45 protein-coding genes (2 of these 45 cut by a window edge) are annotated in these 57,671 nt (G+C 63.6%); 16 read left to right on the top strand and 29 right to left on the bottom strand.

Annotated features, from left to right (window positions below; all coding sequences use genetic code 11):
- Nucleotides 1-1,237, bottom strand: partial view of an alpha/beta hydrolase fold domain-containing protein gene (locus tag IVB22_RS28595; protein ID WP_247520509.1) — the start only. Its footprint begins 1,442 nt before the window's first position; the window shows 1,237 of its 2,679 coding nt (coding positions 1-1,237); the start codon lies at nucleotides 1,235-1,237; the stop codon falls past the left edge of the window.
- 346 nt (nucleotides 1,238-1,583) lie between these two features.
- Nucleotides 1,584-2,528 carry a LysR family transcriptional regulator gene (locus IVB22_RS28590; protein ID WP_247520508.1) on the bottom strand — a complete coding sequence of 315 codons (945 nt, stop codon included), beginning with the start codon at nucleotides 2,526-2,528 and terminating at the stop codon, nucleotides 1,584-1,586.
- A gap of 212 nt (nucleotides 2,529-2,740) precedes the next feature.
- On the opposite strand from IVB22_RS28590, the gene IVB22_RS28585 reads away from it, so the two are divergent.
- Nucleotides 2,741-3,718 carry a tripartite tricarboxylate transporter substrate binding protein gene (locus IVB22_RS28585; RefSeq protein ID WP_247520507.1) on the top strand — a complete coding sequence of 326 codons (978 nt, stop codon included), beginning with the start codon at nucleotides 2,741-2,743 and terminating at the stop codon, nucleotides 3,716-3,718.
- Nucleotides 3,719-3,723: 5 nt separating this feature from the next.
- Here the strand turns inward: IVB22_RS28585 and IVB22_RS28580 are convergent, their stop codons facing one another.
- The 25 genes from IVB22_RS28580 to IVB22_RS28460 all read right to left on the bottom strand — a co-directional run bounded on the left by IVB22_RS28580 (nucleotide 3,724) and on the right by IVB22_RS28460 (nucleotide 31,416).
- Nucleotides 3,724-4,914 (bottom strand): ABC transporter permease, encoded by a 1,191-nt coding sequence (locus IVB22_RS28580; RefSeq protein WP_247520506.1) that lies wholly within the window; start codon nucleotides 4,912-4,914, stop codon nucleotides 3,724-3,726.
- 2 nt (nucleotides 4,915-4,916) lie between these two features.
- Nucleotides 4,917-6,077 carry an ABC transporter permease gene (locus IVB22_RS28575; RefSeq protein ID WP_247520505.1) on the bottom strand — a complete coding sequence of 387 codons (1,161 nt, stop codon included), beginning with the start codon at nucleotides 6,075-6,077 and terminating at the stop codon, nucleotides 4,917-4,919.
- Nucleotides 6,074-6,754, bottom strand: a complete 681-nt coding sequence (locus tag IVB22_RS28570; protein ID WP_214492377.1) for an ABC transporter ATP-binding protein — start codon at nucleotides 6,752-6,754, stop codon at nucleotides 6,074-6,076. The genes IVB22_RS28575 and IVB22_RS28570 overlap by 4 nt, the downstream gene beginning before the upstream one ends.
- A gap of 49 nt (nucleotides 6,755-6,803) precedes the next feature.
- Nucleotides 6,804-7,874 carry an efflux RND transporter periplasmic adaptor subunit gene (locus IVB22_RS28565; RefSeq protein WP_247520504.1) on the bottom strand — a complete coding sequence of 357 codons (1,071 nt, stop codon included), beginning with the start codon at nucleotides 7,872-7,874 and terminating at the stop codon, nucleotides 6,804-6,806.
- A 391-nt stretch (nucleotides 7,875-8,265) separates the two neighbouring features.
- Nucleotides 8,266-9,279 (bottom strand): NAD(P)-dependent alcohol dehydrogenase, encoded by a 1,014-nt coding sequence (locus IVB22_RS28560; protein WP_247520503.1) that lies wholly within the window; start codon nucleotides 9,277-9,279, stop codon nucleotides 8,266-8,268.
- A 73-nt stretch (nucleotides 9,280-9,352) separates the two neighbouring features.
- The gene (locus tag IVB22_RS28555; protein WP_247520502.1) at nucleotides 9,353-9,979 is read right to left on the bottom strand and encodes an FMN-dependent NADH-azoreductase; all 627 of its coding nucleotides are present in this window, start codon (nucleotides 9,977-9,979) and stop codon (nucleotides 9,353-9,355) included.
- 13 nt (nucleotides 9,980-9,992) lie between these two features.
- A complete protein-coding gene (locus IVB22_RS28550; RefSeq protein ID WP_247520501.1) occupies nucleotides 9,993-11,570 on the bottom strand; it encodes an isochorismatase family protein in 1,578 nt (525 codons plus the stop codon).
- A 19-nt stretch (nucleotides 11,571-11,589) separates the two neighbouring features.
- Entirely contained in the window at nucleotides 11,590-12,438 is an 849-nt protein-coding gene (locus IVB22_RS28545; protein ID WP_247520500.1) for an MBL fold metallo-hydrolase, read from the bottom strand.
- 52 nt (nucleotides 12,439-12,490) lie between these two features.
- A complete protein-coding gene (locus IVB22_RS28540) occupies nucleotides 12,491-13,381 on the bottom strand; it encodes an amidohydrolase (protein ID WP_247520499.1) in 891 nt (296 codons plus the stop codon).
- Nucleotides 13,378-14,496, bottom strand: coding sequence for a VWA domain-containing protein (locus tag IVB22_RS28535; RefSeq protein WP_247520498.1), 1,119 nt, complete (start codon nucleotides 14,494-14,496; stop codon nucleotides 13,378-13,380). Before IVB22_RS28535 ends, IVB22_RS28540 begins: the two co-directional genes overlap by 4 nt.
- A complete protein-coding gene (locus IVB22_RS28530) occupies nucleotides 14,493-15,374 on the bottom strand; it encodes a MoxR family ATPase (RefSeq protein WP_247520497.1) in 882 nt (293 codons plus the stop codon). The genes IVB22_RS28535 and IVB22_RS28530 overlap by 4 nt, the downstream gene beginning before the upstream one ends.
- An 8-nt stretch (nucleotides 15,375-15,382) precedes the next feature.
- Nucleotides 15,383-16,405, bottom strand: coding sequence for a xanthine dehydrogenase family protein molybdopterin-binding subunit (locus tag IVB22_RS28525; RefSeq protein WP_247520496.1), 1,023 nt, complete (start codon nucleotides 16,403-16,405; stop codon nucleotides 15,383-15,385).
- Between the two features lie 2 nt (nucleotides 16,406-16,407).
- Nucleotides 16,408-17,997: a xanthine dehydrogenase family protein molybdopterin-binding subunit gene (locus IVB22_RS28520; RefSeq protein ID WP_247520495.1), complete on the bottom strand. Its 1,590-nt coding sequence runs from the start codon at nucleotides 17,995-17,997 to the stop codon at nucleotides 16,408-16,410.
- Between the two features lie 11 nt (nucleotides 17,998-18,008).
- Nucleotides 18,009-18,488 carry a (2Fe-2S)-binding protein gene (locus IVB22_RS28515; protein WP_247520494.1) on the bottom strand — a complete coding sequence of 160 codons (480 nt, stop codon included), beginning with the start codon at nucleotides 18,486-18,488 and terminating at the stop codon, nucleotides 18,009-18,011.
- A 6-nt stretch (nucleotides 18,489-18,494) separates the two neighbouring features.
- Nucleotides 18,495-19,313, bottom strand: coding sequence for a xanthine dehydrogenase family protein subunit M (locus tag IVB22_RS28510; RefSeq protein WP_247520493.1), 819 nt, complete (start codon nucleotides 19,311-19,313; stop codon nucleotides 18,495-18,497).
- 16 nt (nucleotides 19,314-19,329) lie between these two features.
- Nucleotides 19,330-19,773 (bottom strand): SRPBCC family protein, encoded by a 444-nt coding sequence (locus IVB22_RS28505; protein WP_247520492.1) that lies wholly within the window; start codon nucleotides 19,771-19,773, stop codon nucleotides 19,330-19,332.
- Between the two features lies 1 nt (nucleotide 19,774).
- Entirely contained in the window at nucleotides 19,775-20,212 is a 438-nt protein-coding gene (locus tag IVB22_RS28500) for an SRPBCC family protein (RefSeq protein ID WP_247520491.1), read from the bottom strand.
- Nucleotides 20,213-20,221: 9 nt separating this feature from the next.
- Complete coding sequence (locus IVB22_RS28495) at nucleotides 20,222-23,119, bottom strand: flotillin family protein (RefSeq protein ID WP_247520490.1); 2,898 nt, start codon at nucleotides 23,117-23,119, stop codon at nucleotides 20,222-20,224.
- Nucleotides 23,120-23,143: 24 nt separating this feature from the next.
- Nucleotides 23,144-23,977 carry a phosphoenolpyruvate hydrolase family protein gene (locus IVB22_RS28490; RefSeq protein ID WP_247520489.1) on the bottom strand — a complete coding sequence of 278 codons (834 nt, stop codon included), beginning with the start codon at nucleotides 23,975-23,977 and terminating at the stop codon, nucleotides 23,144-23,146.
- Nucleotides 23,978-23,979: 2 nt separating this feature from the next.
- Nucleotides 23,980-26,211 (bottom strand): ABC transporter permease, encoded by a 2,232-nt coding sequence (locus IVB22_RS28485; RefSeq protein WP_247520488.1) that lies wholly within the window; start codon nucleotides 26,209-26,211, stop codon nucleotides 23,980-23,982.
- Entirely contained in the window at nucleotides 26,204-26,986 is a 783-nt protein-coding gene (locus IVB22_RS28480; RefSeq protein WP_247520487.1) for an ABC transporter ATP-binding protein, read from the bottom strand. Before IVB22_RS28480 ends, IVB22_RS28485 begins: the two co-directional genes overlap by 8 nt.
- Nucleotides 26,979-28,064, bottom strand: a complete 1,086-nt coding sequence (locus IVB22_RS28475) for a branched-chain amino acid ABC transporter permease (RefSeq protein WP_247520486.1) — start codon at nucleotides 28,062-28,064, stop codon at nucleotides 26,979-26,981. The genes IVB22_RS28480 and IVB22_RS28475 overlap by 8 nt, the downstream gene beginning before the upstream one ends.
- A 1-nt stretch (nucleotide 28,065) precedes the next feature.
- Nucleotides 28,066-29,076, bottom strand: coding sequence for a branched-chain amino acid ABC transporter permease (locus IVB22_RS28470; RefSeq protein ID WP_247520485.1), 1,011 nt, complete (start codon nucleotides 29,074-29,076; stop codon nucleotides 28,066-28,068).
- Between the two features lie 131 nt (nucleotides 29,077-29,207).
- The gene (locus IVB22_RS28465; protein WP_247520484.1) at nucleotides 29,208-30,035 is read right to left on the bottom strand and encodes an AraC family transcriptional regulator; all 828 of its coding nucleotides are present in this window, start codon (nucleotides 30,033-30,035) and stop codon (nucleotides 29,208-29,210) included.
- A gap of 130 nt (nucleotides 30,036-30,165) precedes the next feature.
- Nucleotides 30,166-31,416: an ABC transporter substrate-binding protein gene (locus IVB22_RS28460; protein ID WP_247520483.1), complete on the bottom strand. Its 1,251-nt coding sequence runs from the start codon at nucleotides 31,414-31,416 to the stop codon at nucleotides 30,166-30,168.
- 359 nt (nucleotides 31,417-31,775) lie between these two features.
- Between IVB22_RS28460 and IVB22_RS28455 the strand changes: the two genes are divergently transcribed.
- A complete protein-coding gene (locus IVB22_RS28455) occupies nucleotides 31,776-32,681 on the top strand; it encodes a DUF2066 domain-containing protein (protein WP_247520482.1) in 906 nt (301 codons plus the stop codon).
- Between the two features lie 7 nt (nucleotides 32,682-32,688).
- Here IVB22_RS28455 and IVB22_RS28450 read toward each other — a convergent pair whose 3' ends face one another.
- Together IVB22_RS28450 and IVB22_RS28445 are read right to left on the bottom strand one after the other, a co-directional pair.
- The gene (locus IVB22_RS28450) at nucleotides 32,689-33,423 is read right to left on the bottom strand and encodes an SDR family NAD(P)-dependent oxidoreductase (RefSeq protein ID WP_247520481.1); all 735 of its coding nucleotides are present in this window, start codon (nucleotides 33,421-33,423) and stop codon (nucleotides 32,689-32,691) included.
- A complete protein-coding gene (locus IVB22_RS28445; protein ID WP_247520480.1) occupies nucleotides 33,420-34,475 on the bottom strand; it encodes a LacI family DNA-binding transcriptional regulator in 1,056 nt (351 codons plus the stop codon). The genes IVB22_RS28450 and IVB22_RS28445 overlap by 4 nt, the downstream gene beginning before the upstream one ends.
- Nucleotides 34,476-34,656: 181 nt before the next feature.
- On the opposite strand from IVB22_RS28445, the gene IVB22_RS28440 reads away from it, so the two are divergent.
- From IVB22_RS28440 to IVB22_RS28375, 14 genes are all read left to right on the top strand, one after another.
- On the top strand, nucleotides 34,657-35,958 hold the full coding sequence (locus tag IVB22_RS28440) for a sugar ABC transporter substrate-binding protein (RefSeq protein ID WP_247520479.1): 1,302 nt from the start codon (nucleotides 34,657-34,659) through the stop codon (nucleotides 35,956-35,958).
- A gap of 76 nt (nucleotides 35,959-36,034) precedes the next feature.
- A complete protein-coding gene (locus IVB22_RS28435; RefSeq protein ID WP_247520478.1) occupies nucleotides 36,035-36,922 on the top strand; it encodes a carbohydrate ABC transporter permease in 888 nt (295 codons plus the stop codon).
- Nucleotides 36,923-36,928: 6 nt separating this feature from the next.
- The gene (locus IVB22_RS28430) at nucleotides 36,929-37,756 is read left to right on the top strand and encodes a carbohydrate ABC transporter permease (RefSeq protein ID WP_247520477.1); all 828 of its coding nucleotides are present in this window, start codon (nucleotides 36,929-36,931) and stop codon (nucleotides 37,754-37,756) included.
- An 8-nt stretch (nucleotides 37,757-37,764) separates the two neighbouring features.
- Complete coding sequence (locus IVB22_RS28425; RefSeq protein ID WP_247520476.1) at nucleotides 37,765-38,769, top strand: alcohol dehydrogenase catalytic domain-containing protein; 1,005 nt, start codon at nucleotides 37,765-37,767, stop codon at nucleotides 38,767-38,769.
- 5 nt (nucleotides 38,770-38,774) lie between these two features.
- Nucleotides 38,775-39,848: an ABC transporter ATP-binding protein gene (locus IVB22_RS28420; RefSeq protein ID WP_247520475.1), complete on the top strand. Its 1,074-nt coding sequence runs from the start codon at nucleotides 38,775-38,777 to the stop codon at nucleotides 39,846-39,848.
- Nucleotides 39,845-40,804, top strand: a complete 960-nt coding sequence (locus IVB22_RS28415; protein WP_247520474.1) for a sugar kinase — start codon at nucleotides 39,845-39,847, stop codon at nucleotides 40,802-40,804. The genes IVB22_RS28420 and IVB22_RS28415 overlap by 4 nt, the downstream gene beginning before the upstream one ends.
- Nucleotides 40,801-41,838: a tagatose 1,6-diphosphate aldolase gene (locus tag IVB22_RS28410; protein WP_247520473.1), complete on the top strand. Its 1,038-nt coding sequence runs from the start codon at nucleotides 40,801-40,803 to the stop codon at nucleotides 41,836-41,838. The genes IVB22_RS28415 and IVB22_RS28410 overlap by 4 nt, the downstream gene beginning before the upstream one ends.
- A gap of 47 nt (nucleotides 41,839-41,885) precedes the next feature.
- Entirely contained in the window at nucleotides 41,886-43,004 is a 1,119-nt protein-coding gene (locus IVB22_RS28405) for a mandelate racemase/muconate lactonizing enzyme family protein (RefSeq protein ID WP_247520472.1), read from the top strand.
- Nucleotides 43,005-43,251: 247 nt separating this feature from the next.
- Nucleotides 43,252-44,400 carry an amidohydrolase gene (locus tag IVB22_RS28400; RefSeq protein WP_247520471.1) on the top strand — a complete coding sequence of 383 codons (1,149 nt, stop codon included), beginning with the start codon at nucleotides 43,252-43,254 and terminating at the stop codon, nucleotides 44,398-44,400.
- A 328-nt stretch (nucleotides 44,401-44,728) separates the two neighbouring features.
- A complete protein-coding gene (locus IVB22_RS28395; protein WP_247520470.1) occupies nucleotides 44,729-47,092 on the top strand; it encodes a TonB-dependent siderophore receptor in 2,364 nt (787 codons plus the stop codon).
- Nucleotides 47,093-47,473: 381 nt separating this feature from the next.
- The gene (locus tag IVB22_RS28390; protein ID WP_247520469.1) at nucleotides 47,474-47,704 is read left to right on the top strand and encodes an MbtH family protein; all 231 of its coding nucleotides are present in this window, start codon (nucleotides 47,474-47,476) and stop codon (nucleotides 47,702-47,704) included.
- A gap of 21 nt (nucleotides 47,705-47,725) precedes the next feature.
- Complete coding sequence (locus tag IVB22_RS28385) at nucleotides 47,726-48,481, top strand: thioesterase II family protein (RefSeq protein WP_247520468.1); 756 nt, start codon at nucleotides 47,726-47,728, stop codon at nucleotides 48,479-48,481.
- The gene (locus IVB22_RS28380) at nucleotides 48,450-49,418 is read left to right on the top strand and encodes a TauD/TfdA family dioxygenase (protein ID WP_247520467.1); all 969 of its coding nucleotides are present in this window, start codon (nucleotides 48,450-48,452) and stop codon (nucleotides 49,416-49,418) included. Before IVB22_RS28385 ends, IVB22_RS28380 begins: the two co-directional genes overlap by 32 nt.
- A gap of 3 nt (nucleotides 49,419-49,421) precedes the next feature.
- Nucleotides 49,422-57,671 carry the 5' portion of a non-ribosomal peptide synthetase gene (locus tag IVB22_RS28375; RefSeq protein ID WP_247520466.1) on the top strand. Its footprint extends 1,554 nt past the window's final position, so the window shows 8,250 of its 9,804 coding nt (coding positions 1-8,250); it begins with the start codon at nucleotides 49,422-49,424; its stop codon lies off the right edge, out of view.

Genomic DNA, 57,671 nt, shown 5'->3' with positions numbered 1-57,671 from the left:
CGCGGCCCGTGATCGGATGCACCGCCTTGATGGCGCCGGTCATGGCATCGAAGCCGGTGGCGAACACGATCACGTCGACGTCGAACGTGCGCTCGTTGGTCGTGATGCCGGATGCCGTGATCCCTGTGATAGGCTCCTGCCGCAGGTTCACCAGCGTGACGTTGGGGCGGTTGTAGGTCGCGTAGTAGTTGGTATCGAGGCAAGGACGCTTGGCGCCGAACGGATGGTCGTGCGGGGTCAAGGCTTCGGCCGTCTCCGGGTCCTTGACGACGTCGCGGATTTTCTCGCGGACCAGGTCGGCGAGCAGCGCATTGCCGTCGACGTCGACGCCCTGGTCTGCCCAGAGCTGGGTCAGGATATGGACGAGATCGCCGGCGGCCCACGCCTGCTCGAACCGTTCGCGGCTCTCGGCATCGCTCAATTGCCAGCTCACCGCCATCTGTTGCGGATAGGGGACGCCCGCGAGTGACCAGCGCGCCTGCTCGCGGTAACCGGCGCGGTCGCCCTCCAGCATAGCGCGGCGGTCCGCCGGCGCAGCGCCATTGTGGGCGGGCAGGGCGAAATTCGGCGTGCGCTGGAACACGGTGAGCTGCGCCGCCTGCTCCGCGAGCAACGGGATCGACTGGATGCCCGATGACCCCGTGCCGATGACGGCGATGCGCTTGCCGGCGAGCTTGACCTCTTCGTGCGGCCAGCGGCCGGTGAAATAGATCTCGCCCTTGAAATCCTTGACCCCATCGATCTCCGGCGGTTTTGGCGCGGAGAGGCAACCGGTCGCCATGATGTAGGTGCGGCAGGAAACAGAAGCGCCGTTGTCGGTGGTGAGCAACCAACGTTCCGCGGTCTGATCCCAGTTCGCCGCCGTCACCTTGGTGCCAAAGCGGATGTCGCGCCGCAGCTCGTATCTGTCGGCGACGAAGCCGAGATAGCGCAGGATTTCGGGCTGGGTTGCGTATTTCTCCGACCATTGCCACGCGCTTTCCAGCTCGGAATCGAACGTGTAGCTGTAGTCGATGGTCTGGATGTCGCAGCGCGCGCCGGGATAGCGGTTCCAGTACCAGGTGCCGCCGACGTCGCCGGCCTCCTCGATCACGACCGCCGAGAAGCCGGCCTTGCGCAGGCGATGCAGGAGATAGAGGCCGGCGAACCCGGCGCCAACGACGGCGACATCGACCTGCTGCGTCGTACCGCTGTTTGTCGTTTCAGAAGAACGTGCTGCGACCGCTGCGTCTGGCATGCAACTCCTCCCGTGCGTTTTATATTTTGGGCTAGGCTACTGCCGCGGGTGCAGTTTGTCATCAGGCCAAATGCAATCGTTGGATGTTTCCTCGATGTCGTCCCTGCGAACGCAGGGACGACCGTTGGAAAAAGCGAGAACCTATCAACTTGTCACCCCTGCAAACACGAACGCAGGGGCCCATACGCCGCGGCCGTCGGAATGGGCAGGAGACGGCTTTGCTTCAGCAACTTACGACAGTAGTCGGGTAACGCAGGGCGTCTGCGACCGCGCTTCCTCGATGGATCACGCGGTATGGGTCCCTGCGTTCGCAGGGACGACGCTGAGTTTGCCGCGCGCTTGTTCGCTACACGCGCTTGCGCCGTTCGCTCGTGCGGCGGCGCTCCATTCCGCCTGCCGCCCAGTTCGGGCTGAAATCCAGCGTGAAGTCGCGAAAGCTTTCCACGGCGGGCGAGAGCGATGCACTGTGCCGTACGAACATCGCGATCCTCCATTTGACGGCCGGCTGCAGCAGCGGCAGGAACGTCAGTCCGAACCCACGCACCAGCGGCTCCGCCATCGAGGGGCAGATCACGGCGCCTTGTCTCACCCGCAGCATCGATAGCGCGGTGTTCACCCGGTGCACCGGCACCAATTCTTTTGGATGATGCCGCGACGGCACGTTGCTCAGCACGTTGATGGCGATGTTGGGCATGTAGTTGAGCAGGGACCGCTCGCGGAGATCCTTCCAACTGACCGACTTGCTTTTTGTCAGCGGGTCATCGCTGCGCAACGCTACCCAGAGCGGGTCGGCGCAGATCATGTGCACTTCGACCGATTGATCGGGGACGACGCCGGCCGGGCCGAAGCCGATATCGGTCGAGCCGTTCTGCAAGCCCGCCAGCACCTCTTGGATCGGCACGTCGTCGAAGCGGACGTCAACGCCGGGATGGCTATGGTTGTATTCGGCGATGAGTTCGGGCAGCAGCGTGCAGGATAATGTTTCGGGCGCCGCGACGCGCACCAGCCCGCGGCGGAGCTCCTTGAGATTGGTCAGGTTGTCGAGCGCCTCGTCCAGGTTTGAGAGCACGCGCCGTGCCATCGGTGCAAAGGTCTCGCCCACCGCAGACGCGGAAACTTTTCGCGTCGTGCGGTCCAGTAGGCGGACGCCGACGCGGCTCTCGAGCTCCTTGATCAGGCCTGAGAGCGCCGCCTGCGACAGGTGCATGGTCTTCGCAGCTTCCGAGAAGCTTGCGGCCTCCAGCACGGCCACGTAGGCGCGCAACTGCCGCAGTGTCACATCCATCGCCATCTCGCGCCTCCCGTCGTTTTGGTATTCATAGGACAGGCTTATCAATCGGTCAAAAAATACACATTGTTCGATAGAAGACGCCTCTCTATCGTGGCGGCTTCGATAAGACGAAGGCTCGGCGATCCAGCAATGCGATCGCGCCAAACGCGGCCCGATGAAAACGGGACGGACTAGCCGCCACTCCAGGCGGCTCTTCTTCCCAGGAGGCATTCATGAAAGTCACACGCCGAACCCTGCTGGGGACCATCGCCGCCGGCTTCGCCGCGGGGCCACACCTTCCGGCATTGGCCGAGGGCGATTGGCCGTCGCGGATCGTGCGGCTGGTGTCGCCCTACGGGGCGGGCGGGGCGAGCGACATCTCGTTGCGTATTCTGGCCGAGCAGTTCGGGCGCAGCTTCAACCAGCAGTTCATCGTCGAGAACAAGCCGGGCGCGGGCACGCGCGTCGCCAACGAACTGGTCTCGCGCGCAGCGCCGGACGGCTACACCTTCCTCTATGCGGCAGCGCCGTTTGCGACGGCCGAAGCCTTGTTCGAAAAACTGAACTACAACCGCAAAGACCTGCAGCCGGTGGCGATGGCCATGATGGCGCCGTTGTTCCTGGTGGTGAACGCGAAGGCGCCCTTCAATACCCTTCAGGAGATGATCGCTTACGGCAAGTCAAAGCCCGACGGCCTGACCTTTGGGTCTCCGGGCGCAGGCTCGCAACCTCATCTGGCCGCCGAGCTGCTGTTCAGGGACGCAGGCGTCAAAGGCCTCATCGTGCCCTTCCGCGGCGATAACATGGCCTACACGGAACTGCTGGCGAGCCGTCTCGACGCCACGTTGACCGCGCTCAGCACCGCCTTGCCGCACATCCAGAGCGGCGTGTTGCGTGTGCTGGGTGTGGCGTCGGCGGAGCGCAGCCCGATTTACCCCGGGGCTTTCACCTTGCGTGAGCAGGGCCTTTCCAACGTGGTCGCTTCCGGCTGGTACGGCTTCATGGCGCCGGCGGCAACGCCGGGCGCAATCGTCGATCGCTTGCAGGCAGAGGTTATTCGTGTCCTTGCCGATCCCGAGGTGAAGCAGAAGCTGCTCGCTCAGGGACTGGAAGCACGCCCCGGCACGGCCGCCGAGTTCGGCAAGTTCATCGACGACGAGACGCGCAAATGGGGCGAGGTGATCCGCGCGGCCGGCCTCAAAGGGGAATAGCAAGCTCAGTGCGCGTACAGGCCCTCGACGATCGGCAATCGCGCGGCCCGCAGTGCCGGGAAAAGTCCGCCGATCAAGCCGACGATGAGCGCAAGCGCAACACCCTCGGCAATCAGCCAGGGACTGAGCTTGAAGTCGAACACCACCTGGGTGAAGTTGCCGCCAAGGGTTGACGCCGTGACGCCGTCGAAAATCAAATAGGTGGCGGCGGCGCCAAGGAGTCCGCCGATGACGGCAAGCAACAGAGATTCAGCGAGGGTTCCGACAAAAGCGGGGAAGCCGCCGAAGCCTATGGCGCGCAGCGTCGCGATTTCCGTCGCGCGCGCTGCGACCGACGAATACATCGTGTTGAGCGCGCCGGCGACCGCCCCCAGCGCCATCGCGATCGCCAGCGGCCAGCCGAGCTTCTGAATCAGGTCGGAGGTCTGCGAGGCCTGTTCGGCGAAGTAGGCGGCTTCGGATTTGACATCGAGCTTCAGCCGCGGATCGTTGTCGCTATAGCTCTTGAGCTCATTGAGTGCGGCCGGTCCCGTGAGGCGCACGCGCACGGTTTGCACGATGTTGTTGCGGTTGAACAGGCTCTGCACCACGTTGAGATCGGCCCAGATCTCGGATTCGAACACGCTGCCGCCGGCCTCGAACACGCCGACGACGGTCCAGCGCGTGGCGCCGAATGATACGGTGCTGCCGAGGTCGAATCCTTCGAACTCCCGCAGCAATGCCTTGCCGACCACCACCTCGTTGCTGCCGCGATTGAACATGCGGCCTGCGGTGATCGTAATGTCCTTGCGCAGCGTGCTGCCCTGTTCGCCGATCCCGCGCAGCGGCAGATTGGCCTTGGTCTTGGTCGAACGCTTGATGCCGTCGACCACCAGATAGAGCTCCGGCGAGATCAGGGGTTTGCTGTCGCTGCCGCGGGCGATGCCGGGACCGTCCTCGATCAGTCGCACCTGATCGCGGCTCACCGTGCTGTTGATTTCGGCCTGCGAGCCGGCCCGCAGCACGATCGCGATGTCATCGGCGCCGGATCCCGCGATGGTGCGTTGGAAGCCGTTGGCCATCGCCAGGAATGCGAGCAGCACGATCACCACCAGCGCGATCGCGATTACCGTCGAGAGCGAGAGCCAGCGCCGCTGCGCGATGCTCCTGAGATTGATGGCGGTGACTGCCGCGACTTGAAGCCAGAGCGAACGCATGTCTATCCCCGTCCGAGCGCGGTTGCAATTTTGAGGCGCATGGCGTTGAGCGCCGGAATGATCCCCGTGATAATCCCCAGCGCGATCATCAGCGCCAACCCCTGCAGGGCGATCGTCGGCGATACGGCAAAAGCGGGCGCGATGCTGGCGAGGCTGTTGCGAAGCGCCATTGCGATCAGCGCCGCGATCGCCAACCCCGGTATTCCGCCGAGCAGCGCCAGCAATACGGATTCGCCGAGCACCATGCGGAGGATCCGCGGGCCTGAAAAGCCGAGTGTCTTCAACACACCGATCTCGCGGGTGCGCTCGCGGATCGACAGCGCCATGGTATTGCCGACGATCATCAGGATGGTGACGAAGGCCGCGCCCACGACCAGCAACACGATCAGCGCAATGTTGCCGAACTGCGCCGCGAACGCCTTGCCGAACGCCTTTTCGGTATCGGTCGAGGTCTCGGCGGTGGAGTTGGCGAACATCGCGTCGATCGCCTTGGCCACGCGATCGTTGTTATCGGGCGAGGTGGTCTGAAGGATCATCCAGCCGATGGTGTCCTTGCCGAACGAGCGGGTCTCGTCGAAATAGGCGTACTGGAACAGGAGGAAGTTGGTGTCGACGTGCTCGACCTTGCCCTTGACGATGCCTGCAATGGTGAGGTCCCAGGTGTGGCCGCCGCTCTTCTGGCTGAAGATGTTGCTGGCGACCGGGATGCGATCACCGATCTTCCAGCCCCATTTCTCCGCCAGTTTTTCGCCGACGAGTGCGCTGCTGCGGTCGCGGATGAAGGCCTGAAGCTGCTCGGGCGGAACATCGAATTCGCTGCGATAGACGTCGAAATAGGTGGTCGGCTCGATGGCGAGCGACATCAGGAAGTTCTTCGGGTCCTGATAATAGCCGCCGAACCAGTTGGCGAAGGTCACCTGCCGGACGCCTTCGATCGCGCGCACGCGATTGTAGTAGGCGATCGGCATCGGCTGGGTGAAGTTGATCTTGTTGACGGTGATCATCCGGTCCGCCGCGGCGGCATCCTCGCCGGCGGTGAAGGCGCGGTAGAATCCGGCGAGCACACCGAAGATCATGAAGGCGATCAGGATCGACACGATCATCAGGCTGGCGCGCAATTTGCGGCGGAACAGGTTTTTCCGGACCAGGTCGAAGTCGTTCACGCGGCAAGCTCCCGTTCGACGAAGCGGCCCTTGTCGAGATGCAGGACGCGCTTGGCATAGTTTGCCGCGGCAGGGTCATGCGTGACCATCACGATGGTCTTGCCGAGTTCGCCATTGAGCAGTTGCAGGATCGAAAGGATCTCGTCGGCGGATTGGCGGTCGAGATCGCCGGTCGGTTCGTCGCACAGCAAGAGGTTCGGGTCCGAAACGATGGCGCGCGCAATCGCCACGCGCTGCTGCTGGCCGCCCGACATTTCGCGCGGACGGTGCTTGATGCGATCGGCGAGCCCGACCACGGAAAGCGCGGTGTGAACACGCTCGGCGCGCTCCTTGCGGTTCAATCTGGTGAGCAACAGCGGCAGTTCCACGTTTTGCGCCGCGGTCAGCATCGGCATCAGATTGTAGAACTGGAAGATGAAGCCGATATTGGCGGCCCGCCAGGCGGCGAGTTCACCCTCGGAGAGGCCGTCGATGCGATGATCCGCAACCGCAATCTCACCGGCGTCGGCGCGATCGATGCCGCCCAGCAGGTTGAGCAGCGTCGTCTTGCCCGAACCGGACGGCCCCATGACGGCAATGAAATCGCCACGCGGGATCGCAAGGTCGAGATGATCGAAAATCGAGATCGTTTCCTTGCCCTTGGTGAAACGCTTAGCTACGCCGGTAAGGCGAACCATCGGATGCTCGGCTGTCACGCTTGTCTCCTCCAGGGATTTCGGCTGGATGCTAGTTCGCAGCGGTGGTCTCGGCGGCGCCCTTCGTCTTGGCGTCAGCCAGGAAGTTCACCTTCACCGCCATGTCGGGCAGGATGCGCGGGTCCTTCTTGTCGAAGCGGATGCGCACCTTCACCGTGGCCTTCTCGCGATTCGCCGTCGGCACGATCGCAATCACCGAGGCGGGAATGGTCCAGTCCGGATAGGCATCCAGCATCGCATTCACGGCGCCTCCGGGGGAAACGCGGCCGATGAAGGCTTCATTGACGTCTACTTCGATTTCGATCGAATCCATGTCGACGATGGTGCAGATGCCGGTGCGGGTGTAGCCGCCGACCGACATCGGCGAAATCATCTCGCCCGGCTGCGCGCTACGGTCGATGACGACACCGGCAAATGGCGCCCGTATCTTATGCTTGTCGAGCATCGAGGCGCTGCGCTTCGCGTCGATCTTGGCGGTCTCGAATTGCGACTGCGCCTGACGCAATTGCGCGCTGAGTACGCCGACCCGGGCTTGTGCCTTGGTCAGGTCGGCCTCAGTCGCGAAATTCTTCTGCGATAGTGTTTGTACACGCGTCATGATCCGGGTCGCGTCCTCCAGATCGGCGGTGATCGCGGCCACCGCAGCATCGGCCGTCTCGACGCGCGAGCGGGCCAGCTCATAATCCCTTTCAGCAAGCACGCTATCGAGCCGCGCGACGATCTGACCCTCGGTCACCGTCATGCCTTCGTCGATGAAGACCTCGACCACCTTTCCGGTAATCTCGGCCGCCACGGTCGCTTTGCGGCGCGCCACCACATAGCCGGAGGCCGCCAGATTGCCGGCCGCCTTGTTATTTGTTGCAGGCTGCTGCGGCGTCTGTGGCTGCGCGGCGGGCTGTGTAGTCTGTGAAGCGGTCTGCGATGCAGCCTCCTTGGGCGAATCCTGCCGGCGGAACTCGAAAGCGGCAAAGGCGGCGAATGCGACGACGCAAGCGACAATCGCCGCCGAAATCGGCAGCCAGCGGCGACCAGGTCGCTCCGCCTTGCTGGTGCTGCGATCGATAGTCAGCGATCTCAGCAATTTGCTCTTGTCTTCGGTCATTGCTCACTTCCATCCGGCTGCTCGCTGCATCGTTTTCGCGCGGGCAGTCTCGCTCACAGCCGGTCTACATGTCTCGCCATAGAAGGGGCAGCCCTCAGGCTCTCTGTGAGGCGGGTGTCCCCAGCTCGGTTGCAAATCCCGTTCAGCGCTCGCGTGAGCCAGGCGGCGCTGGTTTTCGACGAGGCGAATGGCGGATATCTAAAGCTTAATGGCGGCGGAAGCAATTCCTGGAACCAGCAGGAGTTGCACGCTCCGTGTTGCCAGTTGTGGCCATGAGCATCGAAGACCCTTACGTAGAAATGCCTCGGTCCCCAAATGCGCTCAAAACTCGGCAAAATCTTGCAGCGGGAACCAGTCGCCGTAATCGGCAGTCGATGGCGAAATGTCGCGGTCAGCCGATCTCGATCGCCACCTTCCCGAAATGCGCGCCACTCTCCATATGGGCAAACGCCTGTTTCACCTGATCGAATGAAAAGGTCTTGTCGATCACCGGCTTCATGCGATGAACCGCGATCGCATCCGCCATCGCCTTGAGATCCTCGACCGATCCGACGGTGACACCCTGCAGCCGCTGCTGCTGCATGACCATCAATGGCAGCCGCGAGTCGGACGGCGGCGGGCCGGCGAGCACGCCGATGAACGCGATCGTGCCGCCGATCCTGATTGCCCTGATCGATTCGTTCAGCGTGCCGACCCCGCCCACCTCGACGACAAGGTCGACGCCGTGGCCGCTCCATTCGCGGGCTTTCTTTCCCCAGTCGGGGGTCGCCTTGTAATTCAGTGTGAAGTCTGCGCCGAGCGTCTTGAGACGTTCGATCTTGGCGTCGCTGGACGAGGTTGCGATGACGCGCGCGCCGCACATTTTCGCAAACTGCATTGCAAAGAGGGATACCCCGCCGGTGCCTTGTGTCAGAACGGTCTGGCCGGGTTTCAAGCTGCCGAGTTTGACGACCGCGCTCCAGGCCGTGACTCCGGCGCAGGGCAGCGCGGCGGCTTCGACGTCGCTGAGGTGCTCCGGCGTTCTGACCAGCGCGTGCCTCGGAAAGATCCGATACTCGCTAAGGACGCCGTCCACCGCGCCGCCGAGGGCCGCGCGCATTTTTGCTTCGCTGGGCTCACCACTAATCCAGCTTTCGAAGAAGCTGCCGATGACGCGATCATCAGGCGCGAATTCCCGCACGCCCGGGCCGACCCGCTCGATTACGCCCGCGCCGTCCGAAACCGGCACGAGCGGAAATTTCTGACGCGAGCCGTACCCACCCTTGACGGTGATGAGATCGCGATAGTTCAGCGTCGCCGCCTTGAGCTGAACCAGCACCTCGCCCTCGCCGGGCTCCGGCACGGGCTTGTCGACGAGGGCAAGTCCATCGATTCCGCTCGGTCCCTGTAGCTCGTAGCACTTCAACGGGGTTCTCCTTCGGCGCAGCCGGGTAAGCGCAATATAGCCGCAAATGTTCCGGTTCCGCCAAGCCTGTGGATCAGAATCGCGCGGCCATCTCGGCCAGCCGCCGATGCGCGCCTTCGCGTGCGGTGCGGATCGGTTCGAGCGGCCCGGTGGTAGGTCCGATCGGCACGAAACGCACGTCGCTGACGCCGATGAAGCGGAGCGCCTCGCGCAGATAGGGGGTCGCCATATCGATGCGGCCGCGATTCATGCCGGTGATGAAGTCGCTGCCGCTTGCCAGGATCACGACCGTCGGCCGGTCCTTGAACAGCGGCAGATAGCCTTGCGCCGGATCGTAGCGGAACGCCAGCCCGGGCTGTGTGATGACGTCGATCCATTGTTTCAGCTTGTAGGGAATGCCAAAATTCCACATCGGCGTCGAAATCAGCACGCGGTCGGCGAGCGCGAAGCGGAGCGCGATGCGCTCGGTGACTGCAAAGGCATCGCGCTGCGAATCCGTAAACGCCCGTCCGCCGATGCGGGCATATTTGGCCTCCAGCACATAACCCTCGAATTCCGGCAGGTGATCCCGCCACAGGTTCATCACGTCGATGTCCCAGTCCGGCCGTGCCTCGCGGAAGCGGTCAATGAAGACGCGCGCGCCGGCGGAGGATTCCGAGTCCGCGCGCGGCGAGCAGCTCAGGTGAAAGAGTTTGGGCATGGCCGCGCTCTGTTCATCCCAATCCCCTGATGACCGCATCGGCGTTGGTGACGACGGCGACGTTCTGCATCGCAAAGTTGATGGAGGCGTTGTGCCAGTCGGCGTTCATGGTCGAGCAGCAGTCTTCAGGCACGATCATGAAGTAGCCCTTGTCGGCGCCGGTGCGGGCGGTGTGCTCGATCGACATGTTGGTCCAGGCGCCGGTGTTGATGATCATGTCGCGGCCGGTTGCCTTGAGAATGGTCTCCAGCCTTGTGCCTTCCCAGGCGCTCATCCGCATTTTCTCGACGATGAAATCGCCGGCGCGCGGCTCGAGCCCCGAAACCGGCGCTGCGCCCCAGCTTCCGCGCACCATCGCGCCGCTATCGACCAGTCCCTCGAACAGCGGCGCGTTGAGCGTGACACCGGGCGCGCCCGGCTCGACGATGAACCAGACATGGATGATGATGACGCCGCGCGCCCGCGCCACCTCAGTGAGGCGGCGGACATTGTCGACCACCCGCTGCTGGCGCGCGTGCGCAGGCGAGCCGGAATCGGCGAACGCGCCACCCTCCATGATGACGTCGTTCTGCAGATCCTGAATGATCATGGCGCAGCGCCGGGGATCGAGCTGCATGTCGCCACTGGCGAGTTGAGGCGAGGCTGGCGCGGCGGAGCCGGTCTCGGGGCCGGTCGAAGCGCGGCCGCTCATATAGGGTTCGTGGCGCGGTCCGGCCTTGACCGGGATGGCGTAGACCGAATGGGTGGCGGTCAGATAGAGCGTGCGAAAATCAGCACCGCCCCAGGCGAGATTGGCGACGAGTTCGGGAACGCGGAGCTTGCCGATCACCTCGCCGGCGGGAGAATAGACCCAGACGCCGCCGGGCGCCGTGACCCAGACATTGCCGCGCTGGTCGCACTTCATGCCGTCGGGCAGGCCGGGCTCTAGCTCGGAACGTATGCCGCTGGCGAAGACGCGCGCATTGGCTAGCGAGCCATCGGCCTCGACGTCGAAGACGCGGATGAGTGCCTGCGTGGTGTCGTTGACATAAAGCAGGCGTTCGTCCGGCGAAAAGCAGAGCCCGTTGGGCTGGTCGAACAGATGGCGGTCGACGACGAGTTTTGGCGGGCCGCCGCCTGACGGGACGCGGTAGACACCCTGGAAGCCGAGCTGGCGCGGCCGCTCGACACCGTAGACCGGCATGCGGCCGTACCAGGGATCGCTGAAATAGATCGCACCGCTCGAATGCACGCAGACATCGTTCGGGCTGTTGAGCTCCTGATTCTCGAAATGCGAGGCAATCACCTCGCGGCGGCCGTCGGGGTGCTCGCGGATCAGGGACGAGGTGGCATGCTCGCAGACGATCAGGTTGAGTTCGGCATCATAAGTCATGCCGTTGCATTTGTTCGACGGGCGCTTGGCCTCGACGACGCCGCGCCTGGCGTCCCATCGCCGCCGCACGTCGCCGGGCATATCCGAAAACAGGAGATAGTGATGGACCGGATGCCAGATCGGCCCCTCCGTGAAGTCAAAACCGGTCCCGACCTGGCCGACCGGCGCATAGGGATCGATCAACGTTTCGAATTCCGGGCGCAGCGTGACATGCGTCATCGGTCCGTCCTTTCAGCGCTCAGGCCGGGAACCAGTTGCGCTGGGGCAGGCTCTGGACCACGGGGCCGGGCACCTGATCATGCAGCCGGCCGACCACCATGCCGCCCTCGATCTTGGCCGGCCGGTCGTGGACCGGCAGCAGGTAGCGCGCGTTGCTCAGGAGTTTTTTGATCGCCGCCTTTTCGGCGCGCTTGCTGGTGCCGTGATTGCCTGTGGTGCGCGGTTCGGCATCGTGGATCTCGTTGAAGGGCGTGACGATCTGATCATTGAAATCGTAGATCACGTCGCCGCAGATGGTGGCGATGCCGTCCACCGTGTGGACGTGGATGTTCATCGAGCCTTCGGTGTGGGCATTGGCGGCGTCGCAATAGACACCCGGCATCAACTCAATCGGACCGGTCACTTCGAGATCGAGGAAACGCAGCGCGCTCTTGGTGTGCAGGCGGTCGATCAAATGCTTGATGTCGGGCGCCGGATATTGCGGGTGCATCAATCCGGAGACCGAATATTCCAGCTCTTTGCGATTGAGCACGACCGTCGTGTTCATGGGAAACAAATCGTCCTTGCCGGCGTGGTCGATGTGCAGATGGGTGTGGCAGACATAGCGGACGTCGCCCATGCGAACGCCGTGGCGCGCGAGCTGGTTCTCGATCATGTTCTCGTGGAACTGAAGCCCGCGCATGCCCAGCGTTTCCATGATCTGGTTGGAGCGATAGCCGGTGTCGACCACCACCGGATAGGGACCACCGACGATCAGAAAGCCCAGCGTCAGGACACGGCGGGTCCGGCCGCAATCGCGGCCGAGCACGAGAAAGCTCGATTCCAGTTCGATATCTCCATAATCCAAAATCTTGATCTCAAGCGGCATATTATCCCTCCCACATTCTCTTCATTGGCGGTTGCGCGTGCGCCGTCGTCGCTCAAGCTCCCAGACGGTAGACGCGCAAGGCTGTCGTTCGCAGAACGGCATCGCGTTGGTCGGCGCGAAGTGAGGCCGTCGCGGCGAGAAAGGCGTCGATCAGTTCGCCATAGGTCGTCCAGAGCTTCTCGATCGGAAAATTGGAGCCGAACAGGCAGCGCTCAGCGCCGAAGATCGTCACAGTGTCGGCGAGGACGCCGGCGATGTGGGCCGGATCGTTGCGGTGGATGAAGGTGCCGAGGCCGGAAAGTTTTGAGACGACGTTAGGGCACGCCGCAAGCCGCATCATTCCGCCGCGCCAGGCGGCTTGGCCCTGTGGCGAAAGCTCTTCCAGCATGCCGGCGTGCTGCAGGATGAAGGTCACGTCAGGACAGGCTTCGGCGAGCCCGGCGGCATCGGCCATCTGCGGCGCGAACACCTGCAGGTCGAAGCTGAAACCGTACTCGGCGAGCCGGGCGACGTTTCGCCGGATCTTCGGATCGGCGCAGAGGTCCGGCCGCGCCGCAAAGCGATAGAGCGGGTTTTCGTGCCAGTGCAACTGCATGCGCACGCCGCGCACCAGCGGATAGCGTGCGAGACGATCCAGTTGCGGGCGAACGTCATCGACGTTGAAGTCGGCATAGGAAACGATGGCATGCGGCCAGCCGTGGTCTTTTGCAGTTTCCTGCACCCAGGCGGTTTCGTCCTCGAAACGATCATTGGCCCAGTTGGTCTGCACATAGACCGAGCGCGTCACGCCGGAGCCAGCGAGATCGGCGAGATATTCCTCGATCGGATAGTCGCGGCGGATCGGCTCATAGGGGCCGAAGATGCGCGGCTGCATCGGGCCGCTCAGCCAGGGCAGATCGGCCTGACGCCAGATGTGATGATGGGCATCGACGAGTTCGGTCACGCGGCCTTCCTTTGTCCAAGCGAGAGCACATGCGAAACGATCGCGGCGGTAGACCCGCCGTCGACCAGATCATCCACGAAGCGGCGGATCGCGATCAGCGCTTCGGTCTGCGGCTGAAAGCCGGGACCGGCGGCGAGCGGAGTCAGCCAGCTCAGGCGCCAGGCGCGTCGCGACAATTTTGCGACGGCATCACGCAACGCTGAAGGATCGCCCCGCTCAAGGCCGTCGGAGAGAATGATAACGGCGGCGCCGCGGGCGTAGCTGCCGAATCTTGGCACCGCCAGGAACGCCTGCAGCGCATCGCCGATGCGGGTGCCGCCGTCCCAATCGCTGACCAGATGTGCGGCTGCCGACAGCGCCTGTTCGCGGCGTTTGAGACGGAGCGCGCGGGTGACGCGGGTGAGGCGGGTGCCGAAGGTGAACACCTCGACATTGGGAGCCGCGTGCGCTAGCGCATGCGCGAGCTTCATATTGTCGTCGGTGCGCCCCTTCATCGAGCCGGAGACGTCGATCAGCAACAACATCTTGCGCGGCCGGGCGCGCCGCTTCAGGCGTCCAAGCCGCAGCACTTCGCCGTCGTTGCGCACGCTCTCGCGCAGGGTGCGGCGCAGGTCGGCCCATGGCCCACGGCGGGCACGCATGCGGCGGTGGCCTCGGCGCCGGGGCAGCCGCGCAGGGGCCTCGCGCGACAGTTTTCGCAAAGCGTCGCCGGTCGCGCTTGCCGCGAAGCGGCGTTCGACCAACGCCTCGGCGCGCGCCGCGGCAAGTCCTGATTCGTTGGCTTCGTCGGCCAGCAGCGTTTCGTCTTCGCCGCGTCCTTCCTCCTGCAGTCGAACCACTTCCTCATCTTCCGCGCCGGCACGATCGATCGCTTCGCTGCCGAGGAAATGGATGTCGAACAGCCGGTCATAGGTCGCGCGCCGCTCGGGCGGCGGGGCGAGCGTCGCCAATCCCGCGAGGCGGATGGCTTCCATGCTGCGTGGGCCGAGTAGCTCGATCGCCGCCAGAAACGCGGTCGTCTGTTCCGGCGCCACGGCGAAACCGTTAACGCGCAGCAGTGCGACAAAGGACACGAAGACATGAACCGCGCGCGGCAATTGCAGTTCGTCGCTCACGCTGCGGCCTCCGCGAGCAGGGCGTCGAGCCGGCCGGAGATAAAGGTGAGATCTTCCTCGTCCTTCAGCGCAACGCCGATCGAGCGCTTGAAGGCATCCGGCCAGCGGGCGCCGCGCTCGTGCAGCAGCGTGGCCGCTTCGGCCCAGTCCACGGCTTCGGCAATTCCCGGCGCCTTGCTCAGCGGCTCGCGCCGCAACTTCCCGACGGCGGCGACGACGGCGCGCGCGGTTGCTTCGGCGACGCTCGACGCCCGCATCATCACGATGCGCGCCTCGCGCTCGGCAGTGGGATAATCGATCCAGTGGTAGACGCAGCGGCGGCGCAACGCCTCGTGCAGGTCGCGGGTACGGTTCGAGGTCAGCACGACGACGGGGCGCTCTGCCGCGCGCACCGTGCCGCGCTCGGGAATCGAAATCTGGAAATCAGAAAGGAATTCGAGCAGGAACGCCTCGAACTCCTGGTCGGCGCGGTCGATTTCGTCGATCAGCAGGACGGTGGAGTCGGGCGCTCGCAAGGACGCGAGCATTGGCCGCTCGATCAGAAAAGTCTCGCCATAGATGTCGATGCTTTCTTCGCCGGCCTGGCGGATGGCGAGCATCTGGCGCGGATAGTTCCACTCATAGAGCGCGGCTGATGCGTCGATGCCCTCGTAGCATTGCAGGCGGATCAGGCGGCGGCCGAGCACCGCGGCGATGGCTTTTGCAGCCTCGGTCTTGCCGACACCCGGCGCGCCTTCCAACAGCAGGGGCTTGCCGAGCGCAAGTCCAAGATAGGCGGCCGTCGCGAGGCCGTCGTCGGCAAGGTAATAGGCCGTCCGCAACGCCCGCTCGAGTGCCTCCGGGCTGTCGATGCCGACGATGTTGCCACGGACCGTCATGTTCTGCCTCAGCGCCGCGCCTGCGGCCGCGCGCCGCCCTGGGCCTTGATTGCCCGCAAGACTTTTTCCGGCGTGATCGGCAGTTCATCCATCCGCACACCGACCGCATTGAAGATGGCGTTGGCCACCGCGGGCAGCACGGGATTGGCGCACATCTCGCCGGGGCCCTTGGCGCCGAACGGTCCATCGGCCGCTGGGCGTTCGAGCACCGCGATATCATGCGGGCAGATGTCTCCGGGACCGGGCATCAGATATTCGACGAAGTCGCGCGGGCCGTGCACCGGATCGGGATAATAGGGCTCGGGTGTTTCAAACAGCGTGTGGCTGATTCCCATCCACGCGCCGCCGACGAGTTGTTGCTCTACGAGCCGCGGATTGAGCGCGCGGCCGAGTTCGTACGCACTGTCCATGCGCACCATCGCGACCTCGCCGGTCTCGTCGTCGACCTCGACCTCGGCGACCAGGCAGGCGTGCGCATAGCAGGTGGCGGGCGACATCTCGCCGGTCTCGGGATTTACTTCGGACAACGGCACCAGAAAGATGCCGCGCCCCGATATCGTCTTGCCTTGCTTGAACTGCGCGGCGATGGCGACGTCCTTGGTGGAGATCGAGCGATGCGGCGCGCCCTTGACGTGGATATTGCCGCGTCCGTCGGTATCAAGGTCGGCGGCGTTGACCTCCAGTTCCTCGGCGGCGGCCTCCATCATGACGCCGCGCGCTTCCTTGGCGGCCGCCATGACGGCGTTGCCGACGCGGTGCGTGCCGCGTGAGGCGAACGAGCCCATGCAATGCGGCCCTGTATCGGAATCCGCGGTATCGACATAGACGTCTTCGACGGGAACGCCGAGCGTCTCTGCGCAGATCTGCCGCGTCACCGATTTCATGCCCTGGCCGAGATCGATTGACGACAGCGACACCGTGAATTTTCCGCTGGGGTTGGAATGAACCAGCGCCTGGCTGGGGTCGCCGCCGAGGTTCATGCCGATAGGATAGTTGATCGAGGCGATGCCGCGTCCGCGATGCTTTGCCATGGTCAGCGCCTCCTGGTGCCGAAGACGGAAGAAAAGCGGGTGGCGCCGTGCGACGGCGACGGAGCCTGCGGCCTCGGGGGAGGGGCGGGCGGTGTCGGCGCGGGAGGCGGTGGCTGGATGGTTGCAGCGGGCGCGCGATCGTAGGTGGTCCGCTGCTGCGAAGCTGCTGCGCGTTGCGGGACCTGCTCGCGCGGCGTCGGCGAGATGGCGGCGCGGCTGCCGCCGCCGTCCGTGCGCGACGACATCCGCTTCACCTCTTCGCGAAGCGGCCACTTGGCCTTTTCGGCGGCGACCTGGACGCACTCGATCAGCGCGGTGTTTTTTGCCTCGCGCCGGTGCGCCTTCATGTCGCCGTCGCGATAGGCGTTGAGGATGCGGAACTCCAGGGGATCAATGCCGACGAGATGCGCCAGCTTGTCCATCTGGCATTCGAGCGCAAAGTCCATCGCGGTGACGCCGAAGCCGCGCATGGCGGTCGCCGGCGTGCGGTTGGTGAACACGCAGTAGACGTCGCCATGGACGTTCGGGATCGTGTAGGGGCCGGGCAGGTGGGCGACGCATTTGACCACGGCGTAACTTGAAAGCCGGGTATAGGCGCCGCTGTCGAAATAGGCGCGGATCTTGCGCGCGACGATGCGGCCGTCGCGCATCACGCCGTCCTTGATGTAGATGCGCTCGGCGCCGCGCGGAGAGCCGAACTGCATCTCCTCTTCGCGGCCGAGCTGATAGCGCACCGGGCGCCCGGTCAGCATCGCGCCGAGAACGGCGAGCGGCTCGGTGAGCGTGTCCACCTTGCCGCCGAAACCGCCGCCGACAGTCCCGCCGATGAAGTGGAAGGTGTTCGAGGGCACGTCGAGAATCTTGGCGCAGGTATCGAGCGAGAAGAACAGCGCCTGCGTCGAGGTGTAGACGACATAGCGGCCGTTGGTGTCGGGGGCTGCGATCGAGCCGTTGGTTTCGGTCGGCGCGTGCTCGATCGGCGACATCTGGTAGCGCTGTTCGAGGACGTGATCGGCCTCGGCGAAACCGCGTTCGACGTCGCCGAAGCGTAGCTTCTGATGATCGTAGACGTCGTGATAGACAAACGTGTTCTTGGGATAGACGTCGTTGACGACGGGCGCGCCCGGCTTAAGTGCCTCCTCGACGTCGAACACCGCGGGCAGCGGTTCGTAATCGATCCGCACTTTCGCTATCGCCTCAAAGGCTTCCCGCGGACTGTCGGCGACAACAGCGACGATCGGCTCGCCCTTGTAGCGGACCTTGTCGACTGCCAGCGACGGCTCGTCGTCCTTGCCGAAGTTGATAAGGCTGAGGAGCGTGTTGAGATTGATCGGCACGTCGACGCCGCGAATGATGCGCCGAACGCCGGGCGCGCGTTCCGCTTCCGTCGTGTCGATGCGGCGCAGGCGGGCGTGGGCGTGCGGGCTGCGCAGCACCTTGAGATGCAGCATGCCCTGCAGCTTGTGGTCGTCGAAATAGGTCGAGGTGCCGGTGACATGGCCGAGCATGTCCTGGCGCTGCGTGCCCTTTCCGATTTCCTTCAGATTATCGTCGCGCTCGTCGGCGAAGATGTCCTTGCGCAGTTCCAGCATGGTCGTTTCCTTCAGGCGCGGGCGCGTCCGCTCGTGGCGGCGGCGAGGACGGCGTTGATGATCGGCTCGTAGCCGGTGCAGCGGCAGATGTTGCCCGAGATTGCCTCAATGACCTCGGCACGGGTCGGCGAAGGATTGCGATCGAGCAGTGCTTTGGCCGCCATCAGCATGCCCGGCGTGCAGTAGCCGCACTGGGCCGCGAATTGCTCCATGAAGGCACGCTGCAGCGGATGCAGATTGGGCCCGTCCTTCACTCCGTCGAGCGTTTGGATCGAGCGGCCGTTCACGGCTTCCGCCAGCGTCAGGCAGGAGAGATGGAGTTCGCCGTCGATCAACACGCTGCAGGCGCCGCAACCACCCTGGCCGCAGCCGAATTTCGGCGTCATGTCGCCGATCGATTCGCGGAGCGCGACCAGCAGATTGACGCCGCCCTCCACGAACAGGGCGACGTCCCGACCGTTGTGACGAAACTGGAGCGGGGTCTTGGTCATGAATGCTTACTCCAGGCCGGAAAGCAGGCGACGAAGATGGACGCCGACGATCTCGCGGCGATACCAGGCGCTGCCAAGGGCGTTGTCGGCAGGCGATACGCCTTCCGTTGCAGCCGCGGCAGCGGCGCTGATTGCGGCGTCGTCGAGCGGGCGGCCCTCCAGCGCGCGTTCGGCGGCCCTTGCGCGAATTTGCGTCGCGGCCATCGAGCCGAGCGCGATGCGCGCTCCCGCTATGCGGCCGCCGCTCGAAGGCAGATGCGCGGCCAGCGTAATCACCGAGCCGCCTTTCGGCTTGATCCGGGCGATCTTGCGATAGCGGAAGGCGTCGGCGCTTGCGGGCCGCTGGCAGGAGACGGCCAGCACCAGCGCGCCGCTCTGGCGTTCGCGGGATTGCAAAAATTCCTCGATTGCCATGTCGCGGGCGCCCAGTCCGCCCTGGACGGAGACGGTCGCGTCGAGGGCCAGCAGCGCAACGGTAAAGTCGCCATAGGGCGTGGGCGCAAACAAATTGCCTCCCACCGTGCCCATGTTGCGCACCGCCGGCCCGCCGATCGAGCGCGCAGGTGCGTGCAGAAATGCCAGATCGCGTTCGGCCAGAATTCTTGCGAAGGTGACGCCGGCGCCGAGTGTGATACGCGAACTCGCGACATCGACGCGCGTCAGCGCCTGATCGGTCGCGCGCACGACGGTCGAAATCGAGATATCGCCCTCGTTGAGGGCGCGCATGACAAGCGTGCCGCCGCCGAGATAGCGCGCGCTGCGGTCGGACGACAATGCCGACGCCGCCTCGCCAAAACTTGCGAATGTCTTCACCGTGACGGGCATGGTTTCGTCTCCGCGTTCATGCGGCCCCCTTCAGGTGCCGGCGAATGGCCTCGAAGCCGGCTTGATAGATTTGTTCCCCGACCATTTGCGTAAGACCCGCGGCATCCTCGGGCCGCGTGGTGAACCTGGATTCCCAGTGCCAGAAGGTGCGGTCGCCGTCGGTGACCGGCAGCAGGCGGACATGGGCGACATAGTTGAACATCGGGATCGGCGTATCGAGCAGGCAATAGCTGAAGGTCTGTTCGAGGTCGGACAGCGCCAGCAATTGTTCGCGCAACTCCGAGCCATCCTGCAGCTTGAAGCGTCTGATACAGCCGATCTTGTCCGACGCCTGCGCGCGCTCGATCGTGCTGATCGCCACCGCGGGATGCCAGCGGTCGTGGCCGTTGAAATCGCGCAGCACATTCCAGACCGCGCCGGTCGGCGCGTCGAGGATCGTGCTTTTGACAATATGCGGCACGCTAGCCTCCGAAGGCGCGCTTGAGCGCATCAAAGCCGCCCTGAAACACGCCAGTTCCGATATTGTTGACGAGTTCGTTCTCGCGCTCGGGTGCACAGTCGAACTCGGCGGTCCATTCGAGAAAGGTCTGGTCGCCGTCGGTCACCGGCGTCAGCCGGAGCGTCGCCACGTAGTTCTCCACCCCCATGGGCGACTCCAGGATGGAGTAGGTGCAGAACATGTCGTAGTCGGAGAGCCCGAGCAGCTTTTCGCGGATGCGGTCGCCGTTGCGCAGGCGAAAGTCGCGCACGCATCCGATCTTGTCGGCGGGCTCGCCGCCCTCGATGCGGCTCTCCGCAATCGCCGGATGCCAGTTGGGCAGGCCGTTGAAGTCGCGCACGCGTGCCCAGACGCGGTCGTTGCGGGCATTGACGACGGTGGAGACGTAGACGCGGGCCATGGCGTGCTCTTAACCTTTCTTGCGCGGTCCGCGTTCGGCGGCGGGCGCGCCCGAGGCGTCGGGGGCAGGCGGCGCGTCGGGCCTGCTCGGACCGCCCTTGCGCGTGGATTCCTTGATGCCCTGCATGTCGCGCGCCTCGCGAATGAGGCCGGGCATCTTGGCAAGGCTCCCGCCCTCGACGCCGATATCGGCGAGGATCGAGTCGATCAGCGGCGCCTGCACCCGGTAGCGCAGCGCCGAGTCGATCACCTCGTCGGTGGCGCTGCGGCCGCCATTGCCGCCACCGCCGCCGCCGTTGAGGCCGTCCACACTGAGAATCCGGATGCCCTCTATCTTCTCCATCGGCTTGACGCTCTCTCGCACGATACCCTCGATACGGTCGAGCAGCTTGCGGCGGAACAGCGAGTAGCGCGCCTGGTCGGTGAGCACGTTCTCGGCTTCGTTGAGGAGGCGCTGCGCCTCGGCTTCGACGGCGGCACGCACGCGCTCGGCGTCGGCCGCGATCTTCGTCTCCTCGGCTCGCTTCTCCGCCAGCAGCACCTCGATGGTCTTCTGGCGCTTGGCGATCTCGCTGTCGCGGGCGGTGACGACGCGTTCGGCCGCCTCGGTCGCCCCTGCGCGCGCATCCTCGGCTGCCACCTTGGCGGCCGATTCCTCGAGAGACTTCTGATAGAGAGCGATGGCCTTTTCCATCAGCGCCGTTTCGACCTCCTTCTCGCGATTGACCTCCAGCTTGCGCAGATCGCGCTCGCGGCCGACCCTCGCTTCGTCGAGGCCGCGGTCGGAGGCGATGCGGGCCCGTTCGACTTCCTCGCGGGAGGCGATCTCGGCTTCCTGCAGCGCCTGGACGCGGCCGACCTCGAGCTGTTCGATCGCGCGACGGCGGGCGAGCCGCGCAGCCTCGAGCGCCTGCTCGCGCGAGACATCTGTGGTCTCGACTTCCTTGCGCGCGATGATCTCGGCCTGCTTGACCTGGCGGTCGGCATCGATCCGTTCGGAGCGCTTCGCGGCGAGCGCGATCACGCGCTCCTCGTCGGCGATCTCGACCGCCCTCTTCTGGTCGATATTGAGCACTTCGCGGGTCTTCGAAGAGGCGATACGCTCGGCCTCCAGCGCCAGTTCGACCTCGACGCGCCGCCGTTCGATCGCATCGCGCCGCTTGAGTTCGGCGGCCTCGATCGATTCGGTGCGATCGATCTCGAGCCCCCTGGTTTCCTTCTCGGCCCGGATACGCTGGGCGGCGATCACCTTCTCCTGGGCAATGCGCGCGGCCTCGATGGCTTCGCGCGAGGCGATGTCGGCCTCCTCGATCGTGCGGTTGCGCGCGATTTCGAGCGAGCGAACGCGCTCTTCCTGGGCAATACGTGAGGCTTCCGTCGCCTCGCGGGCGGTGATCCCGGCGACTTCGAGCGCCTGGTTGCGCTCGATTTCCAGTTTGCGCGTAGAGTGCTCGGCGCCGATCCGCTCGGCCGCCAGCGTCCGTTCGCGTGCGATCCGCGCGGCTTCCACCGCCTTCTGTGCCTCGATCTCCGCTTCCTGAATGGTGCGGACCTGCGCAATTTCCAGCGACCGGGTACGCTCGTCGGAAGCGATACGTTCGACGTTGACGATCGTGGTCTGGGCGATCCGGGCCTTCTCGGTCGCCTCGCGCGCCGCGATTTCGGCTTCCTCGACCGCACGCGTCCGTTCGATCTCGCGCCGGCGGGTTTCTTCCTCGTTGGCGATCCGCGCATCCGTGATGGAGCGATCCTGCTGGATGCGCGCCTTCTCGACCGCCTCGCGTGCCGTGATCTCGGCTTCCTCGACCGACCGCGTGCGCTCGATGTCGCGCTGCCGCACTTCACGCTCCGAGGCGATACGCGCGGTATCGACCGCGCGCTGATTGGCGATCTTGGCCTTTTCGATATCCTCGCGCGCCAGCAGTTCCTTTTCTTCTACCGCGCGCGTGCGCTCGATCTCGCGGTGACGGGTCTCGCGTTCGGAGGAGATGCGGGCTTCGGCGATCGACTGTTCGTTGGCGATCCGCGCCTTCTCAATTGTTTCGCGGGCGGAAATCTGCGCCTGTTCGGCTTCAGTCTCGCGGAGCGCGCGTTCGCGCGCCACCTCGGTGCGCTGCAGCGCGCGACGCATCTCGATGTCGCGTTCCTGTTCAAGGCGGGCGGTCTCGCTCTCGCGCTCGATCTCCAGCGCCTGGCGCTCGGCATCGAGGTTGCGGGTGCGGATCTTGATCATCGAATCCTGTTCGATGTCGTTGCGCAGCTTGCGCTTGGCCTCGATGTCCTCCATCAGGCGGGTGAGACCTTCGGCATCGAACCGGTTCGACGGATTGAAATATTCGAGGTCGGTCTGGTCGAGATCGGTGATGGCGACGGATTCGAGCTCGAGTCCGTTCTGGGCGAGCGCCTCGGCGGCGGCAGCCTTGAGCCGGGTGACGTATTCGCCGCGCTGCTCGTGCATCTGCTCCATGGTCATTTCGGCAGCGACCGATCGGATGGCGGAGACGAACTTGCCGGAGAGCAGGGCGTGCAGTTGCTCGGGCTCCAGCGTGCGCCGTCCGAGCGTGGCTGCCGCAATCGCGACCGCCTCGCGGGTTGCCTGCACGCGAACGTAAAAATCGGCCTCGATGTCTATACGCATGCGGTCGCGGGTGATCACGGCGTCATGTTTGGCCCGCACGATCCCCATCGGCAGCACGTTCATGTTGACGGGCGTGTAGTCGTGGATGAACGGCAGCACGAAGGCGCCGCCGTTGATCACGACGCGTTCACCGAGCAGACCGGTTCGGACGAAGGACACTTCCTTCGACGAGCGGTGGTAGAGCCAGTTCACGATGTAGACGACGATGGCGATCACGACGATCGCTATGATCAGCCAGAGGATCAATTCGCCAACCAGAGTCCCCGACATCTCTTCCTCCCTTTGCTCCCGGCGTTATCGCGCGCCGATCGCCTTGAATTTACGAACCTGTTCCGTGAGCGCCCGCTCCACCGGCAGGCGCTCCATCGAGGAGGCGCCGTAGAAGCCGTGGCACTTGCGCGTGTGTTTCATGATGAAGTCGGCATCATCAGGCTCGGCGATGGGACCGCCATGGGCCAGCACCAGTATGTCCGGATTGACGCAGAGCGCCGCTGCCGCCCAGGTGTCGATCTGTTCCGGGCAGTCTTCGAGTTTTAATGCGGTGTGCGCGCCAATTGCGCCGCCGGTGGTCAGGCCGAGGTGGCAGACAATAATGTCCGCGCCCGCGATGGCCATGGCCGTGGCCTGGCTTTCGCTGAATACATAGGGCGTCGTCAGCATGTCCTTGTCATGCGCCTTGGCGATCATGTCGATCTCCAGCGCGTAGGACATGCCGGTTTCCTCGAGATTGGCGCGAAATACGCCGTCAATCAGTCCGACGGTCGGAAAGTTCTGTACGCCGGCAAAGCCAAGCGTCTTCAACTGGTCCAGGAAAAGGTCCATGTCGCGGAACGGGTCGGTCCCGTTGACGCCGGCCAGCACCGGCGTCTTCGTGACGACCGGGAGCACTTCGCCGGCCATTTCCACCACGATCGCGTTGGCATCGCCATAGGGCATCAGTCCGGCGAGCGAGCCGCGTCCCGCCATGCGGTAGCGGCCGGAATTGTAGATGACGATGAGGTCGACGCCGCCGGCTTCCTCGCATTTGGCGGAAAGACCAGTGCCGGCGCCGCCGCCGACGATCGGCTCGCCCTTGGCGGCCATGTTGCGAAACTTCTTCAGGATGGCTGAACGTTCGAACTTCGCCATGGTCACCTCGCGACTTTCCGACGGGTCCCCGGGCGTCCGACCAGAGGACGGAGCGCGTTGACGATGGCGGATGCAAATTCGGGTTCGTTGATGTGGCGCTTGACGCGGATGAGCTGGCGGTTGCTGGTCTGGCGCACGCTGCGTTCCAGTGCGGTGAAGAGCGCCGCGTCAGCCTCCGGATCCCAGAATGGCTGGCCCGGCGCATCGAGCGCGGAAATGCCGCCTTCCGGGAGGAAGAAGCGCACCGGCCCGTCCATCCGGTTGAGCTTGTCTCCGATCCAGCGCCCGATGCGCTCGTTCTCCTCCGGCGTGGTGCGCATCAAGGTCACCTCCGGATTGTGAACGTGGAATTTGCGCTGGCGATAGCGCTCGGGAATGGTGTCGGGCGCGCCGAAATTGACCATGTCCAGCGCGCCGGCAGAGCCGATGAAGGGCAGGCGGCTGCGGATGATCGCGCCAAAGCGGTCGTCGGTCGCCGGAAATACGCCGCCCATCAGGAGATCGCAGACCTCTGTCGTCGTGAGATCGATGACGGCGGCGAGCATTCCGGAATCGACCAGTTTTTCCATCGAGCGGCCGCCGACGCCGGTGGCGTGGAAGACCAGACATTCGAAATCGTTGCGCAGGTCGGCCGCGATCTTCTGCACGGCCGGCGTCGTCACGCCGAACATGGTGATGCCGATCGCCGGCAGATCGGCCGGTGCGCTCCGTTCGGTTTTGGCTTGATTGTCCAGACGCGCCTTCACCATGCCGGCGATGGCATTGGCGCCGTTGGCGAGCACGGCGCGCGAGATCGAGTTGAGCCCCTGCACGTCGGTGACCGAATACATCATCGTGATATCGGCAGGCCCCACATAGGGGCCGACATCACCCGACGCGACGGAAGAGATGATGAGCTTCGGCACGCCGACGGGAAGGGTGCGCATGGCGGGCGCGACCAGTGAGGCACCGCCGGAGCCGCCCGCCGAAATGATGCCCGCGACATTGCCCTGGCGGCGCAGCCAGTTGGCGAACGCGTCCGCCATCGCCGTCACCGACACGCCGCGGTCGGAGCCGAACACGCTCGACCCACCGCGTCCGTGGTTGAGCGCGATTTCCTGGGCGGAGACGTCGCAGGTGGAGAGCTTGCCGCTGGTTGATACGTCGACCAGGCGCGTCCGCAAGCCCTGTCCGGCGATCACGTCGCGAATGAAGCGCAGCTCCTCGCCCTTGGTATCGAGCGTGCCGGCGATGAGGACGACGGGGAGCCCGGATGCGGTTTGCGCGCCTGCGCCGACCTGGCGCTTTTGCCGGGCAGCGTCTTCGATGCGCGTAACGCCTGCCGACAGCGTGCGCGCTGCGGCTTCGATCCGCGCAATCGGCGCTGGCTGCGACCAGCGCGTCGGCAGCGTGGGATTGGAGATGTAGATCCGGACTGGCGCTGTGCTTGCGGTGCGCGACGGCGCGGGACGTGCTTCGGCGCTTGCATCGGCGGTTTCGATGTCCGCTTCCGGCCCAGCGTGGACGCCAACGACTCCAACACCAAGCAGACGTTGCTGTAGCTCGCGGTCGGCCGCAAGGCGCGCGGAGTCGATGATCCGGTTGATCCGGCCGTTGACCATGATCGCGACGTTCTTCGAGATCGCGGTGGCGACGCCGATGTTCTGCTCGATCACGAGCACCGACATATCGCCGTCTTCGCCGAGACTTACCAGCATTTCCTCGACCTGCGCGACGATAACAGGCGCGAGCCCTTCGGTCGGCTCGTCCATGATGAGCAGCTGCGGGTTGGTGAGAAGCGCGCGCGAGATCGCCAGCATCTGCTGTTCGCCGCCCGAGAGCTGGCCACCGCCATGGTCCTTGCGTTCGGCCAGGCGGGGAAATGTCTCGTAGATGCGATCGATGGTCCAGGCGCCGCGCCGCATTCCGGCGGCGAGGCTCAAATGCTCGGCGACGCTGAGCGAGCGCCATAGCCGGCGTCCCTGCGGAACATAGCCGACGCCGATCCGCGCGATCCGCGCCGGGCTGAGGCGGGTGATGTCCTCGCCGCGCACGCGAACCGAGCCGCCGCTCGCCCGCAACAGGCCCATGATGGTCTTGCACAGGGTGGTCTTGCCCATGCCGTTGCGGCCGACCACCGAGAACACGCCTGAATCCAGCGTCAGGTCGACGCCCTGCAGGGCATGGGAATGGCCGTAATAGACGTCGAGGCCCCTGACTTCGAGGGCGGGTGCGGAGCGGCGGACCTCAACCATGGCCGGCCCCCAGATACAGTTCCTGGACCTCGGGGTCGGCTTCGATCTCGTGCGGCAGGCCTTCCTTGAAGACGCGGCCGTTGTGCATCATCGTGACGCTCTCGACGACGCGCAGCGCGACATCCATGTCGTGCTCGATGATGATGTAGCCGATGTGAGCGGGCAGGGAGGTCAGGATTTCGATCAGCTCGCGCCGCTCGGTGGGGGAGAGGCCCGCGGCCGGCTCGTCGAACAGGATGAAGCGCGGGGCGCCGGCGAGTGCGAGCGCGATCTCGAGCTGCCGCTGCTGGCCATGCGCGAGTTGCGCGACCAATTGTTCCCTGACCGGCGTCAGATGCACCGCCTGGATCAGCGCTTCGGCTGCATGCATGAGGGCGTCGTTCGCGCCCGGGCGCAGCGGAGAAAATCGTCCGCGGGAAACGCCGCGGCAGGCGAGGTAGACATTGTCCCTCACCGTGAGGCCGGGGAACAGTGCTGAAATCTGGTAGTTGCGGCGCAGGCCACGCCTGATCCGCTCGTAAGGCGGGAAGTGGGTGATGTCCTCGCCGAAGAAGCGGATGGTGCCTGACGAAGGCGGAAAGTCGCCGGTCACGCAATTGAACAGCGTGGTCTTGCCGGCGCCGTTGGAGCCGAGCACGGCGCGGCGTTCCCCCGGGCGGACCGTGATGGTGACGTCGGTCAGCGCCGCGAGCGCGCCGAACAGCCGCGTCACGCCGCGCAGTTCCAGCGCGGCGCCTGCGCCGACGGCCGAGAAGCGTGGCGCGGCGCTATCCATGGCCGTGGCCTCCGCCCGGGCGTTTGTCGGTAGCCGTTGCGCGGCGGCGCCATCGCTCCCAGAGTCCGATCACGCCGTCCGACGACCAGAACACGATGGCGAGAAAGCCGAGGCCGATCAGCAAGCGGAAGCGATTGCCGTCGAGCCCGAACTTGACCAGGAGATCGAGCGCGAAGGTGCGCAGGATGACGAAGATGAATGCGCCGATGAAGGGACCGATGGGGCGGGTGATGCCGCCGACCACGGCGATAATCAGGATATCGATGCAGGCGCCGACGCTGACCGAGCCGGGCGAGATCTGCCGGTAGTTCCAGACCTGCAGCACGCCGCCGAGCGCGGCGATGAAGGATGCGAAGGCGTAGGCCGCCACGCGGTGCGCGTTGACATTGAAGCCGAGCGCCGCCATGCGGCGGGGATTGTCGCGCACGCCCTGCAGCGCCAGGCCGAACGGCGCGCGCGAGACATATTGAACGGCGAAATAGCAAAACGCCGCGACGCCCAGCGTGACGTAATAGTAGGGGACGTCGGAGCGCCAGTCGACGCCCCAGAATTTCGGCGTGGCGATGGTGTTGATGCCGGTGTGGCCGCCGAAGATCGCCCAGTTCTGATTGGTGAAATAGTAGAACGCCGCACCGATCGCGAGCGTGATCATGATGGTGTAGATGCCTTCGGTGCGCACCGCGAGTGCGCCGCCGAGCGTGCCGAAGGCGGTCGCGAGCACCAGCGCCATCGGCGTTGCCAGCCACCACGGCCAGCCGAGGCTGATATTGGTGTTGGCGCTCATGCCGAAGACCGCGACCATGTAGGCGGCAAAGCCGGCGACGGTGAGCTGCATCAGGCTGACCATGCCGCCATAGCCCGCCAGGAACATCAGGCTGAGCGCGATGGTCCCCAGGATCAGCGTCGTGGCGAAGATCTCGATCAGGAAGAAGCCGCTGGCGATGAACGGCATGATCAAGAGGATCACCGCCACCAGCCAGACAGCCGGCTTGTTGAATTCCGGCCATGCCAGCAACGCCGCGCGCGCCCGTTCTGCCGGTTGTGTGGTCTGAGGATGCGCGCCCTGGACCAGCGACATGTCAGCGCCTCGCCAGGAGGCCCTGCGGCCGCAGCGCCAGCACCAGCACCATGATGAGGAAGGTCACCACGATCGCGTAGGTCGGGATGTAGACGGAGCCAAGCTGCTCGGCGAGGCCGATGATGACGGCGCCCAGCGCCGCGCCCGGGATCGATCCCATGCCGCCGACAATGACGACGACGAGGGAAGCCAGCAGAAAGCGGGTATCCTCGCCGGGCGAAATCGACTGAAAGGTTCCGCCGACGACGCCCGCGATGCCGGCAAGCCCGGCGCCGAGCGCGAACACGGCAACGAAGACGAGCTGGATCGGCACGCCGGTCGCGGCGAGCATGTCGCGGTCATCGACGCCGGCGCGCACCATCATCCCGACGCGGGTTCGATTGAGCGCCAGCCACATCGCGATGCCGATCACCACTGCAGCGACGAAGATCACGAGCCGCACCATCGGGTATCGCAGATAGACTGCCTCGCCCGACGATTTGACCGCTGTGACCAGCGGCAATTCGATCGGGCCAACCAGCCAGTTCGGGGTCTGGATCTGATAGAAATCGCCGCCGAATACCCACAGCATCAGATCCGCAAACACGATCGAGAGCCCGATCGTGACCATGGTCTGGCGCAAATCCTCGCCCTCCATGCGGCGGAAGACGACGATTTGCAGGACTACCCCGACCAGCGCCACGCCGATGAACGCGACGATGAAGCCGAGCACCCATGAGCCGGTCCAGGTACTGATGGCGTAACCGATGTAGCCGCCGAACAGATAGAGCGAACCATGCGCCAGATTGACGTTGCGCATCAGGCCGAAAATCAGGGTGAAGCCGCTGGCCACCAGGAAATAGAGGCTGCCGAGCGTGATGCCGTTGAAGACGGCGTTGAGAAAGACCCGCTTCCTGCCGATCGCCTCTTCGAGGCCGGGTGGCCACACGGCAAGGACCAGCCACAGCATCACCGCGACCGCGATCAGCAGGATCAGCGCCCATGCCGGATGGCGTTCGATGAATCTTGTCACGGTAGCAGCCCGGCCGTCGCCATGCCGTCCTCCCAGACGCTCGCGGCCGTTTCGGCTCGCGTTTTCTGGACATCCTAACGGCGCCGCAAACCCTGCACTTGATTGTCAGTATCTTTTCGCGCCCGGTGCGCTCAGGGGCGCAAGACTTTGGCGGCGCGGCGGTATTCGGTCGGCGCCATCCCGACATTGGCGGCGAAGAAGCGCGTGAAACCGCTCTGGGAGGAGAAGCCGAGATCGAAGCCGATATCGGCGATCGGCACTTCGGTCGCGACCAGGGCGTCGAGCGCCTGTTCCATGATGAGTGTATTGAGATAGAGGTTCGGGGTGACGCCGGTCTGGGTGCGGAACAGCCGGTAGAAGTGCGGACGCGATAGCCCCGACGCCCGCGCGATCGAATCCAGCTCGATCTCGGCGCCCGGGCTTTCGGACATCAGCTTGATGGATTTGCGGACGCGAAAGTCGGTGACCGCGGCGGCGGTGCGCGTCTCCTGCACCGGTTCGGGCGTCTGCCAGCTCTCCTCATAGCAACCGTCGATCAACTGCCTCAGTTCGCAATCGAGGCTGCTTAGCGAAGGCGCGCCGCAGACCAGCGCTGCGGTTCGCCGAATATGTTTGTCGAGGGGAACCGTACGCTTGAAGCAGGTGCGGCCGAACCGCAGGCTGTGGGCCCGCGCCGCATCGGGAGCGAACCATTCGGCGTTGACGTAAAGGACGAAGAAGATCGCGCCGTTTTCCATATCCGTCGGGACAAAATTGTGTGGTTCCCAAGGGTTGACGGCAACAATGGAGTCTTCTGTGAGCAGCCATCGCTCATCGCACACATCAATGCGGGCTGGCGTTCCACCGACATGAAAAATCAGATGCCCTTCGCGATGCGCGTGCATGTTGAAGGGGCGGTTCAACTGATAGACCGTCGCGCGACCGAACCGGCCGTGGAAGACGGCGAGAGCCTTGCTCATGCCTTCCCTCCCGCGGGATGTTCTTGTCTTTTCAACCAGCGTTCAACATCCGCCGCGGGAATGCAAGGGAAGATCACGTCCAGCCCGGGCCCCGGCGCGTGACCGGGGCCCGTTCGCAAATGCGAAGAACTCAATACTTCTTGCACTCCGGAACCGTTCGGCTCGGCACCCCGATCTTGGCGAATACCGCGGGGTCGTAGCCCAAGGTCTGGTTCACATTCGGGATCACCTTCACGACCTTGCTGAACAACGCGCCCTTGCCGTCATCCACCACTTCGGTGACGAAGTTGGTTCCGATGGCCTGGCGGTTGGAGTCGAGCTTGATCTTGCCGTTGGGCGCGTCGAGCTCGATCTTGGCGAGGGCTTCCCTCAGCTTTGCCTGGTTGTTGCTGAGATCGCCGTTGGCCTGACGCAGTGCGAGGATCAGCGCCATCGTCGAGTTGTAGTAGTTGGTGGCGAGCAGCGACGGGCTCGGGAACCGCTTGTTCGGCGGGAAGGCATCCTGATAGGCTTTCACGAACTTCTGCCAGCCTGGATCCTCCCAGGTATCGGCTTGGCCACTGGCTGCGATGGTGCCGATCAGCGCATTCTTGGCGTTGCCTTTGGCGGAGAGGATGGTTTGGTCGACCATGATCGAGCCGCCCATGAGGTGGGCCTTGCCGCCGGCCTGCTGATACTGGTTTAGGAAATTGACGGCGTCGGCGCCGCCAAGGCCGAGATAGATCGCATCGACGTCGTCGGGCAGGGCGGCAATAACGGAGGCAAAGTCCTTGGTGCCGAGCGGCACCCATTGTCGGTTCGTGACCTGCCCGCCGGCGCCACAGAACTCCAGCACAAGTCCGAACACCTGGGTGTAGATGAACGAATAGTCGTCGCCTACGGTTGCGATCTTTTTGTAGCCCTTGGTTTCGTAAGCGTATTTGCCGAGGCCGACCTGCCACTGGGCGCCATCCATGTTGTAGCGGTAGAAGTTCGGCGCCGGGTCGACATAAGTGGTTTCCTGCGCGCCGGAAGCGGCGTTCACGAAGGTCAGCTCGGGGCGCGTCTTGGCAAAATTCTTGACCGCGATGCCTTCGTCGCCGGACAGCGGCGAGAGCAGGATCTGGACCTTGTCCTGCTCGATCAGTTTGCGCACGGCGCGAATGGCGGAGTCGGGCGTGGCATCGGTTGATGCGATGATGAATTCGATTTCCTTGTCGCCGACCTTCTTGCCGAGCGTATTGATCGCGGTCTGATGGCCGCGGATTCCGTCTTCGCCGAGCACCGTGTAGGTGCCTTCGAGCGTCGCGGTGACGCCGACCTTGATCTTCTCTTGGGCTATGGCGGCGCCAGAAAGCAAAAGGCTGCTTAGCGCGACCAGTCCCGCACAGCTTCTAAACATCGAACCCCTCCCTTGTATCGCCAGTTTTTAGGTCGTTCCAAAATCGCCATGCCGTTGATGGCCGGTTGCCCATCGTGAGCCGGAATGGATCGCCGGGTGAAAACTAGCTGATGACTGGGCCGGCGCGCGCAACTTCACCTGTCGCAACTTGACAGGTAGTCTCATTTTGCATGCTGCGCCGCGACGAGATTTGCGGTGAGTTGGGATCGATGATTCAAGATTGCAGGCTGTAAGCACGACGCAATAAGCCCCTGATTTCACTGACGGGTGCGCAGGACGCGAACCCGACCGGTGCGCCGGTTGAGGCGCCGGTTTAAGAACCTCGCAAGAGGCGTGAGCGGAACCGCGGAGGTATCATCATGGCCGATCTGCATAGGACAAGACACTGGTCCATCCTGATTGGCCGTGGCGCGAACTGCGCGATTGTCGGAATATTTGTGGCAGTAGCCCTGACCTGGTGTGGGTGTGCCGTGGCGGCTGCTGCCGGCGATCTTTATCGTACGAAGGTCACTGTGACCGGGCAGGGCGAGGTTAACCGCATCCTTGGCTTTGCCGCCTGTCTGGAGGACGTCCTCATCAAGGCATCCGGCGCACAGAAACTCGCCGGTGATCGGCGATTGGCAACCTACAAATCGAAGGCAAAAGATCTCGTCACGACATTCAGCTATCGCGATCAGTTTGCAGGTAAGCCCATTCGTGACGAGCAGGGCACCCGCGATCGGCCCTACGACCTGACTGTCGATTTTGAGGAGAGCAAGATCAACGACATCCTTCGGGCGTTCGGCCTCAAGCCCTGGCTTTCGCACCGTCCGGTGCTTGCGGTCTTTGTCGCGATGGAGCAGGGCCCAAGGAACTACGTCGTGACGTTGGATGGAACCCAGTCCGACCTGCAGCGCGACGCGTTGCTCGCCGCGGCCGACAAGCGCGGCGTGCTTGTCGTGCTGCCCAGCGCGGCGGCATTGGCGAAATCGAACATCACCGGCGAGACGCTCGGGACGACGCCGTTGTCGGCGCTTGCGCCTGTTGCAGCCGAGCAGGACGCGGAGGCCGTTCTGACCGGGCGACTGGTCTGGGATGATCGGCAGCTCGGCTGGACCACGCAGTGGCAGATCGATTGGGCCGGCCGGACGCACCGCTGGCAAATTCGTGGCGTCACATTCGATGAAGCTTTCCGGCGCGGCATCGGCGGCGCGGCTCAGGTCTTGTCAGGCAATGGCGACCCGGTAACCCGACCGTTGTCGGCGAGAGGAAACAAGCTTCATTAATGCTCCGCTATCCGGCGAGAAAGCCGCCGTCGACCGCGACCACCGTTCCGGTCGCATATTGTGACGCGGGCATGCAGAGGAAAACCACGGCGCCGGCAACATCTGCCGGCTGCCCCCATCGCTTGAAGGCAGTGCGGTCGGCGATGCGCTGGTAATGCGCGCGGTCGGACCGGCCGGCGGCATTGATCGAGGTCTCGATATAGCCCGGCGCCACCGCATTGACGCGGATGCCTTCCTCGGCCCAGGCCAGAGCGAGCGCCTTGGTCAGCATCACGACGCCGCCTTTGCTGGCGCAATAGGCGGGAATGCGCGGCAGCGCCAGCGTGGCGTTCATCGAGGCGATGTTGACGATCGAGCCCTTGTTTTTGGCCAGCAGCGGGCGAAACGCCATGCAGGTCCGGAACGTGCCGGTCAGATTGACATCGAGCACCTTGGTAAAGGTCTCGATCTCGTATTCCTTGTCGCGCGCGAGGATGCCGGCGCAATTGACCAGCGCGTCGACGCGGCCATGCCGTTGCGCGAGCGCTGCGACCTCGGCGTCGTCGGTGACGTCAAGCGTCGTCAGCTCAAGTCCCGCCCGCGGCTTGAGCGGCGTCCGGGCAAAATCGGCATCGTTGACGGCGGTGGCGGTGACTGTCGCGCCTAATTCGCAGAACAAGCTGCTGATGGCGGCGCCGATATCGCCGGCGCCGCCGATCACAACGGCATGAAAGCCCTGAGCCAGCGAGAAGGTGGAAGTCATCGCGATCGTCCATGTCGCTTCAGGGGCGGAGGCGGGGCCGTCGACTCGCGAACGACGAGCGAGTAGTCGACCTCGTGATGCATGATGGTCTGTTCGCCGGCCAGCCGCCGAACCAGATACTCGCCGGCGCGCTGCCAGGTCTCGCCGGTCGGAACATGAATGGTGGTCAGGCTCGGCCGCAAATGCCGGCTCCAGTCGAGATCGTCGAAGCCGACGACGGAGAGGTCGCGCGGCACCGAGAAGCCGCTGCGCTCGGCTTCCAGCAGCACGCCGTAGGCGATGACGTCGTTGCCGCAGACGACCGCGGTCGGGCGGTCATCGAGGCTGAGCAGATAGCGCGCCGCCTCGCGTGCATCGTCGAGCGTGTAGGGCACCTCGACATGCCATTTTTCCGGCAGTTCGATGCCGCCCGCGGCAAGGGCGCGGCGGAAGCCGGCGACGCGGGCGCTGGCGCGGTCGTTGTTGCGTTGGAGCGCGGAGACGACCCCGATCCTGACATGTCCGAGTTCAACGACATGCGCGGCGGCGCGGTAGGCCGCGGCTTCATTGTCGGTGCCGACGCAGGGGTAGGGACGATCGGGCCGATAGATGCCGACGTTGATGAAGGGGATCGTGTTGTCGGCGAGCATCTTGCGCAAGGTGTCGTGATGGCAATCTCCGCGCAGCACCAGGCCATCGACGCCGCGACCGATGAGGTTGCGCGCCTGTTCCAGTTCGGCGTCGAGGTCGTAGCCGCTGGTGGTGAGGAACAGCATGTAGCCGACGGAAGAGAGATATTTCTGCAGCGAGGCGATGCCGCGCGCGAACATGGTGTTGTCGATGGTCGGCACGATCGCGCCCAGCGTACGCGATCGGCGCGACGACAGGATGCGTGCGGGCGCGTGCGGGATGTAGCCGACCGCCTCGATCGCTTGCGAGATGCGTGCGCGCAAGTCGGGGCTCACCGCTTCGGGATTGTTGATCGCGCGCGAGACAGATGCCGTCGATACGCCGGCCCGCGCCGCGACGGCGCGAATGCCTTGTTTCAATGATCTGGCGGCAGGCAGGCTCATGGGTTTATCGATGTAACGTTACATAAATGGTCGGATGGATCATCAAAGCTATTTTGACAATTCTGCTAGATGTTCGATGAATTGTCCATCTCTTGACAGGCGAAGGGCGGTGCTTAGGATGTAAACGGTTTCACAATGGCGCTGCCGAACAGGCGGATAAGCCGGGTCAGGGAGGAGTTCAATGAACGCCAGAATGTTTGCGGCGCGCGTCGCGTTGCCGGTTCTCGCGGTCGTCGCCGTCAGCGCACAGGCAAGTGCGGCCGACTTTGATTGGAAGAAGTTCCAGGGCAAGACCGTCACGTTCCTCGCCAACAACAATCCCGTGTCGCAGGCGTTGCTGAGCTACAAGGCCGATTTCGAGAAGCTCACGGGGATAACGCTCAAGGTCGACGGCTATCAGGAGCAGCAGATGCGCCAGCGGCTGGTCACCGTCATGAACGCGCGCAGCGACGAGGTCGATGTGTTCATGACGCTGCCGTCGCGCGAAGGCGAGCAGTTCGCCGTCTCTGGCTGGTATGCCGATCTGTCGGCCATGTCGAAGAACGAGGCGGCAACGGACTACGACCTTGCCGGCCTGAGCCAGGCGCTGCTCAAGGCCGGGACGTTCAGCGGCAAGCTGACCAGCATGCCCATGAATATCGAGGGGCCTATCCTTTATTACCGCACCGACATTCTGAAAAAATGCGGTGTCGAGAAGCCGGCGACCATCAAGGATGTCGAAGCCGCGGCACAAAAGATCAAGGCCTGCGACTCTACCATCACGCCGTTTGTCTCGCGCGGGCTGAAGCCCGCGGTCGCCTACACCTTCAGCAACATGCTGCACAATATCGGCGGCAGCTACATGGCAAACGGAAAGTCCAATCTGTGCTCGCCGAAAGGCAAGGAGACGCTGGATACCTACAGCCGGTTGCTGCGCGACTATGGCCCGCCCGGCGTCGTCAACTACAGCTTCCAGCAGATATCGGCGCTCTATCGCAGCGGCCGCGCCGCGATGTCGTTCGAATCCTCCAATGAACTGCGCACCGTGATGGATGGCGGCGAGCGGCTCAAAGATACCGGGCTGGCGCCGTTCCCGGCGGGCGAAGCCGGGCAGGTGCCGACCGCGATCGGCTGGGGCATGGCGGTGTCCGCGTACAGCAAGCAGCCGAGTGCCGCCTGGTATTTCGTGCAATGGGCGACGAGTCCGGAGATTCAGAAGCGCATGGCGCTGCAGGGGATCGCGCCGCCACGGCCGGCGGTCGCCAATGATCCCGAATACCGCAAGTGGATCGATGCCGAGCCGGTGCGCAAGGAATGGCAGGCCGCGCTCGACGTGCTCGCAACGAAGGGATCCTCCGAGGTCGGCTACCCGATCGTCGCTAATCCGCAATCGCGCGAATTCATCGGTCAGGCCGTGCAGGATCTGATTCTGAAGCAGAAGACCGTCGATCAGGCCTGTGCCGATGCGGACAAGGAGCTCGATGCGCTGATCGCGCAAAAGTAACGGCCACGGACGCCGGCCCGGTCAAGGCGGCCGGCGCGAGGTCGACGGGTGGAATGATCTGAAAGGAAGTAGACGCATGTCGGATGCCGCTGCGACATTGACGCAGGATCGGCAGAGGCTGGAGCTGTCGGCGCTGTCGGCGCCGGCAGTGATCTTCACTGTCGCGATGATCGCGTTCCCGGTCGTCTACACGATCTGGCTCGGCTTCCAGAGCTTTTCGTCGACCGGCCAGCAGTCCTTTGCGGGCCTGGCGAACTACGCGAAGCTCGCCTCCGATTACGAGTTCTGGCACGGGCTATGGGTCACCATTGCGCTTTACGTGCTCTCGCTGTTTCTGCAACTCGTGTTCGGCGTCTGGCTGGCGCTGGTTCTCTTTCACGCCAAGCGCCTGCCCGGGATCGTGCGGTCGATGTTCATCTCGCCCTTCATGATGCCGCCGGTGGTCGCCGGCATGATGTGGCTCGTGATCCTCGATCCGTCGCTCGGGGCGGCAAACTACATCCTGCAATCGCTAGGTCTGCCGCCGTCGGAGTGGCTGGCCTCGCCGACCTGGGTCATTCCCACCGTCGCGCTGATCGACAGTTGGCAATGGACACCCTATGTCGCGCTGATCGTGCTCGGCGGGCTGCAGTCGCTGCCGCCGAGCGTCTATGAAGCCGCCCAGATCGACGGCGCTTCGCCGTTCAAGACCTTCCAGCGCATCACGCTGCCGCTTTTGCTGCCGACCATCGTCACCGCAGCCATTCTGCGCAGCGTCGATCTTTTGCGCTTCTTCGACATCATCTATATCACCACCCAGGGCGGCCCCGGCAACGCGTCGAACACGCTCAACATCTACGGTTTCCGGGTCGGATTTGAATTCTTCAACATCGGCTATGCCAGCGCGCTGATGCTGACGCTGACCGCGATCGTGTTCGGCGCAGTGCTTGCGTTCAACCGCCTGCGCGGCGCGGTCGCCTGGTAGGTGCAGATGACCGACGCACCGACCACCGACCGCTGGATCCGCCACCTCAACCTGCTGCAGCTCGTGCTCGCGGGCATCATCATCATGACGCCGACGGTATGGATGGTGCTGTCGTCGCTAAAACCCTCGTTCGAGGTCACGGCCTATCCGCCGACGCTTGTCTTCTCGCCGACGCTGGAGAACTACGTCGAGCTCATGAAGACGACACCGTTCGTGAGCTATGCGGTCAACAGCCTGATCGTCACCATCGGCTCAACCAGCCTCGGACTCCTGTTCGGAATTCCCGCGGCCTTCGCCGTGTCATGGACCCGGATTTCCTGGCCGGCCATCCTGACGCTGGCGGCGCGCATGGCGCCCGGCACGCTGTTCCTGCTGCCCTGGTACGTCATGTTCCGCCAGGTCGGCATGATCGGCTCCTACACGGCACTCATTCTCAGCCACGCCGTCATCACGCTGCCGATCGTGATCTGGGTGCTGATGCCGTCCTTCGACGGCATCCCGCGCAGCGTGTTCGAAGCAGCCCAAGTCGACGGCTGCAGCGTGACGCGGATCCTCTGGCGGATTGCGCTGCCGCTGGTCGGCTCGGGCGTCGCGGTTGCGGCGATCCTGGCCTTCGTCTTCTCCTGGAACTACTTCCTGTTCGCGCTGGTGCTGTCGAACGGCGACAGCAAGACGCTGATCGCGGCCGCCTTCAACTTCATCGGCGAAGGCTCGACACAATGGGGCGCGCTGATGGCTGCGGCGACGCTGATTGCGCTGCCGCCGCTCATTCTCGCCGCGCTGGTTCAGCGCTGGCTGGTCTCCGGGCTGACGCTCGGCGCCGTAAAGGGTTAGGTGCTCCGATGAATGTCTCTCCGCTTGCCAATTCGATCATGCGGGCCGCCGTCTTTCACGGCCACGAACGCATCACCATCGAGCGTGTGACGATGCCGGAAGTGGCTGTTGGCGAGGTGCTGGTGCGCGTCTCGCGCACCGCCCTGTGCGGTTCCGACTTCAAGCTTTGGCACAAGGGCGCGGAATTCACGGCCGGCCACGAAATCTTCGGCGTGGTCGAGCAGCCGGGCCATCGCCTGCATGGCCGCCGCTGTGCCGTCTATATCCCGCTTCATTGCGACCGTTGCGCCGCCTGCAAGCGCGGCGATACGCAGATGTGCCTGGAAGTATCTAGCCTGATCGGCTGGAACCGGCCGGGCGGCTATGCCGAATATGTGCCGGTGCCGGAGAACTGCCTGCTGGAGGTGCCCGACGACATCGAGGACAGCCTCGCGCCGCTGCTGCTCGACGTGATCGGTACCTCGGGCCATGCTGTGCGGTTCGTCAGCCGCGTGGTGCCGCCCGGGGAAGCTAGCCCAGTTTTGGTGATGGGCGCGGGGCCGGTCGGGCTTGGCGTCGTGCTGGCGTTGCGCAGCCTCGGCTATGACGACATCCATGTCGCCGATCCGAATGCTGTGCGGCTTGCCATCGCGCAATCCTTCGGCGCAAGAGCGCACCCGGTCGGCGACACCTCGAAACGCTTTGCACTGATCATGGAATGTTCGGGCGCGCATGCGGCGCGCAACCTCGGCATCGAACTCGTTCTGCCGCGCGGCGCGCTGGTGCTGGTCGGCGAGAACGCCGTGCCCTGGACCATCGAGGAAGGCAAGGTTTTCCGCCGCAAGGACTTCTACATGATCCGCACCTTCTATTTCCCGATCGCCGATTTCGAACCGAACGTCGCGCTGCTGCGCCGCTACAAGGACGAATACCGCGTCCTCGTCGACGGCGAGTTCGGCCTTTCGAGCTTGCCGGAAAATTTTGCACGCTTCGCCAAGGGCGAGCTGATCAAGCCCGTGCTGGCGCTGGACTGACGATCATGGCCTCTATCTCGATCCGCAACCTCATCAAGCGCTACGGCACCTTTGCCGTGATCCCCGATCTCAATCTCGAAATCGCCGATCACGAGTTTGTCGTCTTTGTCGGCCCTTCCGGCTGCGGCAAGTCCACGCTTCTCCGGATCATCGCAGGGCTCGAGCCGATCACGGCAGGCGAAGTCTATATCGGCGACAAACGTGTCAACGGGATCCCGGCGGCGCAGCGCGATATCGCCATGGTGTTCCAGGACTACGCGCTCTATCCGCATATGCGCGTCTACGAAAACATGTCCTTTGCGCTCGAGCTGCGGGGTACGCCGAAGGCCGAGATCGATGCGCGGGTGAAACGCGCCGCGACGCTGCTGCATATCGAGCCATATCTCGACCGCAAGCCGAAGGAATTGTCCGGCGGCCAGCGTCAGCGCGTGGCGATGGGCCGCGCCATCGTGCGCAATCCCAAGGCCTTTCTGTTCGATGAGCCGCTCTCCAATCTCGATGCAAAGCTTCGCGGCCAGGTGCGGGCCGAAATCAAGGCATTGTCGCAGGAGCTCAAGACCACGATGGTCTTCGTCACCCATGATCAGATCGAGGCCATGACCATGGCCGACCGCATCGTGGTGTTGCAGAGCGGCACGGTGCAGCAATACGACACGCCGGAGGCAGTCTATGAGCGGCCGGCCAACCAGTTCGTGGCGGGCTTCATCGGCTCGCCGGCGATGAATTTCTTTCCGGTCGAGTGGCGCGGAGAGGACGTGGTGTTTTCCCAGGGCGGCGCGACGGTGCCGCTTCCCAAAGAGAGCTGCGCCCCGCTGCGCAGGGCGGGCAAGGGCGTGCTTGGAATCCGTCCCGAGCACTTCGCCGTGGCGCCGGATCCGGCCGACGGCACCGCCGTGACGATCAAGCTGGTCGAGCCGCTCGGCTCGGATACGCTGATCCATTTCGACCTCGCAGGCGCCTCCGCGATTGCGCGCGTCGATCCGTCGCTGCGGCCGAAGGTCGGCGATCTCCTCAGCCTTCGCCCGCAGCCGGGAAAAACCCATCTGTTCGACAGCAGTGACGGCCAGGTGCTGCAGTGACCGCGCGCGAGGGGACCGAAGATCGCGAGGCGATCGCGGATATTGCGTCGAGCGCGGAGCGGGTCCGTATCGTCTGCCTTGGGCTCTCTGCGCTCGATCAGGTCTGGCGCGTCGACCGGTTTTTTGGAGGGCAGAGCGAGAAGATCAGGAGCCTGGACTATTCGACGCTCGGCGGCGGGATGGCGGCAAACGCCGCCGTGACCGGTGCACGGCTCGGCGGCTCGATCGCGTTCTGGGGCCGCGCCGGAGACGACGCCGCAGGGCGCGAAATGCGGTCGGCGCTCGCTGCCGAAGGAATCGACGTCGCAAACTTCAGATTATTTCAGGATGGACGCTCCTCGGTCTCGGGGATCATCGTCGACAGATCCGGCGAGCGGCAGATCGTGAATTTTCGCGGGGCCTTTCCCGAGGCGGCCGATTGGCTGCCGCTGAATGAAGTGGCGCAGGCGTCCGCGGTGCTTGCCGATCCGCGCTGGGTCGAAGGCGCCGTCGCGCTGTTTGGCAAGGCGCGCGCGCTCGGCATTCCGACCGTGCTCGACGGCGATGTGGCCGACGCCGAAGTGTTCGAGCGCCTGCTGCCGCTTACCGATCACGCCGTTTTCTCCGAGCCTGCGCTCGCTTCCTTTGCCGGATCGGCTGATGGTGCAGCGCTGACCAAGCTCGTGCGGTTCAATTGCCGTGTCATCGCCGTCACGCGCGGCAGCGAAGGGGTGAGCTGGTACGAGAACGGCCGCCTGCAGCGGCGTGCCGCATATCCTGTTTCCGTCGTCGATACGACGGGCGCCGGCGACGTCTTCCACGGCGCCTATGTCTTTGCAATCGGCGCGGGCCTTGAGGTGCAGGATGCCATGGCATTCGCCGCTGCGGCCGCCGCGCTGAAATGCACCCATTCGGGCGGCCGCGCCGGAATTCCTTCCATCAATGACTGTCTTGCCTTCATGAGGACGCACCAATGAGAACGATCGGAAAGAACCGGGGCATCGCGCGCCTGGCGGATGCGGATGGCCACTTTCGCATGGTTGCGCTGGATCAGCGGCCGCCGCTGTTCGACGCCATCGCGCAGGCAAAGGGCGTTACGCGCGAGCAGGTCGAATATTCCGACGTAACCGCCGCCAAGCGGCTGCTCGTGGAAAGCCTCTCGCCGCATTGCAGCTCGATGCTGTTCGATCCGAACTTTGCGGTGCCTGCCGCCATCGACCTGCTGCCCGCGCGTTGCGGTCTCATCATGACGCTCGAGGAGCACCGCGTCGAGGAGACAGCGGGCGGCCGCAAGTCGCGCGCCATTGCCAATTGGAGTGTGGAGAAGATCCGTGCGATCGGCGGTGACGCGGTCAAGGTGCTTGCCTGGTATCGTCCCGACGCCGACCCCGACGTCAACGAACACCAGAAGAGGTTTGTGCGCGAGATCGGACAGGACTGCGCGCGCTACGACATTCCCTATGTGCTGGAGCTCCTGGTCTATCCATTCCTCGGCAGCGCCAATCATACCGCTGATTATGTGGAATCGCCCGGCAAGCTGCCGGGACTCGTGATCGACAGCGTGCGCGAGTTCGCCAAACCGGAATATGGCGTCGACCTGCTGAAGCTGGAGAGCCCGCTTGCCGCCAACAGCCTGCCGCCGCGGGACGGGAGCGCGGCGGCGCAAGCCGCGCAGAAAGAGTTCGACGCCATCGGCGCGATCTGCCGCGAGCGGAACATTCCCTGGGTGTTGCTGTCAGGTGGTGCTGCGCCCGAGAAATTCGAGCGCGTGCTGGAGTTCGCCTATGCGGCTGGCGCCGGCGGCTTCCTTGCGGGGCGCACGATCTGGCTTGACGCCGTTCGCAAGCATTTCCCGGATCGTGCGGCGGTCGCGGCAAGCCTGCGCAAGGACGGTGTTGCGGTGCTTGAAAGCCTCAATGCGCTGACAAAGGCAAAGGGCACGCGATGGAAGGCACGCTTTCCCGCCTTTGGCGAGATCAAGCAGGAAGGCGATTTCGCGCGCGCGTACTAGCTGTGTCGTGACCTGATCGTTACCAAGTGAGATCGCTGGATCCAAAGATGGCCTTCTCTGTTCGCACAATCCAGGCGTTTTGCTATCGTTATCCGCTGTCGACGCCGGTGGTGACCTCGTTCGGCCGCATGCTGAACCGTCCGGCGGTGTTCGTTCGCGCCGAAGACGAAGGCGGCGTTGTCGGCTGGGGCGAGGTCTGGTCGAACTTTCCTTCGACGGGTGCCGAACATCGGGCGCGGCTCGTCAATGAGGTGCTCGCGCCAGCGGTAACAGGGTGCGAGCTTGAGGGGCCCGCGCAGGCTTTCGAGATTCTCACGCAAGGCACCGCGGTGCTGGCGCTGCAGTGCGGGGAACCCGGGCCGTTCGCCCAGGCCATTGCAGGAATTGATCTTGCGCTGTGGGATCTCCACGCGCGCCGGCAACGGCAGCCGCTGTGGCGATTGCTCGGCGGTCATTCCGGCAAGATCAAGGCGTACGCCAGCGGCATCAATCCCGGCGGAGCGCGGCAGACCGCCGAAGCAGCCTTGAAGCGCGGGCATCGCGCGCTGAAGCTCAAGATCGGATTCGATATGGCAACGGATCTCGCCAATCTGGCAGCGCTGCGCGCCGTTGTTGGCGGTGGCATGCTGGCGGCGGACGTCAATCAGGGCTGGTCGATCGATCGGGCGCTGGAAATCGTGCCACGGCTCGGCGAGTTCGGTTTGCGATGGCTGGAAGAACCGCTTCGTGCCGATCGTCCCCGGCAGGAATGGCGGAGGCTGCGCACAAGCGCCGGCATGCCGCTTGCGGCCGGCGAGAATATTGCGAGCCGGGAAGCCTTCGAACAGGTTCTTTCAGAGGACGTGCTTGATGTCGTGCAGCCGGATATCGCCAAATGGGGCGGGCTGACGATCTGCTGCGGACTGGCGAAGGATATTCTGAAGGCGGGCAGGACCTTTTGCCCGCATTATCTCGGTGGCGGCATAGGACTGCTTGCTTCCGCACATTTGCTCGCCGGTGCCGGAGGCGACGGCTGGCTGGAAGTGGACGTCAATGACAATCCGCTCCGCGATCGCTTCTGCGGACCAGTCTTCGACGTGTCCGAGGGCATTGTCGTGCTGAACGAGGAGCCGGGCCTTGGAATTATGCCCGATGTTTCATCGATCGAGCGCTACCGCACGCTATAGGACAGGCGTTTCAATCGATCTATCTCCGCTATGGCAGTGCCGGTTCTGGTGCGAAACTGGTGCGGGCGACGCCATTCTGCTGTCCGGCAACGCAGTGGCGAGCAGCGCAACCGGTCGCGCGCAGGCGTGCCAACCAATGATAGCGATTGTCTTGCAGGTGAACATTCTGAATGCATGTGGCCTCGCAGGCCATGTAATCATCGATGCTCAAGTCTGATCCGTTTCCCCCCAATATAGAGAGCTACTCATGTTCCTGACCGATCACGAACTGGCAGAATTGATTGCGTGGCGACACGATCTCCACGGCAAGCCTGAGCTATCCGGACAGGAAGAGAAGACCGCAAAAGCCGTGCAGGCGCTTCTCCATGCAACTGGCGCCGACAAGGTCGTCACGGGACTTGGCGGGCATGGCGTGCTCGGGATCTATGACGGCGACGCACCTGGCCCGACGATCATGCTTCGGGCCGAGCTCGATGGATTGCCGATCCAGGAGACCTCGGAGCTTGCATATCGGTCATCCGTGCCGGGAAAGGCCCATCTCTGCGGTCATGACGGTCACATGACCATTTTGGCAGCGGTCGCGCGTGGTTTGAGCCGGCAACGCCCAAGGCGCGGACGCGCCGTACTCTTGTTCCAGCCGGCTGAGGAGGACGGGTCCGGCGCGGCTGCCGTCCTTGCCGATACGAAGTTTGAGCAGGTGCGGCCCGATTTTGTTTTCTCGCTGCACAATTTGCCGGGACTTCCTCTCGGGCATGTTTCGGTCGCGGAAGGCTTGGTCAATTGCGCCTCGCGCGGGATGCAGATCGTGTTGTCCGGGCGAACCGCACATGCATCCAGTCCCGAGCTTGGGGTCTCGCCGAAAGGAGCGATCGCAAGACTGCTGGACGAAATTACCGCGCTCGGCCGGGGAGGGACACTGGACGACGCGTTCTCAATGGTAACGGTCACCCATGCGAGATTGGGAGAACCTGCGTTCGGTATCTCGCCCGGTCATGCCGAGCTTTGGGTGACGCTCAGGACGCTGACCGATTCGACAATGGAGAGGGTTCGTTTGCAAGCAGAAGGTTTGGTCCAGCAGGTGGCGGCCGGCGAGGGGTTGAAGGTGGAGATTACCTACCGCGACGTTTTCAGCCATTGCCTGAACAACGCGGAGGCCGTTGCCCACCTCAGAAGCGCACTCGATGCAGAAGGCGTGCGCCATTCTGTGGAAGGCCTCCCGCTGCGGGGATCGGAGGATTTTGGACGGTTCAACTACCGATCAAAGGCCGCGATGTTCTTCCTTGGCGCAGGGGAGAAGCATCCCGGCTTGCACGAACCGAACTATGATTTTCCGGATGAACTCATTGGAATTGGCGCAAAAGTCTTCATGCGGACGCTGCGTAACCTGCTGGATTGAAAAGATTCGAACGTGGGCAAGGCGACAATGACTGGTTCAATCTGCGTCGTGCTGGACGGTCATGCAGAAGATTAGAACGAATAAAAATTAGAAAGATTCAAAACGCGCAGGCGTGGAGAATCTTGAGAACGAAATTCATCCGCTCGAGCGCTCAAGAATCTTGGTGCGAAAATTTAGAGCAATCAGACGATGTGTGGTGTTGCTCTATCGTCACTAACGAAATGTGTTGTGTACACACACCATCACCTTAGATGACTTCTACTCGCCGTTTCCACTCCGGAAGTTAGAACGAGCCCCGTGACCTGCTTGTGGGCTTTGGGGTGGAAGTATGACGTATCAAGTCGCGGCCAGAAATGTTGTGCGCGCTGTTTCGCTGGGAGCGGTGAGTTATCTTGCTCTCTCTCTGGACTTTGCAAGCGGTCAGAAAGCGTTCGCGCAAGCCAATTTGCCGCCCGTCACGGTCGATGCTCCAAGCCAGCAGCGAGCGCGGCCCGCGGCACGGAGATCGCAGACGTCGACGTCGCGCGTGCAGCGGCGCGTCGCTGCGCCGGCGCCTCGTCGTGCTGAGCCGGTTCCGTATGTGGTGCCTTCGACCGGAACTCTCGGTGCGCCTCCGGCTCCCTACGCTGGTGGACAAGTGGCGACAGGCGGTAGCCTGGGCCTTCTGGGCAACCGGGGTGTGATGGATACGCCCTTCAACCAGACGAGCTACACGGCGGAGCTGATTGCGAATCAACAGGCGCGCACGATCCGCGACGTTCTGATGAATGATCCTTCGGTGCGGGTCATCCAGGCAGCGGGCGGCGGCGCCGACAGTCTGTTTGTTCGCGGTTTTTATCTCGACAGCGGCGATTACGGGCTGAACGGCCTATACGGAATCGCGCCGTATTACTCCATCGGGGCGAATTTCATCGAGCGCGTCGAAGTATTAAAGGGCCCGAGCGCTGTGCTCAACGGCATGACTACTGGCGGTACCGGTGTTGCGAGCGGCGGTGCCGTCGGCGGCAGTGTCAACCTCGTCACCAAGCATGCTCCCGACATCGATATTACACGGCTGACGAGCACTTACGTTTCTAAATCGCAGTTCGGCGGGAATATCGACGTCAGCCGGCGCTATGGTGAGCATAAGGAGTGGGGCGTTCGGCTAAACAGCACCTACTCAAATGGTAATACGCCGTGGAACCGTCAGACCGACGAATTCGGCAACGTCCACCTTGGCCTTGACTATCGGGGCGAGAACGCGCGCTTGGCGGTCGATCTCGGCTACCAGGCCGACAATCTGAATCCGCCCATGCGTTTCTTTAACATACCCGCAACAACAACGCTTATTCCTCCTCCGCCGAAAGCCGGACACAATTTCCAGGTTCCGTGGGCCTATTACGCGCCAACGGATTTCTTCTCGACTGTAAAAGGCGAGGTCGATGTAAACGACTGGGTCACTGCGTATGCGTCGTTTGGCTATCACGACAGCAACATCAACTATGCCTATCCTTCGCCCAACCTCTCCAATGTCGCGCCGGGCGCGTTAACGTCGCCTCCGGGGGCATTCCAGTTGGGAGGTCTGTGGTCGCGTCCGTTTGCGGGCAAGGAGACGTTCGAGACGCTCGCGGGTGAGACTGGCATTCGTGCAAACGTCGACACGGGTCCCGTCAATCACGCGTTCAACATCAACTACTCCATCAACGACCGAACCTATAACCAAAAGGTCTGGACGCGGTCGGCTAGTCCTCTCGCCGACATTATTTTCTGGAACCTCTACACCGATCCGACCAATATTCCCAAGCCCAATTTCACGACATTGTCTGCCAGTCAGCTAACCAACGTGAATATCACAAGCGTCGGCGTTTCCGACACCATGTCCCTGCTCAACAAGCGTATTCAGCTGACGGTCGGGGTTCGTCGCCAGACAGCTGGCAGCGAGGTGACGAATTATCTCACGCCCGGTCTGAGCAGGCCGGAGACAGATATGTCCGTATGGACCCCGGCTTATGCTCTTGTGTTGAAGCCGGTCGAGAACATCTCGCTGTACGCAAACTATATCGAAGGACTGCAGACGCCGCATGTCGTGGGTACCGGGTTCACCAATATCGGGACCGTGTTCCCTCCCGGCCAGACCAAGCAGGCTGAAGCGGGCGTGAAGATCGATACGGGCCGTCTGACGACGACCATGAGCGTGTTCGATATTACGCAACCAAGCATCATTGCGGTTGGCACCGTCCAACTTCTCAATGGCGAGCAGCGCAATCGTGGCGTCGAACTCAACGTATTCGGCGAGATCACACCCGCGATCCGGTTGCTCGGTGGTCTGGCCTTGATCGATGGCAAGCAGGTCAAGACGGCCAATAACGGCGCGACAGACGGCAGGACTGCGGTCGGCGTTCCAGCAGTCACCGCCAATATCGGTGCGGAGTGGGATACGCCGTTCATGCGTGACCTGACGCTCACGGGAAGGGTCATTTATACCAGTTCGCAGTATGTCAACGTAACCAACACCCTCACGCTTCCGGAATGGACGAGGGTCGATATCGGAGCGCGATACACCTTTACGTCGCCTTGGAACGGAAAGCCGATCGTGATCCGCGCTAACATCGAGAACGTCTTCAACGAAGCTTATTGGGCATCGGCCTACAGCGGTGTGATCACACTTGCCGCCCCTCGCACCTATCTCTTGTCGACGACGTTCAACTTCTGAACGTTCGCCGTTCTCGTCGCTTGCAATACGCGCCGCCGCGGATCTCGTCCGCGGCGGTTTTTCTTTGGTCTGCATTGTCAGCAAAGTGCACTTATCGAAATTGATGACAATGTGATGAAAAGATTCTCCGAACACTGATGTGCGATTTTCGAATCTCGAAAATTGTTCCGACCTCACAAACTAGAATTGCAAGAAACTGCGTATCGTTTTGAAAATCAGTGACTTGTATGCGCATTCGCGCGTAAGCGCGGAGGTTGCATCGTGTCACGCTGTCGCCACCTTGGAGCTATTAAAAACTTCGGCGCCGATATTGCTTTGACCATCATTTGCTTCTGACCTAGTCAAACGCCATTGCTTTCGTTTTCTGAAAGGGGCCGAACCATGATGGTGTTCGACAGAGACGACGTCACCTTCGCCGTCGTTATCAATCACGAAGAGCAATATTCCATCTGGCCGACGTTCAAGGAAATTCCAAACGGCTGGAAAGCGGTGGGCAAGACCGGCAGCAAGAAAGAATGCCTGGATCACATCGAACAGGTGTGGACCGACATGCGTCCGTTGACGCTTCGCAAATTCATGGACGAAACGGCGCCTCCGCAAAAATCGGCTTGATAAACGGAGTCTTGTCTTCCGATGCGGCTCTTTTGTCTGCCTTACTCCGGCGGCAGCGCTATGTTCTATGCGCGGTGGCGCAGGCTGCTGCCCACGTGGATCGATGTCCGACCGGTCGAGTGGCCCGGGCGCGGCGCACGCATGGACGAACCATTGGCGACCGATCCCCGAGTGCTCGCATCGCAGCTCGCTGCGGAACTTCATGCGCAGCTTGATGCTCCCTACGCTCTGTTTGGCCATAGCCTCGGTGCGCTGATTGCGTTCGAACTCGCGCACAGTCTGGGCGATCGTGGCGCGCCCGCGCCAGCCATTCTCTTTGCGTCGGGCGCCGAGGCGCCGTCTGTTCGCGATGGCAGCAAATGGCGCCTGCCGTTGAGCGACGATGCACTGCTGGAGGAGCTGCGCAACCTGCAGGGCACGCCGGATGAAGCGCTGTCGAATCCGGAACTCATGCGATCGGCATTGCCGGTGCTGCGCGCCGACTTCCTGATGTGCGGGGCATATGCCTATCGGTCGCGGCACCCGTTGCCGTGTCCGGTGCACGTCTTCGGCGGCATCGACGACGAGACCAGCCGCGAATCGCTGCAGGCTTGGCGGCAGGAGACCTCGGCGGCATTCACGCTCGACGTGCTGCCGGGTCATCACTTCTTTATTCACACCCAGCAAGCCGAACTGCTCGACCTGATCGGATCGGCCCTGGCCCGACAATCGGGGCGATCGATTGGTTCGCATCGGAGCGAGGATCATGAGCGCATTCTCCGTCCAGCCACTCATTGAGGGCAATACCCTTCCGTTGTTGCTTAGGGCCGACAAGGTCGGGCAGCCGCTGGGTGCGGCGCTTCCCATGCTGCGCGATACCATCGATCGGCATCTGACCGATTGCGGGGGCATCGTGTTTCGCGATTTCTCCCTCGATGGCCCCGACGGCTTTCGGGCTTTCGCGGCCGATTTCGGTCATCCGCTGCTGACGTACGAGTTCGGGTCGACGCCGCGTTCGCAGGTTACGTCCGGCGTCTATACTTCTACCGAATATCCGCCGCACCAGCACATCCCGTTGCACAACGAGCAGGCCTATACACGCGATTGGCCGATGAAAATCTGGTTCTATTGCATGCAGCCGGCGCAGGAGGGCGGCGAGACACCGATCGCCGACAGCCGCGCCATCCATCGCGATATGCCGCCGGCCATTCGGGAGCGCTTCGCCGAGAAGGGCGTGATGTATGTGCGGAACTACGGCAACGGCCTCGACGTCGACTGGCAGAAGGTGTTCGGCACTGATTCAAGGCCGGAGGTCGAAGCCTATTGCGCCGGGCATGACATCGAATGCGAGTGGAAGGAAGACGGCGAGCTTCGCACGCGCCAGATCTGCCAGGGCACGGCGCGCCATCCGGTAACGGGGGAGTGGGTCTGGTTCAATCAGGCGCATTTGTTCCACGTCTCCAACCTGGAGCCGGAAGTTCGCGAGAGCCTGCTCGACGTGGTCGGTGACGAGGTCGATCTGCCGCGTAACGTCTTCTACGGCGACGGTTCTCCGATCGACGATGAAACGCTGTCCGCCGTTCGCGACGTTCTCGAGACGCACAAGATCAGTTTTCCCTGGCAGGCCGGCGACGTGGTCATGCTCGACAACATGCTCACCGCGCATGCGCGCGCACCGTTCAAGGGGCCGCGCAAGGTGATCGTCGCCATGGCGGAAGCTCATCGGCAGCGCTGATCGGTGGAATTTTCGATCGCGTCCGCACTGGATTTCGAGAAGATGTACAAAGACAATCTCGTCGAACGATTACGCGACCACGCCAGCTTACGTCCCGATCGGGTGGCGCTGCGCTTCCTTGAGGGAGACGATGTCGCCGACGAGCTGACATTTGCCGCGCTCGACGCCAGGATTCGATCGGTCGCAGCTCGGTTGCAGCAGTTGGGTGGCGCGGGCGAGCGGGCGGTCATTCTTCTGCCCAGCGGGCTCAACTATGCCGTGGCATTCTACGCCTGTCTGTATTCAGGCGTGATCGCCGTTCCGGCGTATCCGCCGGAGGGCGGTCCCGAACGCTATGCAGGACGTCTCAACGGCATTCTGCGCGATGCGGCGCCTCGCTTCATCCTGGTGGAAACGGCTCTCCGTTCCGCTGTGGAAGCAGCGCTTCCCGAACGGGCCAACGTCCAGATTATTGCGGTGGATGCGATCCCGCCGGAACTCGCTGCGGAATGGCGAGAGACGAGGCCCGCGGAGAATAGCGTCGCCTTCCTGCAGTACACGTCGGGATCGACATCGCAACCGAAAGGCGTCTGCGTCTCGCACGGTAATCTGACGGCCAATGAGAAAGCCATCCAGGCTGCAGCCAAGGGAACGCTCGACGACGTCTTTGTGAGTTGGCTGCCGCTCTATCACGACATGGGATTGATCTGCGGATTGTTGAATCCACTGTTCACCGGCTTCACCGCCGTTCTGATGTCGCCACGCAATTTTCTCGAGCGGCCGCGGCGCTGGCTTGAGGCCATCGATCGTCATGGCGGAACACTGAGCGGTGGACCTGATTTCGCTTACGCACTCTGTGCCGATCGCATTTCCGATGAAACGATCAGCCGGCTCGACCTGAGCCGCTGGAGGTTCGCATTCTCTGGTTCGGAGTTCGTGCGGCAAAGCACGCTGCAGAGGTTCGGAGAACGATTCGCGCCGGCCGGCTTCAATCGGCGGGCGTTGACCGCCTGCTATGGCCTGGCTGAGGCGACGCTGCTGGTAACGGCGGGCGATCCTACGGCCGAGACACTCAGCTATACCCTCGATACGGCATCACTTGCCGCCGGCCGCATTGCGAGCGCCGGCGAAGGCACCGACCTCGTGGCATGCGGTCAAACCGCAGCCGGCCATGCCACACGCATCATGCGCATCGACGGATCGGCTGCGGCGCAGGCTGACGAAGTCGGCGAGATCTGGGTCGCCGGTCCGAGCGTCGCGCTCGGATACTGGAACAATCCCGAGGCGACGTGCAAAGCCTTCGTCGAGCACGATGGCGCGCGCTGGTTGCGTACCGGAGATATCGGCTTCGTCAGGGACGGCGCGCTGGTCGTGACCGGGCGGCTCAAGGATCTGCTGATCGTTCGCGGGCAGAACGTCTATCCCACGGATGTCGAGCAGGCGGTCGAAGCCGATGTCAAATCGGTCCGTAGCGGACGCGTTGCCGCGTTCGCGGTCGAAATGGATGGACGGGAAAGCATTGGCGTGGCGGCAGAGTTCAGCCGTACCGTCCTCAAGCGCAACGATCCCCAAGCTCTCGCGCATGCGATCGGCGAGGCGGTGCTCCGGCAGGCGCAGGAATACCCGGCCGTCATCGTCCTGCTGAATCCGCAAGCGATGCCGCTGACGACTAGCGGTAAACTGCAGCGCTCGGCCTGCGCCGCACGCTGGGCCAACAATACGCTCGACAGTTTCATGGTCTTCGAAAGAGGGCGCCGCCGCGATGGAGCGCCGTTGACGGCGCCGGCGACTGATACCGAGCGCGCCCTGGCGTCGATCTGGTGCGACGCGCTTGGCGTAAGGGCCGTGCATCGAGAGGACGATTTCTTTGTGCTGGGCGGAAATTCGATCGCGGCCGGGCAGGTCGCCGCCGCGATCCGCGAACGCTTCGGTGTCGAGCTCGAGCTGCGCAGCTTCTTTGACGCGCCGACGCTTGCATCCCTCGCAGGCCATATCGACGCCATCGTGCGTGACGACACCAGGAGGGTGCTGCCACCGATCCCGCGGGCAACGCCGGCCAGCCGCGCGACCTTGTCTCATGCGCAGGAACGGCTGTGGTTCCTCTGGAATATGGACCCCGGCGGAACCGCCTACACGGTCGCGAGCGCGATCCGGCTGAAAGGAAAGCTCGATCATGCCGCCTTGTCGCGCGCGATCAGCGAAGTCGTTCAGCGCCACGAAGTGCTACGCACCACGTTCGTCGCCATCGACGGTCGCGGAAAGCAGGTCATTCACGATGCCATGAGCGTTGGGATCAGGCACGAGGATCTCCGGTCATATTCCGCGCGCGACCGTGCCGAGCATGCTGCGGAGCTCAAGCGGTCCGAACTCGCCAGGCCCTTCGACCTCGTGAACGGTCCACTATTGCGGGTGGCTCTGCTCCGGTTCGGAGACGATGAGCACGAATTGCTGCTGCTTGCCCATCACATCGCCGTCGATGGATGGTCACTCGACGTTATGCTCGAAGAGCTGGCCGGGCTCTATCGCAACGGCATCGGGCAGGACGCAGGTCGGCCGCCAATTCCGATGATTCAGTATGCGGATTTCGCAGCCTGGCAGCGAAACTGGCTCGCGGGCGGTGAGGGCGATCGGCAGTTCGCGTATTGGCGCGGGAAACTGGGCGATGCGCACCCCGTGTTGGCTCTGCCGCATGACCGGCCGCGTATGGCAACGCAAAGTCATGCCGGGGATACGGTCGCTCTTGCGATCGACGGCGCGCTGGCTGCCCGGCTCCGTGAAATCGCCGGAAAGCATCGGGCGAGCGTCTTCATGCTGCTGCTCGGGGCGTATCAGGCGCTGTTGCATCGTTATACGGGGCAGAGCGATTTGCGCGTCGGCGTTCCGGTCGCAGGGCGTCGCCACGCGCAGCTTGAGCGGTTGATTGGATGTTTCGTCAACACGCTGGTGCTGCGTGCCGAGATCGCCGATGAAGCAACGTTTCCGGAGCTGCTCCGACAGGTCAAGGAAGCGGTAATCGAGGCGCTGTCCCATCAGGATCTTCCGTTCGAAATGCTTGTCGACGGAGTGCGCCCCGAACGCAGCGGCGGACACAATCCGCTGTTCCAGGCCAAGTTCAACTATATGACGGCGCCGCGGGGATTCGATGGCGTCGAAGGGCTCACCGCCGAGGTCGACATCATGGACCTCGCGGGTTCGCATTTCGATCTCGCGCTTGATATCGTCGATGGCGCCGCTGGCATGAAGGCGACCTTCAACTATGCCACCGATCTGTTCGATACGCCGACGATCGCGCGGCTGGCGGCACAGTTCGGTTCGCTGCTGCGACAGATCGCCGAAGATGCGGAACGCCGGATATCGGATTTCGTCATCGACGACGCGAACCGCCAGCTCGTGCCGAGCCAGACCGCCGCGTTTGGATTCACCGATGTAGTCAGCCTTCATCGCGGGTCGACAGCCGACAGGCAGATGGCGGTTGCCGTCCGATGCGGCAGCGAGACATTGACCTTCGCAGACCTTGAGCAAAGGTCGAACCGCATCGCCCATATGCTCGCTGGCAGAGGCGTGACACGCGAGGTGCCGGTTGCGCTGTGGATCGAGCGCTCGCCGGCTTTTGTCGTGGCGCTGCTCGGGGTGCTGAAGGCCGGTGGCGCTTATGTGCCGCTCGATCTGAAATGGCCGTTGGAGCGCGTCCGTCGCATTCTGAAGGATGGGGGCATCGACATCGTGCTGGCGACTGGCGAGAAGCTGGCGGAAGCGCGTGCGTTCGATTGCCCTGTGCTCGATGCGGAAGCCGAAGCGGCGCGCGAGGAAACATCGAGCGCGCCGCCCGGCAATTTGATTCACCCGGCGCAGACCGCTTACGTCATCTATACGTCCGGATCGACCGGGGCGCCCAAGGGCGTTGCTGTCTCACACGGCGCGCTGGCCAATTACGTGCAGGCGCTGCTGCAGCGCGTGCAGCCGTCACCGATAGCGAACATGGCGATGGTTTCGACCGTAGCGGCCGATCTCGGTCACACCGTTCTGTTCGGCGCGCTTGCCTCCGGCGTGACGCTGCATCTGTTGTCTCCGGAAATGGTGTTCGATGCGGATTCGTTCGCGCAAGCCATGCGGGATGGCGAAGTCGGCATTCTCAAGATCGTACCCAGCCATCTGCGCGGCCTGTTGCAGGCATCGCGGTCGGCCGATCTCCTGCCAACCGACGCGCTCATCCTCGGTGGAGAGGCTTGCGACGCAGCGCTGTTGAATGAGATCCGGCAGTTGCGGCCGCAATGCCGGATATTGAATCACTACGGGCCGACCGAAACCACGGTCGGCGCGGTTACGCATGAATGGCAGGCCGCAAGCGAGACGGGTCCGGTTCCTATAGGCGTGCCGCTCGCCAACCTGCGCGCCCATGTGCTGGACGATGCACTGAACGAAGTGCCGATTGGGGTCAGTGGCGAACTCTACATCGGAGGCGCCGGCCTGGCGCGGGGCTATCGGGGCGCGGCCGGCCTGACTGCCGAGCGGTTCGTGCCGAATCCGTTCGACCCTTCTGGCGATCGGCTGTATCGAACCGGTGATCGCGTTCGCTGCGACCGGGCAGGCCGACTGGTGTTCCTCGGCCGTACCGACGATCAGATCAAACTGCGCGGCTACCGCATCGAGCTTGGCGAAGTCGGCCGCGCGATCAAGGCTCTGCAAGGGATCGATGATGCGGTGGTTGTCGCGCGCGCCATCGGCGCGAGCGCCGAACGCCGGGAACTCGTGGCTTATTGCGTACCCGCGACCGGCGCGACAGCGCAGCCGGACGTGATCAAGCAGCAACTGGCTGCGATCGTGCCGGAATACATGGTGCCATCGCACATTGTTATCATGCAGCGGCTCCCGCTCACGGCCAACGGCAAGATCGATCGCAAGGCGCTACCCGAGCCGGCTGGAGAGACAGTTGCGTCGAGCTATGCCGCGCCTGTGGGAGACACCGAGGAGGCGATTGCAGCGGTATGGCGCGAGGTGCTCGGTCGCGAGCGCATCGGCCGCAACGACAATTTCTTCGAGCTCGGCGGCGATTCAATTCTCAGCCTGCAGATCATCGCGCGCTTGCGCAAGCGCGGCATCCGCCTCACCCCCAAGCAGGTTTTTGGCCAGCAAACCGTGGCCGGGTTGGCAACGGTCGCCGCCATCACGGCAGCACCCGCTGCGAAGAAGGAGAATCCGGGCACGAAGATATCGGCCGATGGCGAGGCGGCAACTGGCATGCGTCATTTGCTGCCGATTCAGACTCGCTTCCTCAGCGAGGATATCGGCAACCGGAATCACTGGAACCAGGCGGTGCTGCTGGTCCCGCAAACAAAGACGGACTGGGAGACGCTGCGAGGTGCGCTCGCGGCGATCGTGGATCACCACGATGCTTTGCGCATGCGGTTCGGGCAGGTCAACGGAAAGTGGCGGGCCGAGCAGGGCGCTGCGCCGGCGCCGTCGGAACTGCTGTGGGTTCGTGCAGACGTTGGCGATGCGACGCAGGTTGCCGCGCTAGCATCGGCGGCGCAGGAAAGTCTTTCGCTGTCTTCGGGCCCCCTGCTGCGCGCGGTAGGGATGGATTTCGCGGATGGCGGGCAACGACTGCTGATCGCGATCCATCATCTGGTGGTCGACGGCGTGTCCTGGCGAATTCTGCTGGAGGATATTGCCTCGGTCTACGACCAATTGAAGCAAGGTGCTGGCGCCGCAACGCTGTCGCCGAAGAGCGATTCCTATGCGTCCTGGGGCGAGCGGTTACATTCCTACGCGACGACCAGGGAGCTTGCGGACGAACTGCCGTTCTGGCTCGATTGTGGGGCGGGCCAAAGCCTGCCATGCGACGATGATCATGGCAGCGTCGATCTCGTCGGTGACGCCGAGGAGGTGTCGCTGGTCTTCGATGCCGAGTTGACGTCAAGGCTGTTGCAGGACGCGCCCACAGCCTATCGGACGCAGGTCAATGATTTGATGCTGGCGAGCCTGGCGCGCGCCGTCTCGCGCTGGAGCCGACGCGACGATCTGACGATCGAACTCGAAGGCCACGGCCGTGAGGACATATTTGCCGGTGCGGATATTTCTCGTACCGTGGGCTGGTTCACGACGGCCTTCCCGGTGCGGCTCCATGGAGCGGCGAGCGACGACGCCTCCCTGATCAAGGCGGTCAAGGAGAAGTTGCGCGCCGTCCCGAATCGCGGGCTCGGCTACGGCGTGTTGCGCTATCTCGGCTCCGACGTCCAGCGCAATGCCCTGGCGCAGTTGGCGGAGCCGCAGATCGTTTTCAACTACCTCGGCCGGTTCGATGGCAGCGTTGGTACTTCCCAGCGCTTCGCCTTTGCGCCCGAGGGCTCCGGTCCGTCTCGCAGCGCTGCGGCTCCTTTGCGAGGATGGCTGAACATCACCGCTATGGTGCGTGAAGGCTGTCTGCAACTGTCCTTCGGATATGGACGCAAGCGCTATCGGCGCGAGACGGTCGAGCGGGTTGCCGGGCTTTACGAGTCCGCCCTGCGCGAGCTGGTGGCGCATTGCTGCACCGGCGCGTCTGGTCTCACGCCGTCGGACGTTGCATTGTCCGGACTCGGTCAGGCCGATCTCGATCGGCTGGAAGCGACTTTGGATCTCCGCGGCATCGAGGACATTTATCCGCTTTCGCCGATGCAGCAGGGCATGCTGTTCCACGCGGTCCGGGATGGCGAGAACGATGCCTATGTGAATCAGGTTGGGCTCGAGCTGTTCGGTTTCGATGCCGACAAGCTTCGAACCGCGTGGCAGGCGGTGAGCGACCGGCACGCCGCGTTGCGGACCGGCTTTGTGTGGAAGGGCTTTTCCGGCCCGGCCCAGCAAGTGGTGCACCGTCACGTGATGGTGCCGTTCACCGAAGACGATTGGCGCGATCGAGCGGCGGCGCTGGAACGCGCCGAGGTGGATGCCGCGCTGGCGGAAGCATCGCGGCAGGAACGCGAAAGCGGCTTTGATGTCTCGCAGCCGCCGTTGCAGCGCGTGCGTTTGATCCGGCTCGACGACAGGCGTCACTGGTTGATCTGGACCCATCATCACATTTTCGTCGATGGCTGGAGCTCGGCCCGGCTGGTTGCAGAGGTGCTGCAGCATATGAATGGTGGCACGCCGCCGGTCGTGCAGGGCAGCTATCGCGACTACATCGCATGGCTGCAGGGCCGCGATCATGCAGGCGCCGAAAAATTCTGGCGCGATGCGTTGGCGGGGCTCGAAACGCCGACCCTGCTGGCGAGCACGCTGGTAGCGAGCAACAAGGCATCCGAGGCCGCAGGGCATGCCAGCATTGCGCTTGCAGTGAATACGGAGCTGACCGAGCGGCTGAAGGCCTTTGCGAAGCGCGAACGGGTGACGCTCAATACGCTCATACAGGGCGCGTGGGCGCAGTTACTGCGGCGACATTCGGGGCAAGCCGCTGTTTGTTTCGGGGTGACCGTATCGGGCCGGCCAGAGGAACTGCCAGGCTCCGAGGAGATCGTCGGCCTCTTCATCAACACATTGCCGATCGTCGCCGCGCCGAGCCCGCAAGCGAGTGTCGGCGACTGGCTGCGTCAATTGCAGGAACAGAACCTGGCTTTGCGCGAGCATGGCTGGACGCCGCTCTTCGAGATCCAGCGTCTCGCCGGCCATGCCGGGCAGACGCTGTTCGACAGCATCCTGGTGTTCGAAAACTATCCGATCGATGAGGCGTTGCGGCAAACCGGGGCGAGCGGCCCGCGCCTGGGGCACGTGCAACATGTGACGCCCACGAACTATGCGCTGGCGGTCGCCGTGTTTGCCGGAAGCGAGCGGCTCGACCTCGAGTTCAATTACGACCGGGCCCGATTCGACGAGACGGCAGTTCTGCGTCTTCGCGACATGCTGCACGGATTGCTGGAGCGGATCATAGCCAATACGGACCGTCCGCTCGGTAGTCTCGGATCAGCAGCCGATGACGAAGCGCGGCGAATTCTGGACTGGAGCGGTGCAGCGCGTCTGGCGTCGCCTGCTTCCTATGTCGGCGTCGTCACGTATATCGAGGCGCAAGCCGCGCAGGCGCCTTCTGCCGTTGCGATTGTGTGGGGCGAACAGCGCGTCAGCTATGGCGAGTTGAATGCCCGGGCGAACCAGCTTGCGCGACGGCTTCGCCTCTGGGACGTCGGTCCGGATCGCCTGATCGGCATCGCCTTGGCGCGCAGCCCGGAAATGACCGTAGCGCTGCTGGCTGTCCTGAAAGCAGGCGGCGCCTATCTCCCGCTCGATCCGGACTATCCGGCCGGG

The sequence above is a fragment of the Bradyrhizobium sp. 190 genome, from assembly GCF_023073415.1.
Lineage (GTDB): Bacteria > Pseudomonadota > Alphaproteobacteria > Rhizobiales > Xanthobacteraceae > Bradyrhizobium.
This window is presented reverse-complemented; position numbering and strand designations above follow the sequence as displayed.

What these genes read in the sequence shown, in the direction of transcription:
- IVB22_RS28590 (WP_247520508.1), bottom strand. Translation starts at nt 2,528, where the DNA reads ATGGCGATGGATGTGACACTGCGGCAGTTGCGCGCCTACGTGGCCGTG.
- IVB22_RS28585 (WP_247520507.1), top strand. Translation starts at nt 2,741, where the DNA reads ATGAAAGTCACACGCCGAACCCTGCTGGGGACCATCGCCGCCGGCTTC.
- IVB22_RS28580 (WP_247520506.1), bottom strand. Translation starts at nt 4,914, where the DNA reads ATGCGTTCGCTCTGGCTTCAAGTCGCGGCAGTCACCGCCATCAATCTC.
- IVB22_RS28570 (WP_214492377.1), bottom strand. Translation starts at nt 6,754, where the DNA reads ATGGTTCGCCTTACCGGCGTAGCTAAGCGTTTCACCAAGGGCAAGGAA.
- IVB22_RS28565 (WP_247520504.1), bottom strand. Translation starts at nt 7,874, where the DNA reads ATGACCGAAGACAAGAGCAAATTGCTGAGATCGCTGACTATCGATCGC.
- IVB22_RS28555 (WP_247520502.1), bottom strand. Translation starts at nt 9,979, where the DNA reads ATGCCCAAACTCTTTCACCTGAGCTGCTCGCCGCGCGCGGACTCGGAA.
- IVB22_RS28550 (WP_247520501.1), bottom strand. Translation starts at nt 11,570, where the DNA reads ATGACGCATGTCACGCTGCGCCCGGAATTCGAAACGTTGATCGATCCC.
- IVB22_RS28545 (WP_247520500.1), bottom strand. Translation starts at nt 12,438, where the DNA reads ATGCCGCTTGAGATCAAGATTTTGGATTATGGAGATATCGAACTGGAA.
- IVB22_RS28530 (WP_247520497.1), bottom strand. Translation starts at nt 15,374, where the DNA reads ATGACGGTCCGTGGCAACATCGTCGGCATCGACAGCCCGGAGGCACTC.
- IVB22_RS28525 (WP_247520496.1), bottom strand. Translation starts at nt 16,405, where the DNA reads ATGGCAAAGCATCGCGGACGCGGCATCGCCTCGATCAACTATCCTATC.
- IVB22_RS28520 (WP_247520495.1), bottom strand. Translation starts at nt 17,997, where the DNA reads ATGCTGGAACTGCGCAAGGACATCTTCGCCGACGAGCGCGACGATAAT.
- IVB22_RS28515 (WP_247520494.1), bottom strand. Translation starts at nt 18,488, where the DNA reads ATGACCAAGACCCCGCTCCAGTTTCGTCACAACGGTCGGGACGTCGCC.
- IVB22_RS28510 (WP_247520493.1), bottom strand. Translation starts at nt 19,313, where the DNA reads ATGCCCGTCACGGTGAAGACATTCGCAAGTTTTGGCGAGGCGGCGTCG.
- IVB22_RS28500 (WP_247520491.1), bottom strand. Translation starts at nt 20,212, where the DNA reads ATGGCCCGCGTCTACGTCTCCACCGTCGTCAATGCCCGCAACGACCGC.
- IVB22_RS28495 (WP_247520490.1), bottom strand. Translation starts at nt 23,119, where the DNA reads ATGTCGGGGACTCTGGTTGGCGAATTGATCCTCTGGCTGATCATAGCG.
- IVB22_RS28490 (WP_247520489.1), bottom strand. Translation starts at nt 23,977, where the DNA reads ATGGCGAAGTTCGAACGTTCAGCCATCCTGAAGAAGTTTCGCAACATG.
- IVB22_RS28485 (WP_247520488.1), bottom strand. Translation starts at nt 26,211, where the DNA reads ATGGTTGAGGTCCGCCGCTCCGCACCCGCCCTCGAAGTCAGGGGCCTC.
- IVB22_RS28480 (WP_247520487.1), bottom strand. Translation starts at nt 26,986, where the DNA reads ATGGATAGCGCCGCGCCACGCTTCTCGGCCGTCGGCGCAGGCGCCGCG.
- IVB22_RS28475 (WP_247520486.1), bottom strand. Translation starts at nt 28,064, where the DNA reads ATGTCGCTGGTCCAGGGCGCGCATCCTCAGACCACACAACCGGCAGAA.
- IVB22_RS28465 (WP_247520484.1), bottom strand. Translation starts at nt 30,035, where the DNA reads ATGAGCAAGGCTCTCGCCGTCTTCCACGGCCGGTTCGGTCGCGCGACG.
- IVB22_RS28460 (WP_247520483.1), bottom strand. Translation starts at nt 31,416, where the DNA reads ATGTTTAGAAGCTGTGCGGGACTGGTCGCGCTAAGCAGCCTTTTGCTT.
- IVB22_RS28455 (WP_247520482.1), top strand. Translation starts at nt 31,776, where the DNA reads ATGGCCGATCTGCATAGGACAAGACACTGGTCCATCCTGATTGGCCGT.
- IVB22_RS28450 (WP_247520481.1), bottom strand. Translation starts at nt 33,423, where the DNA reads ATGACTTCCACCTTCTCGCTGGCTCAGGGCTTTCATGCCGTTGTGATC.
- IVB22_RS28445 (WP_247520480.1), bottom strand. Translation starts at nt 34,475, where the DNA reads ATGAGCCTGCCTGCCGCCAGATCATTGAAACAAGGCATTCGCGCCGTC.
- IVB22_RS28440 (WP_247520479.1), top strand. Translation starts at nt 34,657, where the DNA reads ATGAACGCCAGAATGTTTGCGGCGCGCGTCGCGTTGCCGGTTCTCGCG.
- IVB22_RS28435 (WP_247520478.1), top strand. Translation starts at nt 36,035, where the DNA reads ATGTCGGATGCCGCTGCGACATTGACGCAGGATCGGCAGAGGCTGGAG.
- IVB22_RS28430 (WP_247520477.1), top strand. Translation starts at nt 36,929, where the DNA reads ATGACCGACGCACCGACCACCGACCGCTGGATCCGCCACCTCAACCTG.
- IVB22_RS28425 (WP_247520476.1), top strand. Translation starts at nt 37,765, where the DNA reads ATGAATGTCTCTCCGCTTGCCAATTCGATCATGCGGGCCGCCGTCTTT.
- IVB22_RS28420 (WP_247520475.1), top strand. Translation starts at nt 38,775, where the DNA reads ATGGCCTCTATCTCGATCCGCAACCTCATCAAGCGCTACGGCACCTTT.
- IVB22_RS28410 (WP_247520473.1), top strand. Translation starts at nt 40,801, where the DNA reads ATGAGAACGATCGGAAAGAACCGGGGCATCGCGCGCCTGGCGGATGCG.
- IVB22_RS28405 (WP_247520472.1), top strand. Translation starts at nt 41,886, where the DNA reads ATGGCCTTCTCTGTTCGCACAATCCAGGCGTTTTGCTATCGTTATCCG.
- IVB22_RS28400 (WP_247520471.1), top strand. Translation starts at nt 43,252, where the DNA reads ATGTTCCTGACCGATCACGAACTGGCAGAATTGATTGCGTGGCGACAC.
- IVB22_RS28395 (WP_247520470.1), top strand. Translation starts at nt 44,729, where the DNA reads ATGACGTATCAAGTCGCGGCCAGAAATGTTGTGCGCGCTGTTTCGCTG.
- IVB22_RS28390 (WP_247520469.1), top strand. Translation starts at nt 47,474, where the DNA reads ATGATGGTGTTCGACAGAGACGACGTCACCTTCGCCGTCGTTATCAAT.
- IVB22_RS28385 (WP_247520468.1), top strand. Translation starts at nt 47,726, where the DNA reads ATGCGGCTCTTTTGTCTGCCTTACTCCGGCGGCAGCGCTATGTTCTAT.
- IVB22_RS28380 (WP_247520467.1), top strand. Translation starts at nt 48,450, where the DNA reads ATGAGCGCATTCTCCGTCCAGCCACTCATTGAGGGCAATACCCTTCCG.